The 56,981-nt window shown below is 68.5% G+C and carries 51 protein-coding genes (2 of these 51 only partly in view); 18 read left to right on the top strand and 33 right to left on the bottom strand.

Translation table 11 applies throughout. The features are described 5' to 3' along the window. Positions 1-41, bottom strand: partial view of a PVC-type heme-binding CxxCH protein gene (locus G6O68_RS22185; protein WP_165250835.1) — the start only. It extends 3,019 nt beyond the left edge of the window; the window shows 41 of its 3,060 coding nt (coding positions 1-41); the start codon lies at positions 39-41; its stop codon lies off the left edge, out of view. A 238-nt stretch (positions 42-279) separates the two neighbouring features. On the opposite strand from G6O68_RS22185, the gene lysS reads away from it, so the two are divergent. From lysS to G6O68_RS22155, 6 genes are all read left to right on the top strand, one after another. Further along, complete coding sequence (lysS, locus tag G6O68_RS22180; RefSeq protein WP_165250834.1) at positions 280-1,815, top strand: lysine--tRNA ligase; 1,536 nt, start codon at positions 280-282, stop codon at positions 1,813-1,815. Positions 1,816-1,901: 86 nt separating this feature from the next. Continuing rightward, positions 1,902-3,323, top strand: coding sequence for an ABC transporter permease (locus tag G6O68_RS22175; protein WP_165250833.1), 1,422 nt, complete (start codon positions 1,902-1,904; stop codon positions 3,321-3,323). A 76-nt stretch (positions 3,324-3,399) separates the two neighbouring features. Continuing rightward, the gene (locus G6O68_RS22170) at positions 3,400-4,110 is read left to right on the top strand and encodes an ABC transporter ATP-binding protein (RefSeq protein WP_165250832.1); all 711 of its coding nucleotides are present in this window, start codon (positions 3,400-3,402) and stop codon (positions 4,108-4,110) included. 64 nt (positions 4,111-4,174) lie between these two features. Continuing rightward, positions 4,175-5,041, top strand: coding sequence for a branched-chain-amino-acid transaminase (ilvE, locus tag G6O68_RS22165; RefSeq protein ID WP_165250831.1), 867 nt, complete (start codon positions 4,175-4,177; stop codon positions 5,039-5,041). Positions 5,042-5,068: 27 nt separating this feature from the next. Further along, entirely contained in the window at positions 5,069-5,530 is a 462-nt protein-coding gene (locus tag G6O68_RS22160) for a universal stress protein (protein WP_165250830.1), read from the top strand. A 1-nt stretch (position 5,531) separates the two neighbouring features. After that, positions 5,532-6,086: an NUDIX hydrolase gene (locus G6O68_RS22155; protein WP_165250829.1), complete on the top strand. Its 555-nt coding sequence runs from the start codon at positions 5,532-5,534 to the stop codon at positions 6,084-6,086. A gap of 1 nt (position 6,087) precedes the next feature. Here G6O68_RS22155 and G6O68_RS22150 read toward each other — a convergent pair whose 3' ends face one another. The 4 genes from G6O68_RS22150 to G6O68_RS22135 form a co-directional block, all read right to left on the bottom strand. Next, the gene (locus tag G6O68_RS22150) at positions 6,088-7,503 is read right to left on the bottom strand and encodes an arylsulfatase (protein ID WP_165250828.1); all 1,416 of its coding nucleotides are present in this window, start codon (positions 7,501-7,503) and stop codon (positions 6,088-6,090) included. A gap of 197 nt (positions 7,504-7,700) precedes the next feature. Next, positions 7,701-8,672, bottom strand: a complete 972-nt coding sequence (locus tag G6O68_RS22145; protein WP_165250827.1) for a hypothetical protein — start codon at positions 8,670-8,672, stop codon at positions 7,701-7,703. A 4-nt stretch (positions 8,673-8,676) separates the two neighbouring features. Further along, positions 8,677-9,321 (bottom strand): RNA polymerase sigma factor, encoded by a 645-nt coding sequence (locus tag G6O68_RS22140; RefSeq protein ID WP_165250826.1) that lies wholly within the window; start codon positions 9,319-9,321, stop codon positions 8,677-8,679. Positions 9,322-9,487: 166 nt separating this feature from the next. Beyond that, positions 9,488-11,248, bottom strand: coding sequence for a S26 family signal peptidase (locus G6O68_RS22135; protein ID WP_206108180.1), 1,761 nt, complete (start codon positions 11,246-11,248; stop codon positions 9,488-9,490). A gap of 360 nt (positions 11,249-11,608) precedes the next feature. Here G6O68_RS22135 and G6O68_RS22130 point away from each other — a divergent pair, with 360 nt between their 5' ends. Continuing rightward, on the top strand, positions 11,609-12,007 hold the full coding sequence (locus G6O68_RS22130) for a VanZ family protein (RefSeq protein WP_165250825.1): 399 nt from the start codon (positions 11,609-11,611) through the stop codon (positions 12,005-12,007). 55 nt (positions 12,008-12,062) lie between these two features. Here G6O68_RS22130 and G6O68_RS22125 read toward each other — a convergent pair whose 3' ends face one another. The 16 genes from G6O68_RS22125 to proB form a co-directional block, all read right to left on the bottom strand. Then, positions 12,063-13,682, bottom strand: a complete 1,620-nt coding sequence (locus tag G6O68_RS22125; protein ID WP_165250824.1) for an NADH-quinone oxidoreductase subunit N — start codon at positions 13,680-13,682, stop codon at positions 12,063-12,065. Positions 13,683-13,730: 48 nt separating this feature from the next. Next, positions 13,731-15,395 (bottom strand): complex I subunit 4 family protein, encoded by a 1,665-nt coding sequence (locus G6O68_RS22120; protein ID WP_165250823.1) that lies wholly within the window; start codon positions 15,393-15,395, stop codon positions 13,731-13,733. A 62-nt stretch (positions 15,396-15,457) separates the two neighbouring features. After that, positions 15,458-17,488 carry an NADH-quinone oxidoreductase subunit L gene (gene nuoL, locus G6O68_RS22115; RefSeq protein ID WP_165250822.1) on the bottom strand — a complete coding sequence of 677 codons (2,031 nt, stop codon included), beginning with the start codon at positions 17,486-17,488 and terminating at the stop codon, positions 15,458-15,460. A 75-nt stretch (positions 17,489-17,563) separates the two neighbouring features. Further along, on the bottom strand, positions 17,564-18,031 hold the full coding sequence (gene nuoK / locus G6O68_RS22110; RefSeq protein WP_165250821.1) for an NADH-quinone oxidoreductase subunit NuoK: 468 nt from the start codon (positions 18,029-18,031) through the stop codon (positions 17,564-17,566). Positions 18,032-18,113: 82 nt separating this feature from the next. Then, positions 18,114-18,992, bottom strand: a complete 879-nt coding sequence (locus tag G6O68_RS22105) for an NADH-quinone oxidoreductase subunit J family protein (protein WP_165250820.1) — start codon at positions 18,990-18,992, stop codon at positions 18,114-18,116. Between the two features lie 82 nt (positions 18,993-19,074). Further along, the gene (locus G6O68_RS22100; RefSeq protein WP_165250819.1) at positions 19,075-19,659 is read right to left on the bottom strand and encodes a NuoI/complex I 23 kDa subunit family protein; all 585 of its coding nucleotides are present in this window, start codon (positions 19,657-19,659) and stop codon (positions 19,075-19,077) included. A gap of 66 nt (positions 19,660-19,725) precedes the next feature. Continuing rightward, positions 19,726-20,778 carry an NADH-quinone oxidoreductase subunit NuoH gene (nuoH, locus tag G6O68_RS22095; RefSeq protein WP_165250818.1) on the bottom strand — a complete coding sequence of 351 codons (1,053 nt, stop codon included), beginning with the start codon at positions 20,776-20,778 and terminating at the stop codon, positions 19,726-19,728. A gap of 62 nt (positions 20,779-20,840) precedes the next feature. After that, positions 20,841-22,592, bottom strand: coding sequence for a molybdopterin-dependent oxidoreductase (locus G6O68_RS22090; protein ID WP_165250817.1), 1,752 nt, complete (start codon positions 22,590-22,592; stop codon positions 20,841-20,843). A gap of 57 nt (positions 22,593-22,649) precedes the next feature. Then, entirely contained in the window at positions 22,650-24,053 is a 1,404-nt protein-coding gene (nuoF, locus tag G6O68_RS22085; RefSeq protein WP_165250816.1) for an NADH-quinone oxidoreductase subunit NuoF, read from the bottom strand. A 67-nt stretch (positions 24,054-24,120) separates the two neighbouring features. After that, positions 24,121-24,660, bottom strand: coding sequence for an NADH-quinone oxidoreductase subunit NuoE family protein (locus tag G6O68_RS22080; RefSeq protein WP_165250815.1), 540 nt, complete (start codon positions 24,658-24,660; stop codon positions 24,121-24,123). A gap of 77 nt (positions 24,661-24,737) precedes the next feature. Further along, a complete protein-coding gene (gene nuoD, locus G6O68_RS22075; protein WP_165250814.1) occupies positions 24,738-25,958 on the bottom strand; it encodes an NADH dehydrogenase (quinone) subunit D in 1,221 nt (406 codons plus the stop codon). 73 nt (positions 25,959-26,031) lie between these two features. Then, positions 26,032-26,562 carry an NADH-quinone oxidoreductase subunit C gene (locus G6O68_RS22070; protein WP_165250813.1) on the bottom strand — a complete coding sequence of 177 codons (531 nt, stop codon included), beginning with the start codon at positions 26,560-26,562 and terminating at the stop codon, positions 26,032-26,034. After that, a complete protein-coding gene (locus G6O68_RS22065) occupies positions 26,559-27,260 on the bottom strand; it encodes an NADH-quinone oxidoreductase subunit B (protein ID WP_165250812.1) in 702 nt (233 codons plus the stop codon). Before G6O68_RS22065 ends, G6O68_RS22070 begins: the two co-directional genes overlap by 4 nt. Further along, positions 27,251-27,673 carry an NADH-quinone oxidoreductase subunit A gene (locus tag G6O68_RS22060; RefSeq protein ID WP_165250811.1) on the bottom strand — a complete coding sequence of 141 codons (423 nt, stop codon included), beginning with the start codon at positions 27,671-27,673 and terminating at the stop codon, positions 27,251-27,253. Before G6O68_RS22060 ends, G6O68_RS22065 begins: the two co-directional genes overlap by 10 nt. Positions 27,674-27,998: 325 nt before the next feature. Next, a complete protein-coding gene (locus tag G6O68_RS22055; protein WP_165250810.1) occupies positions 27,999-28,775 on the bottom strand; it encodes a hypothetical protein in 777 nt (258 codons plus the stop codon). A 257-nt stretch (positions 28,776-29,032) separates the two neighbouring features. Then, positions 29,033-30,208, bottom strand: coding sequence for a glutamate 5-kinase (gene proB, locus G6O68_RS22050; RefSeq protein ID WP_165250858.1), 1,176 nt, complete (start codon positions 30,206-30,208; stop codon positions 29,033-29,035). Positions 30,209-30,541: 333 nt separating this feature from the next. Between proB and G6O68_RS22045 the strand changes: the two genes are divergently transcribed. After that, positions 30,542-32,137: an amidophosphoribosyltransferase gene (locus G6O68_RS22045; RefSeq protein ID WP_165250809.1), complete on the top strand. Its 1,596-nt coding sequence runs from the start codon at positions 30,542-30,544 to the stop codon at positions 32,135-32,137. Between the two features lie 129 nt (positions 32,138-32,266). Here G6O68_RS22045 and G6O68_RS33625 read toward each other — a convergent pair whose 3' ends face one another. The 3 genes from G6O68_RS33625 to G6O68_RS22030 are packed head-to-tail and all read right to left on the bottom strand — an operon-like array spanning position 32,267 to position 33,986. Next, on the bottom strand, positions 32,267-32,779 hold the full coding sequence (locus G6O68_RS33625; protein ID WP_165250808.1) for an SUKH-3 domain-containing protein: 513 nt from the start codon (positions 32,777-32,779) through the stop codon (positions 32,267-32,269). Positions 32,780-32,794: 15 nt separating this feature from the next. After that, on the bottom strand, positions 32,795-33,439 hold the full coding sequence (gene trmB / locus G6O68_RS22035; RefSeq protein WP_165250807.1) for a tRNA (guanosine(46)-N7)-methyltransferase TrmB: 645 nt from the start codon (positions 33,437-33,439) through the stop codon (positions 32,795-32,797). A gap of 49 nt (positions 33,440-33,488) precedes the next feature. Beyond that, complete coding sequence (locus G6O68_RS22030) at positions 33,489-33,986, bottom strand: 3-hydroxyacyl-ACP dehydratase FabZ family protein (protein WP_165250806.1); 498 nt, start codon at positions 33,984-33,986, stop codon at positions 33,489-33,491. A gap of 277 nt (positions 33,987-34,263) precedes the next feature. Between G6O68_RS22030 and G6O68_RS22025 the strand changes: the two genes are divergently transcribed. From G6O68_RS22025 to G6O68_RS22010, 4 genes are all read left to right on the top strand, one after another. Continuing rightward, the gene (locus G6O68_RS22025; RefSeq protein ID WP_240911441.1) at positions 34,264-35,085 is read left to right on the top strand and encodes a sugar phosphate isomerase/epimerase family protein; all 822 of its coding nucleotides are present in this window, start codon (positions 34,264-34,266) and stop codon (positions 35,083-35,085) included. Between the two features lie 174 nt (positions 35,086-35,259). Next, on the top strand, positions 35,260-37,128 hold the full coding sequence (locus G6O68_RS22020) for a thiamine pyrophosphate-binding protein (protein ID WP_165250805.1): 1,869 nt from the start codon (positions 35,260-35,262) through the stop codon (positions 37,126-37,128). A gap of 142 nt (positions 37,129-37,270) precedes the next feature. After that, positions 37,271-38,143, top strand: coding sequence for an ABC transporter permease (locus G6O68_RS22015; RefSeq protein ID WP_165250856.1), 873 nt, complete (start codon positions 37,271-37,273; stop codon positions 38,141-38,143). Positions 38,144-38,210: 67 nt separating this feature from the next. Beyond that, positions 38,211-38,972, top strand: coding sequence for an ABC transporter ATP-binding protein (locus G6O68_RS22010; protein WP_240911439.1), 762 nt, complete (start codon positions 38,211-38,213; stop codon positions 38,970-38,972). On the opposite strand, the gene G6O68_RS22005 is transcribed toward G6O68_RS22010, so the two are convergent. The 4 genes from G6O68_RS22005 to G6O68_RS21990 form a co-directional block, all read right to left on the bottom strand. After that, positions 38,962-40,086: an ABC transporter permease gene (locus tag G6O68_RS22005; protein ID WP_165250803.1), complete on the bottom strand. Its 1,125-nt coding sequence runs from the start codon at positions 40,084-40,086 to the stop codon at positions 38,962-38,964. The genes G6O68_RS22010 and G6O68_RS22005 overlap by 11 nt on opposite strands. Before the next feature lie 66 nt (positions 40,087-40,152). Continuing rightward, on the bottom strand, positions 40,153-40,647 hold the full coding sequence (locus G6O68_RS22000; RefSeq protein WP_165250802.1) for a hypothetical protein: 495 nt from the start codon (positions 40,645-40,647) through the stop codon (positions 40,153-40,155). Positions 40,648-40,722: 75 nt separating this feature from the next. Beyond that, positions 40,723-43,494: a ribosome-associated ATPase/putative transporter RbbA gene (gene rbbA, locus G6O68_RS21995; protein ID WP_165250801.1), complete on the bottom strand. Its 2,772-nt coding sequence runs from the start codon at positions 43,492-43,494 to the stop codon at positions 40,723-40,725. 21 nt (positions 43,495-43,515) lie between these two features. Next, complete coding sequence (locus tag G6O68_RS21990) at positions 43,516-44,643, bottom strand: HlyD family secretion protein (RefSeq protein WP_165250800.1); 1,128 nt, start codon at positions 44,641-44,643, stop codon at positions 43,516-43,518. 634 nt (positions 44,644-45,277) lie between these two features. Between G6O68_RS21990 and G6O68_RS21985 the strand changes: the two genes are divergently transcribed. The 4 genes from G6O68_RS21985 (at position 45,278) to G6O68_RS21970 (ending at position 50,692) form a co-directional block, all read left to right on the top strand. Further along, on the top strand, positions 45,278-47,227 hold the full coding sequence (locus G6O68_RS21985) for an esterase/lipase family protein (protein ID WP_165250799.1): 1,950 nt from the start codon (positions 45,278-45,280) through the stop codon (positions 47,225-47,227). Positions 47,228-47,377: 150 nt separating this feature from the next. After that, positions 47,378-47,947, top strand: coding sequence for a DUF1579 domain-containing protein (locus G6O68_RS21980; protein WP_165250798.1), 570 nt, complete (start codon positions 47,378-47,380; stop codon positions 47,945-47,947). Between the two features lie 311 nt (positions 47,948-48,258). Further along, positions 48,259-49,803, top strand: coding sequence for a ribonuclease Y (gene rny, locus G6O68_RS21975; RefSeq protein ID WP_165250797.1), 1,545 nt, complete (start codon positions 48,259-48,261; stop codon positions 49,801-49,803). A gap of 28 nt (positions 49,804-49,831) precedes the next feature. After that, positions 49,832-50,692, top strand: a complete 861-nt coding sequence (locus tag G6O68_RS21970; protein ID WP_165250796.1) for a TIGR00282 family metallophosphoesterase — start codon at positions 49,832-49,834, stop codon at positions 50,690-50,692. A gap of 1 nt (position 50,693) precedes the next feature. Here the strand turns inward: G6O68_RS21970 and G6O68_RS21965 are convergent, their stop codons facing one another. From G6O68_RS21965 to G6O68_RS21950, 4 genes are all read right to left on the bottom strand, one after another. Continuing rightward, positions 50,694-51,698: a phosphotransferase enzyme family protein gene (locus tag G6O68_RS21965; protein WP_165250795.1), complete on the bottom strand. Its 1,005-nt coding sequence runs from the start codon at positions 51,696-51,698 to the stop codon at positions 50,694-50,696. Then, positions 51,695-52,489: a lysophospholipid acyltransferase family protein gene (locus tag G6O68_RS21960; protein ID WP_165250794.1), complete on the bottom strand. Its 795-nt coding sequence runs from the start codon at positions 52,487-52,489 to the stop codon at positions 51,695-51,697. The genes G6O68_RS21965 and G6O68_RS21960 overlap by 4 nt, the downstream gene beginning before the upstream one ends. A gap of 133 nt (positions 52,490-52,622) precedes the next feature. Further along, positions 52,623-53,780 (bottom strand): hypothetical protein, encoded by a 1,158-nt coding sequence (locus G6O68_RS32965; RefSeq protein ID WP_240911438.1) that lies wholly within the window; start codon positions 53,778-53,780, stop codon positions 52,623-52,625. 733 nt (positions 53,781-54,513) lie between these two features. Further along, the gene (locus G6O68_RS21950) at positions 54,514-54,792 is read right to left on the bottom strand and encodes an acyl carrier protein (RefSeq protein WP_165250793.1); all 279 of its coding nucleotides are present in this window, start codon (positions 54,790-54,792) and stop codon (positions 54,514-54,516) included. A gap of 383 nt (positions 54,793-55,175) precedes the next feature. Here G6O68_RS21950 and G6O68_RS21945 point away from each other — a divergent pair, with 383 nt between their 5' ends. Next, positions 55,176-55,469, top strand: a complete 294-nt coding sequence (locus tag G6O68_RS21945) for a hypothetical protein (protein ID WP_165250792.1) — start codon at positions 55,176-55,178, stop codon at positions 55,467-55,469. Positions 55,470-55,574: 105 nt separating this feature from the next. Here the strand turns inward: G6O68_RS21945 and G6O68_RS21940 are convergent, their stop codons facing one another. Further along, on the bottom strand, positions 55,575-56,438 hold the full coding sequence (locus tag G6O68_RS21940; protein ID WP_165250791.1) for a fumarylacetoacetate hydrolase family protein: 864 nt from the start codon (positions 56,436-56,438) through the stop codon (positions 55,575-55,577). A 126-nt stretch (positions 56,439-56,564) separates the two neighbouring features. Between G6O68_RS21940 and G6O68_RS21935 the strand changes: the two genes are divergently transcribed. After that, on the top strand, positions 56,565-56,981 hold the start of the coding sequence (locus tag G6O68_RS21935; RefSeq protein WP_165250790.1) for a beta-ketoacyl-[acyl-carrier-protein] synthase family protein. The gene runs 843 nt beyond the window's last position; the window shows 417 of its 1,260 coding nt (coding positions 1-417); the start codon lies at positions 56,565-56,567; its stop codon lies off the right edge, out of view.

Genomic DNA, 56,981 nt, shown 5'->3' with positions numbered 1-56,981 from the left:
GCCAGGCCCAGGATCGAGAGGACGACTCGGGGACGCTGCATGAAGGACGCTCCGTCGCGGGGGAGGATCGGAAGGAGGAGTTCGGGCGGAGTTTCCGCCTAGCTTGACGGCGGCTGTGCGGAAATCAAGTCTATCGGGCGTTCGCCCCGGCCGCGAACCGGTTTTCGCGGGAGTCCGTCGGCGATCGCCGTCCTGTTGCCGTTGACCGGCTCGTCCCAATCACTACAATTTGCCTCAAGTTTCCCGAAGTCGAAAAAAGTGAAGGATTAAGGCGGCGAGATGTCCGAAGAGTCGCGAGACGGCCTGGAAGCGGTGCGGGCCGAGAAGCTGAAGAAGATCGCCGACCTGGGGTTCGATCCCTGGGGCCACCGGTTCGACGACCATCGGGCCATTGCCTCGGTGCGCGCCGTCGACGTCCCGAAGCCGGCCGAAGGCGAGGTCGCCGCCGAACCCGGACCGACCGTCCGGATCGCCGGCCGGATCATGCTCCGGCGTGGCCAGGGCAAGGTCGTCTTCCTCGAAGTGCGCGACTGGACCGAGCGGATCCAGATCTTCATCGGCAAGAAGCAGGTCGGCGACCTCGCCTGGAGCCTGGTCGACCTGCTCGACCTCGGCGACCTGATCGGCGTCGACGGGACGCTCGGCTACACCAAGACCGGCGAGCTGACCGTCTTCGCCACCGCGCTGACCTTCCTGGGCAAGAGCCTGACGCCCCCTCCCGAGAAGTGGCACGGCCTCACCGACCAGGAGACGCGGTATCGCCGCCGCTACGTCGACCTCTTCGCCAATCCCGAATCGCTCCAGACCTTCCTCGGCCGTTCGACGATCGTCCGGACGTTCCGCAAGGTGATGGAGGAGCGCGGGTTCGTGGAGGTCGAGACCCCCACGATGCAGTCGATCGCCGGCGGGGCCGCGGCCCGCCCGTTCGTCACCCACCACAACACGCTCGACATCGACCTGTTCCTGCGGATCGCCCCGGAGCTGTATCTCAAGCGGCTGCTGGTCGGCGGGATGGAGCGGGTCTTCGAGATCGGCCGGGTGTACCGCAACGAGGGGATCAGCCCCAAGCACAACCCCGAGTTCACGATGCTGGAGGCCTACCAGGCCTACGGCGACTACCACTCGATGATGGACCTGACCGAGGGGCTCATCTGCGCCTCGATCCAGGCGATCGGCGGCGGCTACCAGCGTCCCTGGGGCGAGAAGACGATCGACTTCACCCCCCCCTGGCCGCGGCGTGCCTACCTCGACCTGCTCCGCGAGTACGCGGGCGTCGAGCCCGACGATTACGAGGCCGTCAAGGCCCGCGCCGAGGCGGCCGGGATCGCGACCAAGGGTCGCGACCACGACGTCGTGGTCAGCGACCTGTTCGAGGCCACCGTTGAGGACGCGCTCTCCGGCCCCGTCTTCGTCATCGACTACCCGGCGGCGATCTGCCCGCTCACCAAGCGGAAGGCGTCGAACCCGAAGCTCGCCGAGCGGTTCGAGCTGTTCGTCGACGGCATCGAGCTGGCCAACGCCTACACCGAGCTGAACGACCCGTATCTGCAGGAGGAACTCTTCCGGAGCCAGCTCGCGGGCCAGGCCGAGGAAGACTCGATGGCCAAGATGGACGAGGACTTCGTCATGGCCCTCAAGAACGCGATGCCCCCGGCCGGCGGCCTGGGCATCGGCATCGACCGTCTCTGCATGCTGCTACTGAACAAGTCGAGCATCCGCGACGTCGTCCTGTTCCCGCTGATGCGTCCCCAGGCGGCCCGCGCCGTCGGCGTGGGCGAGGCGGCGACGGCCGAGGACGACGAGTCCGAGATCTGATCCGACCGTCCGAACGTCGAAACGGGCGGGCGAGGGTCGCCGGTCCGCACCGCACCGAAGGCTGGTTCCAGGGAAGGAGTGGCCTCGTGTACAAGTACCTGCTCTGCTGGCGGTATCTCCGCACCCGCTACATCGCTCTGGCGAGCGTCATCAGCGTCATGCTGGGCGTCGCCACGATGATCGTCGTCAACTCGGTCATGGCCGGGTTCGCCGACAAGATGCGCGACCGGCTCCACGGGGTCCTCGCCGACTTGATCGTCGAGTCGAGCTCCTTCGAGGGCTTCATCAACTACGAGGAGGTGATGGCCCGGATCAAGGACGTCGGCGGCGACGACATCCTGGCAATGGCGCCGACGATGGAAACGCCGGGCATCATCCGCTTCAAGGTCGGCCCCGAGTACCGGACGCAGCCCGTCCAGATCATCGGCGTGCATCCCGAGGATCGGGCCAAGACCGGCGACTTCGCCGAGCACCTGTTCGATGAGCAAGGGAATCCGATCCCCCCCTCGTTCGCCGTCTCGGACGAGCTGAAGGCACGGTCGCCCGCCGGCCAGCGACTTCGCGAACTCCGGCAGGAGGAGCCCGACGCCTTCCTGGACGCGACCCGCGAGTATCTGGAGAAGCAGCAGGACGACCAGGTCCCCACGCACGGCGCGATCGTCGGCTACGCCATCGCGACCTATCACCTGGGCAACGACAAGCCGGACCTATTCCTGGCGGGGATGGGGTCGAAAATCTCGCTGGCCTTCCCGAAGCACGGCCGCACCCCCGAGGCGGGCCTCGACGCCTTCACCGTGGTCGGCTACTTCAAGAGCGGGATGAGCGAGTACGACTCCACCCACGTCTACGTCCCCCTGGAACAGCTCCAGCGGGCGCGGAACCTGATCGATCCCGAGAGCGGCAAGGGGGCCGTAAATCAGATCCAGATCAAGGTGCGCGAGGGCGCCGACCTGGATGTGCTCGCCGACAAACTTCAGCTCGGCATGGAGAAACTGGCCGAGAAGCGTTTCCGGGTCTGGACGTGGGAGCAGAAGCAGGGGCCGCTGCTGGCCGCCGTGGCGATCGAGCAGAGCATCCTCAACATCTTGCTCTTCTTCATCATCGCCGTCGCGGGCTTCGGGATCCTGGCGATCTTCTCGATGATCGTGGTCGAGAAGACACGCGACATCGGCATCATGAAGGCCCTCGGGGCGTCGACCGCCGGCGTCCGCAACATTTTCCTCGGCTACGGACTGCTCCTGGGGGCGGTGGGGAGCGGGGTGGGGATGATCGGCGGGCTCCTGTTCGTCCGGTACATCAACGAGATCGAGAAAGTCTTGAGCGTCATCCTCAAGCACAAGGTGTTCGACGACTCGATCTACTACTTCGACCGCATCCCGACCCTGGTCGAGCCCCGGACGGTCGTCGCGATCGTCGCGGGCGCCCTCTTCATCGCCGTCATGGCCAGCGTCTGGCCCGCCCGACGCGCCGCCAAGATGCATCCGGTCAGGGCCCTCCGCTACGAATGATCGCCCCAGCGGGGTCCCTCGCGGGCCGCGTCGCCTCCCATTTCTCGGAACCGGAACCTCACGGAAGACCAGGACGATGACGACTCATATCGCGGCCCTCGGCCTCTGCAAGAGTTACCGGAAGGGGAAGATCGAGGTCCCCGTCCTCCACGGCGTCGACATGGAAGCCTCGCGCGGCGAGCTGGTGGCGGTCATCGGCGCGAGCGGATCCGGCAAGAGCACGATGCTCCACCTCCTCGGGCTGCTCGATCAGCCCGACGGCGGCCGGGTGGAGCTGGACGGCCGTCGTATCGACGACCGCCCCGACCGCGAGCGCGACCTGATGCGCAACCGGACCTTCGGCTTCATCTTCCAGTTCTATCACCTCCTCCCGGAGCTGACCGCGCTGGAGAACGTGATGATGCCGCACCTGATCCGGTCCGGCCTCTTCGCCTACATCAAGGAACGGAAGGCCATCCGCCGCGACGCCGAGGAGATGCTGGAGCGGGTGGGCCTGGGCCATCGCCTGACCCATCAGCCGTCCGAGCTCTCCGGCGGTGAGATGCAGCGAGCGGCCATCGCCCGGGCCCTGGTCGGCCGACCCGAGGTCCTGCTGGCCGACGAGCCGACGGGCAACCTCGACGCCGCCACCGGGCAGGGGGTGCTCGAACTGCTCCGCGACTTGAACCGCGAACGCGGGCTGACTATGATACTGGTCACGCATGATCAACAGATCGCCAACCAGGCCGACCGGGTCGTGAGGCTTGCTGAAGGGCGAATCGAGGAATGGGTTCCCGCGCTGGTCTGAGTCCAACCGATACCGGGTGCGTGGATGTCGCGGCCCTTATTCGGCGCGGGGCCGGGAGGGCCGTATGAGCCCCAAGGTCTACATCGGCGGCAAGCTTTACGAGAAGTCGGACGCGAAGATCAGCGTCTTCGATCACGGCCTCCTCTATGGCGACGGGGTCTTCGAGGGGATCCGCTCGTACTCCGGGCGGGTCTTCAAGCTGGAGGAGCACGTCGACCGACTTTACGCGTCGGCCGTGGCGATCAACCTGCGGATCCCGATCAGCCGGCCGGAGATGGCCGCCGCGATCGTCGACACCCTGGCCGCCAACAAGCTGACCAACGCCTACATCCGCGTCATCGTCACCCGAGGGGCGGGGAGCCTGGGCCTGGACCCTCGCAAGACGAGCGACCCCCAGATCATCATCATCACCGACGCCATCAGCCTCTATCCCGAGGAGCTGTACGAGCACGGCCTGAAGATCGTCACCGCGGCGACGATCCGCAGCCATCCGAACACGGTGAACCCCCGGGTGAAGTCGCTGAACTACCTGAACAACATCCTCGCCAAGATGGAAGGCGCGCTGGCCGGCTGCCTCGAAGCCCTGATGCTGAATCACAAGGGCGAGGTGGCCGAGTGCACCGGCGACAACATCTTCGTCGTCCATAAGGGCGAGCTCCACACGCCCTCGGTCGACTCGGGCATCCTGGAGGGCATCACCCGCAACGCGGTCATCGACCTGGCGAAGGAGGCCGGCTACAAGGTCTTCGAGCGGACGATGGACCGCTACGACGTCTACACGGCCGACGAGTGCTTCCTGACCGGGTCGGCCGCCGAGCTGATCCCGGTCGTCGAGTGCGACGGCCGCACCCTCGGCTCCGGCAAGCCCGGGCCGATCACGAAAGACCTTCGGCAGCGCTTCGGGCGGCTGGTGCACGAAGGCCGAGCCTGATCCAAACCGTCGGCCAGGGGCAGTCTCATGATCTCCTTCGCACGCATCCTCGCGCCGACCGACTTCAGCACCCACTCCGAGGACGCGCTCCGGTACGCCTGCGGGCTGGCGGAGCGTTTCCAGGCGGAGCTGCACGTCGTCCACGTCCTGTCGGAGATGATCCCGGCCAGTCCGGACCCCCTCCTGATGCCGGTCATGCCCCCTCAGTTCTATGAGGAGGACGAGCGGCGGGCCAGGGAGTCGCTATTGACCGCGATCAAGCCCGAATGGGGGACGCCCGCGGGCTTCGCCACCGCCGTCTGCTGGGGCGCGCCAACCGAAGCGATCGTCGACTACGCCGCGGCAAACCACGTCGACCTGATCGTCATCGCCACCCACGGCCGCACCGGGCTGAGCCACGTCCTGCTCGGCTCGGTGGCCGAGCGGATCGTGCGCGAGGCACCCTGCCCCGTCCTCACGGTCCGGACCGCCCCGGCGAGGACCGCCTGACGTGACCGACGTCGATCCCTCGTCCGATCCCCTCCCCCCGCGCCGGGTCATCTATCGGGGGACGAAGCTCGACCTGGCGGTCCAGCCGGTGCGGCTGGCCGACGGCGGCCTCGCCGAGCGCGAGGTCGTCCTCCATCGGGGCGCCGTGGCGCTCGTGCCGATGGTCGACGTCGATCACGTCTGCCTCGTGTACAACTACCGCCACGCCATCGGCGAGACGCTCCTGGAGGTCCCCGCCGGCACGATCGACGAGGGCGAGGCTCCCGACCAGACCGCCCCCCGCGAGCTGGCCGAGGAGACCGGCTTCCGCGCCGGCAAGGTCACGTTCCTCCGCTGGTGGCACGTCACCCCCGGCGTGATGACCGAGCGGATGTTCCTGTACCTCTGCGAGGATCTCACCCCCGGCCCGACCGACCACCAGCCCGACGAGCGGCTGGAGACGAAGATCGTCGCCTGGGAGGACGCCGTGGCGATGGTCCACGACGGCCGGATTCGGGACGCCAAGTCGATGCTCGCCATCCTGTTCTGCGACCATCTCCGCCGGGCTCGCCCCTAGGTCAGGAAGTCGGCCCGCCGCCGAACTGCTTCCAGTACCACTCCTTGTACGGGTTCAACTTCGGGCCGACGGCGTCCTCGTTCTCCAGGCAGGGCTGGATCGAGGCCCACCACGCCTCGTATTCCGCCCGGAGCCGGTCCCGAACTTCGGGATGGTCGGCGATGACGTTCGTCGCCTGGGCCGGGTCGGCCTGGAGGTCGTAAAGCTCGACGTTGTTCACCAGGGCGAAACGATCGTCCCGGATCGACACGCCCTTGTCCTTGAACGACTCCACCTGACCCCGGGGCCAGCGGCCGACGTGGGTCACGAGCGTCCGTCGCGGCCAATCGGCCGGCCGGTCCTGGAAGAACGGGACGAGGCTCCGGCCCTCGACCTGACGGCGGACTTCCTCGGTCGGCTCGATCCCGAGCGCCTCCAGGAGCGTCGGGAAGACGTCGACATGGGCGGTGAGGGCCGAAACGTCCCGCCCGCCCTGGATCTTCGCCGGCCATCGCCAGAGCGAAGGGACGCGCGTCCCCCCCTCGTAAGGGCCAACCTTCTGACCCCGCATGCCGGCGTTGAAGATGGGGACGCCCAGCGTGCCGCCGTTGTCGGTCAGGAAGACGACGAGCGTGTTCTCCACGATCCCCCACTCCTTGAGCGCCGCGATCAGGCGGCCGAAGTTGTCGTCGATGTTCTCGATCATGCCGTAGAACTTGGCGACGTCCGCGGACACCTCGCCGGCGTGCCGCTTCGCGTAGTCCTCCGGGCATTGCAGCGGGACGTGGGCCGCGTTTGGAGTGATGTAGGCGAAGAACGGAACGTCGGCCTTGCGACGTTCGTCCATCCAGGCCAGGGCGCGGGCGAAGAAGACGTCGGTGCAGTAGCCCTGGGTCTTTTCGAAGACGCCGTTGTGACGGATCGCGGGGTCGAAGTAGGTGTTGCCGGGGGCGTCGCCGCAGCTCCCCTCATACGTCTGGCCGATCCCGCCGCCGCCGTGGACGAACGTCTCGTCGAAGCCGCGACGCTCGGGCTGGTAGGCCGCCTCATCGCCGAGGTGCCACTTGCCGAAGATCCCCGTCGCATAACCGTTCGCCTGGAGCACCTGCGCCAGCGTCGTCGCCTTGAGGCTCAGTCGCTCTCGCTCGCTGATCGTGTGGGTCACCCCGGACTTGAACTCGTGACGGCCGGTCAGCAGCGCGGCGCGGGTGGGGGCGCAGGTCGGGCTGACGTGGAAGCCGGTGAACCGCAGGCTCTCGCGTGCCAGGGCGTCGACGTGCGGCGTGCGGACGATCGGGCTGCCGAGGAAGGAGAAGTCCCCGTAGCCGATATCATCCGGCATGACCACGACGACGTTGGGCCGATCCGCCCCCGACGTCGCGGACGCCGTCGCTCCCATGATCGCGAATCCCATGACGAGCCACGAGCGAACTCGCATCGATCGACCTCCCCGACGGCGGCGCCGGCCCCGAGCATGCTGAGCACGAAGGGATGAAAGGTCGACGATAAACCGAGTGCCGGCGTTGCTCAAGGGCCCGACGATCGCCGTCGGCGTACCTTCGAACGCGAACGACGCGGCCGGGTGGGCCGCGTCGCAGCATCATGAGCTGTTCGATCAAGCCCGAGGCTTGGGGCTCAGCGGCCGGACGAGATGCCGAACGGGTGGTCGCGGGGGAGGATCACGGAGTCGCGCTCATGAACGCCGGGCTCGATCCTGCGGTCGTTGTTGAGGTAGACGTCGCTGTCTTCCGGGCCCACGTGGCGACTCCGGTGCCATCGGACCGCTCCATCGCTGTAGAGGACGTTCTGGCCGGCGCCGAAGTGGTTGGGGCTGTTGCGATCGACGTCGCCGAGGAGCCGGTCGGCGGGGGGCTGGTCGGCCACGACGGGGATGAGCGAGGCGGGGCGGGCGGAGATCGGCCCGAGCTGCCCCGAGGCGTGGCGATAGCCCGGATTGTAGCCGTAGTCCCAGCAGACCATCTTCTGGAACTGGGCCGGGTCGCGCTTGCTCAGCTCGTCCGCCTGCTCGAACGACGCCATCCGCCGGGCGTGCTGCATGTCGCATCGGCCGTTGTACGGGCAGTCGAGCAGCGAGACGTCCTGGAGGAATCCGCCGTCCTGCAACAGCGCCGCGAAGAGGCCGCTCTTCGCGTCGCCGCGGTCGTTGGGGGGCGCCGGATAGGACTGGTGGGTGGAGACGTACTGGCCCAGGCTCTTGCCGATCTGGCTGAGGTTGAAGACGCAGCCGGCCTGGTTCATCCGCTCGCGAGACCGCTGCACGGCCGGCATCAGGGTGACGACGCCGGCGATGAAGATGCTGGCGGCGACCGCGAAGTCCGCCCAACGAAAAGGGACGCGAGCGGGGGCGTAGTCGAGGATCGAGGGGGCCGGGTTGCGACCCTGGGCGACGAGGGCGAGGGTCTTCTCGGCGAGGCCGGGCGGGGGGGCGTGGGAGATTCCGTCGTCGAGGAGGGCGTGGAACGCACGCCGGGCTCGCTCGACCATGGCCGCGACTTCCGGGTCGGCCCGACAGGCCTCTTCCACGGCTCGTCGCCGCGGGTCGTCGAGCTGGCCGAGTGCGAAATCTAGCAGTTCGTCGGGTTTCATGGCATCAGTCTTCTTTCCCGTCCCGCTTGGCGGCCTTCGCCATCTGCTGGAGCTTGGCGAGGGCCGCATGAAGTCGCGATTTCACGGTTCCTACGGGAATTTTGAGGATATCGGCGATTTCCCGATACTTCAAATCTTGATGGTAGGCGAGGATCAGAGTCTGACGAAGGGCGTCGGGGAGGCGTTCCACGCTCTCGCGGACCCAGTCCCGCCGCTCCTGATCCTGCAGGTCGGCCAGCGGCCCGGAGTCGTCGTTGACGAGCATGTCCAGCAGCGACCCGGCGTCGGCCTCGCCTTGCGCGGGGCTCAGTCGCTGATCCAGGCTCACCGTCGGATGCCGTCCCGCCTTTCGGAGCGCGTCGACGGCCTGATGCGTGGCGATCGCATAAAGCCAGGGTCGAAACGGGCGACCGTCCTCGTACAGCCCACGCTTCAGGTGGATCTGGAGGAACGTATTCTGGAACACGTCCTCCGCCATCGAGGTATCGCCCATGTAACGCGCCAGGTAGCGGTAAAGCTCCCGTTCGTAGCGGTGGACCAGCTCGTTGTAGACGGCTTCGTCACCGTGCTCGCGATACCGGCGCATCAGCTCCTCGTCCGCCTTCTGGGCGAGGCTTTCCGCCGAATCCGACCCGATGACCTTGACCATAGTTACGCACCGTCGCGCCCGAAGGTTCAATATCCGTCCCGAGAACGTCTCGCGCCGCGCCTCGACCCGTTTCGGGGAGGCAAGGCGAGGGAGTTCGAGGATCGCCGACCGCCGACTCGGGACCGTCTGCCCCCGGTCGCGTCGGCGACCCGTCCCGAGGGATGCGTTAGTATATCCAGCGGACGTCCTCGAAGTTAGGTCTCGCCGGCAGCACGAGATCGAGACCGAGTCGGAAGCCCGGCCAGACGGGCCGGAAATGCGGCCAGTACACGCAGAACGCCCGACCGATCACCAGGGCCCTGGGCACCTCCCAGCTCTCCCGCCCCGACTCGTCCCAGCCCCGATCCGGCGCGGTGGGGGTGGTCTGGTCGATCCGGGTCCAGGCGCGTCCGTCGCGGCTCCACGAGCTGTTGTCCCCCAGCATCATGTATCGGCCTTCTTCAATCGGATAGTCGCGCGGCGTCCGCCACCGGAGCCGGGAGTAGCGCGCCGGATCGCCCAGCAGTTCGAAGAGGTCGCGAGGCGGACGGCCGCGGTAGTCGAGCAATTCGTCCGAGTCCGGGTCGCCGGGATCCTGCGTGTAGTACACGTCCCGCTTGAGGACGAGGTCGGTCGCCTCCACCGACGCCCCGTCGACGGCGATCCTCGCCGGTTCGAGATCCTCGACGGTCGGCGTCGGCTCCGCGTCGACGCCTCCCGAGTCATACCCCAGGCCGTCCCCGAACGGCCTGTCGCCGTCGACCCAGAGGGTCAGCCGATCGTCGATGTTGGCGAAGGTCAGCCGGTAAGAGCCCCGGGCCTTGACGGCCGTCGTCCGAGGCTCGCCGAGCGGTTCGTCGTCGCGCAAAAGGCGGGCCTGGCCGGTCGACAGGTCGATTTCGCAGCGGTAGGACGCGCCCCCCTCGATCAGCTCGATCCGGACTCGCCCGGCGCGCTCGATCACGTCGAGCCGGAGCGACAGCGCGAGATCGCCGACCCAGTGGGGCTGGAACCAGGGACGCGTGACGAATCGCACCTGGGGGAGGTTCTGGGGGGCCAGGTCGGTGTTGAACGAGCAGAAATCGGTGACGAGCGTCGGCCGGGGCGGATCCTGGGGCTCGCGGCCCGCCGCCAGGGCTTCCCACTGCTCCGGCGAGGGGACGAGGTGCCGGTAACGAAGCTCCCTCCAGCCTTCGCCGGCGGCGGCTCGATAAACGCCGGGCCTCGGCTCCGTCCAGCCGTCCGAGGGCGACCAGCGACGCCATCGTGGATCGTCGGCCAGCCGTCGCGGCCGATGCGCGTCATCGTAGACCGGGACGTCGACCTGCCGCGACTGTTCGGCGGGGCGGCGGAGGATCGCGAAGTTCTCGCCGTCCTCCAGGTCGCTCCGCCAGACGTCGCCGCGACGAATCCGCAGCACGTCGCCGGGCAAGCCGACGAGCCGCTTGATGTAGCGGACGCCGGGATCCTCCGGCAGCTTGAAGACCGTCACATCCCAGCGTCGCGGCTCCTGACGCCCGAGCGTGGGGAGGAGCGGGATCGCGGCGTCGGTCTTCAGGGTGTAGATCCGGTCGCCGGCGAAGCTGGGCAGGTCGTCGATCCGCGTGGTGAATCGGCAATTCTCGCAGACGCCCCACGTCACCCGGAGCCCGGTCCTGCCCCCGGAGCCGCCGGCGTCGACCTCGCAGTCGGCGTTGACGCGATAGATCCAGCCGCACTCGGGGCAGACGACTTCCTTGTGACGACCGAGAAGGGTCGGGGCCATCGAGCCGGTCGGGATCACGAAGCCTTCCGCCTCGAGGCTCCAGACGAGGAACCCCACGACGACGACGACGAACGATTCGATCGACTCGCGCCGATTCCTCCTGCGTTCGCTCCGCGCGAGATCATCCGACCGCTGGGGAGCGGTCGACGTCGACCCGGACGTCTCGGTGCTTGATCGCTTCATGAGAAGTCCTTCGTCGGATTCTCGTCCGGATTTCGGGCGATCTTGTGAGGATACCAGGGCCCGTCGCGGTCCGGTATGCGAGATGGTGCCGCGAATCGGTCGTCGAGGGGGACCCGAACGGGGATTTCGCCTGGCTTGGCGAGGCTCTCGAAGTCGCTCGACGGCTAGCCGGAGATTCCCTGAGGAGGACCGATCACGTCAAATCCAGGCGACGTCGCGGCGGGCCTCGACGAAGTTGAAGTCGAGAAATCGGCGCGATCGCTTACAATGTGGCCACGTCGGAGATGGGGCCGTGGCGACTCTCCGAGGCGACGCCGAAGCCGTTCGGCGCGACGACCGACTCGGTGGAGGGGATGGACCATGCGACCTTGGCTCTATGCGGCGATCGGCTGGACCCTGTTGATCCTGGGACTGTGCTGGATGCCGAAATCGGTGGTGACGCAGGCGGGCGGAGAGCGAAGCGTCCGGGTTCCCCATGCGGATAAGATCGCCCACACGGGTCTGTTCCTCGGGCTCGCCTTCCTTTGGCTGAAGGCGTCGCCGGCCCCGAGGCGGTTTGCGCCGGTGGTTCTGGGCGGATTGGCCCTCGCGGTGATCACCGAGCTCGGTCAGATGTCGAGCTTCGTGAATCGCGACGGCGGCCTCGACGACGGCCTGTTCGACATGATCGGCGTCGGCCTGGGCGGGGCGCTCTTTTATTGGGTCGCGGGAGGACGCCGGGACGAAGCCGACTACCTCGCGCTGACCGAGGGGGCCTGATACGGCCCCCAGGGTCGGCGTCGATTTGAGTTGGGGCGAGGCCGTGCGGACTTCGTCACTCCGCCGTCGGAGTCGGGGCTGTCGAGACGGCCTCCACCCTTGTTTGCAGTGCGACGGCCGGGGACGCTGCTTCCCCATCCGCAGCGGGACGCACATTGGCGGCGATGGCGGCTTCCCGGCAGGCGCGGGAGATCGGCGTCGAGTAGAGCCCCGTCACGATCGAGAGCGTGGCGCAGGTGCCCGTCGCCGCAGCGACCGGCCAGCCGCCGACGACCTGGACCGGCTCGGAAGGCTGCTTGAAGTACATCAGCACGATGATCCGCAGGTAGTAGAACGCCCCCACCGCGGCGTTGAGCACGCCCAGGACCGCCAGGAGCTGGAGCGAGCGGGCGTCGTCGCCGGTGGTCGCGGCGAAGGCCGACGCGAAGATCTGGAGCTTCCCGAAGAAGCCGACGAGCGGCGGGATGCCGCTGAGGCTCAGGAGGCAGAGCGTCATCCCCAGGGCCACGACCGGCTGGCTCCACCCCAGGCCCGAGAGTTCGTCGATCGTCGCTACCGGGTGCCCGTCCGCCTTGCGGAGGGCCAGGACGATCCCGAACGCGCCCAGGGTCATGAAGGCATAGGCCGCCAGGTAGAAAAGGACGGCCTCGGTTCCGTAATAAAACCCGGACGCATTCGAGCCCCCGGCGAAGGCCGCCGTGATCCCGACCATCAGATATCCGGCATGGGCGATCGAGGAGTAGGCGAACAGCCGCTTGAGGTCGGACTGGAGCAAGGCCACCGCGTTGCCGAGCGTCATGGTGGCGAGCGCGATGATCCAGCACAGCAACACGGTCTTGTGGACCAGCTCGTCCTGCGGCCCCTTGAACGCCAGCACCGACGTCAACGCCCGGATCATGGCGACGAAGCCGACCACCTTCGGGATCCAGGAGAGCAACGCCGCGATCACGACGGGCGAGGCCTGGTAGACGTCGGGCGCGTAGAAGTGCAGCGGGACCGCCGCCACGCGGAAGCAGAGCCCCGCCATGATGAACACGACGGCCAGGAGCCCGAGGGAGAGGTGCGGGACGTACGGCAACTCGGTCAGGACCGAAAGGGCCCGCAGGTTCGTCGTCCCGGTGAGGCCGTAGAGGAAGGTCAGGCCGTACAGCAGCAAGGCCGAGGCGAAGATGCTCAGGAAGAAATACTTGGTCGCCGCTTCCTGGGTGGTCGCCGTCCTTCGGGACAGGTAGAGCAGGAGATAGGTGGGGATGCTGACCAGCTCCAGGCCCACGAACAGCAGGATCAGGTCGTTCGAGGAGGCCACCAGCATCGCGCCTGCCTGGATCATCAGGAAGGAGCCGAAGAATTCGGCGGCCCGATCCTCGGGGGGCTCGCGGTGGGCCAGGCCGAGCAGCACCAGCCCGGTCAGGATCACGAAGAGTCGGACGTAAAAGGACAGCGCGTCGTTCACCGCCGAACCGGCATAGGCGTCCGGGTGGACGTCCCGCGAGGCCAGGAGCGCCAGCAGGCTCGCGACCAGGGCCACGGCGGACGCGCCGCACCAGCCGCTTCGCGAGACGCGGACGAACGGCGCGGCCGTCATCATGACGAGGGCCGCCGCCAGCAGGAGGATCTCGGGCGAGAGGACCAGGAGCGTCTGCTGGACGGTCTGATAGGCGAGCTGAAGGGTCATCTCCGGCTTTCCGTGTAAGCGTGTGCGTCGGGTGTCGGGATCAGCGTATCAGCGCGATTCGAGCGTCCGCATCGAGACGGAGGCCTCGATGGGCTCGGGGGCGATCGGGGCCTTCGCCGCGATCGCCCTCGCGTTCGCGTCTCGCTCCAAATTCATGATCTGGACGATGTCCGCGGCCGCCGGCCGGATCCGCGAGAAGAAGGGCTCGGGGAAAAGCCCGATGTAGAGGATCAAGGCCGCCAGCGGGGCCAGAGCGGCGATCTCGTACCACCCCAGGGGGCGGGGCTCCTCGTGCCCGTGGCCCTCGTGGTCGTCGTGCGAGCCCGGCTCCACCAGCGGGCCGAAGACTACACGGCGGATCATCAAGAGGAGGTAGAAGGCGCCGAGGATCATGCCGATCGTCGCCAGCGAGGCCGCGACCCAGCTCTCGGCGAACATGCCGACCAGGATCGGGAACTCGCCGACGAACCCGTTCAGGCCCGGCAACGCCGCCGCGCCCATCGACGAGAAGACGAAGAAGAACGCCAGCAGCGGGAAGCGGTTCCAGATGCCGCCGATTGCGTTCATCTCGCGGGTGTGGTAGCGGTCGTAGAGCACGCCCACGCAGGCGAAGAGCGCCCCCGTCGTCAGGCCGTGGTTGACCATCTGGATGATCGAGCCGTTCATCCCGGTGTCGTTCATCGCCAGCATGCCCAGGACGATGAACCCCATGTGGCTGACCGAGCTGTACGCGACCAGCCGCTTCATGTCGGTCTGCGCGAGAGCGGCGAGGGCCCCGTAGATGATCCCGACGACGGCCATCGTCGCCAGGAGCGGGAACAGGGCGGCCGCCCCCAGCGGGGTCATCGCCATGTTGAACCGGATCAGGCCGTAGCTGCCGACCTTCAGCAAAACGCCGGCCAGCACGATCGAGCCGGCCGTGGGTGCCTCGACGTGGGCCAGCGGGAGCCAGGTGTGGAACGGGAAGAGCGGCACCTTGACCGCGAATCCCGCCAGCAGCAGCAGGAAGATGAACACCTGCGGGCTGGTCCACGAGTCCACCTGGTACCAGGCCGGCCACGGCAAGGTCGCCAGCCCCCGCGTCAGCTCGGGGATGGAGAAGGTCAGGCGGTGGTCCGGCGAATACTGCATGTGGACCACGACGAGGGCGATGACGCCCAGCAGCGTCAGGAGGCTGCCGGCCAGCGTGTACAGGAAGAAGTAGATGGACGCCCGCTGCCGCTCCGGGCCGCCCCAGAGACCGATCAGGAAGAACAGCGGGATCAGGGTGAACTCGAAGAAGATGTAGAAGAGCACCACGTCCAGCGCCCCGAACAGCCCCAGCAGGCCCGTCTCGAGCGCCAGCAGGAAGGCGTAGTACATCGGAGCCCGGTCCGAGATCGACTCCCAGGACGACAGCACCGCCGTGATCATCAACACCCCGGTGAGGACGAACAGCCAGATCGACAGGCCGTCCAGCCCCAGCGCGAACCGGACGTCCGGCCGCGAGAGCCAGCTCAGGCCGTACGGCCCGGCGTCCGGCCCGTAGGCGAACTGGGGCGTCGTCACGGCAGGCTCGAAACCCGCCAGCAGGACCAGGCACGCGCCGAACGTCGCCAGGCTCGCGCCCAGCGCGATCCTTCGCGACGACGCCTTGTCCAGCCCGGGCGTCAGCACGAGCACGAGCGCCCCGATCAGGGGGAGGAAAACGGTGACCGCCAACAGTGTCGCCATCGGAACCATCCTCGGAAGCCTTCGCCGCTCGGCCGGGGCCCTCGCGGGTCGGTCGTGAGTCCTCAGGAAAAGAGCAGCACCAGGAGCAGCACCGCGACGCTGAGCGCCGACGCCGCCGCATAGAACTGGATCAGGCCGTTTTGATACTTCGACAGCACGTCGCGGGCGGCCAGCCGGGGCACCATCGCCACCCCCTGCACCAGCCGATCGACGAGCTGGACGTCCAGGACGCGGCAGACCGCCGCGAGCCCCTGCACGAGCTTCATGATCGTCGCGTGGTAGAACTCGTCGATGTAGAACTTGCCGAGCGAGGCCCGATACAGGGGCCTGATCGAGCCCGCGACCCGCGAAGGCACGGTGCTGGGCGCGGCGTACATGGTGTACGCCAGGGCGATCCCGGCGAGCGCGGCGATGGTGCTGATGAGCGCCGTGCCCCAGCTGAACGCATGCTCGCCGTGGGGGAGGCCTTCGAAGCCCAGGGTCCCCTCCAGGTGGTGCTCGAACCATCCCGTCGGGCCGAACGCCAGGCCGACCAGCACGGCGCATCCGGCCAGGATCATGAGCGGGATCGTCATGATCGGGGCCGACTCCTCGCCGACGTGGTGGCCGCCGTGGCCGTGGGCGTCGTCGTGGCCGTGCCCATGCGAATCGTGAGCGTGGCCGTGGTCGTCGACCGGCGGGGCTTCCGGATCGTCGGCGCTGGGCAGCTTCTCCGGACCGAAGAAGGTCATGAAAAAGGCGCGGAACGTATAGAAGGCGGTGAGGAAGGCGGTCAGGATCGCCAGCCAGTAGATCACCTGATAGACCCAGCCGAAGGTCAGGTGCAGGTCGTGAGCCGCGTGGGGAGCGGACTCCAGCGCGAGCAGGATCTCGTCCTTGCTCCAGAACCCGGCCATCGGGAAGACGCCGGCCAGAGCCAGGCCGCCGATCGCGAAGGTCCCGCAGGTGTACGGCAGGCGACGCCGGAGGCCGCCGAACCGCCTCATGTCGATCACGTCGCCCATGGCGTGCATGACGCTGCCGGACGCGAGGAAGAGCAAGGCCTTGAAGAAGGCGTGGGTGAACAGGTGGAACATGGCCGCGACCATCGCCAGCCGGGCGACCGAACCGACGCCCGAGCCCAGGGCCATGAACATGTAGCCCAGCTGGCTGACCGTCGAGTACGCCATCACTCGCTTCAGGTCGTTCTGGGTCAGGGCGATCAGGGCGGCGAGCAGGGCCGTCGCGCAGCCGGTGATCGCGACCACGAGTTGAACCTCGGGGGCCAGGGCGACCAGCGGGGTGGACCGGGCGATCAGGTAGACGCCGGCCGTCACCATCGTCGCCGCGTGGATCAGGGCCGAGACGGGCGTCGGGCCTTCCATCGCGTCCGGCAGCCACACGTACAGCGGCACCTGGGCGCTCTTGGCGGTGGCCGCCCAGAAGAGCAAGAGCGGGATGCCGATGCGGGCGGCGTCGGAGAAGTTGTGGAGCGTCCCCTCGGCCAGCACGTTCTGGTAGCTCAGGTCATGGTTGGGGACGATCGTCCACATCCAGAAGATCGCCAGCGCAAAGCCGACGTCGCCCACGCGGTTGATCATGAACGCCTTCATCGCGGCGGCGGCGGCCGAGGGCTTCGTGTACCAGAACCCGATCAGCAGGTAGCTGCAGACGCCGACGCCCTCCCAGAAGGCGTAGGTCAGCAGGAAGTTGTTCGAGAGGACCAGGCCGGTCATGGCGAAGACGAACAGGCCGATCAGTGCGAAGAATCGGGGATAGCCCGGGTCGCCGTGCATGTAGCCCGATGCGAAGACGATGACCAGGGTGGAGACGAACGTCACCATCGAGAGCATCAGGGTCGTCAGGCCGTCGACCCGGAACTCCAGCGGCACGACCAGCGAGCCGGCCGTGATCCACTTGGAGACCAGGACCGTCGTCTCCGCCCCCGACGAGGCCCAGGCCCCCAGCGAGACCAGGAAAGCCAGGGCGACGCCCGCTGCGACCGGGATCGCCGCGTCGAACCGGAACCGACGCGCGGCGAGCGCCGCGATCAGCCCGCCCAGCAGCGGGAGGAAGGGTATCAGCCAGACGTTCTGCACGAAGAAACCCGACACGTCGCCGCTCCTCTTTGGTATCGCCTCGCGAGTCTCGCAATCGTCGATGGACGCCCGCGGCGCCCGGCCTCAGCCTCAGCGACGGCGCTCGGTCCAGGGTTGGATCGGATGGGCCGGCTCGACGCCGGCCGGGGTCAGGTGGGGATACGACTCGACCCCCTCGATCGGCTCCATCGGCGCGGCCTCGCCGGCCTCGTCGGCCAGGTCGGTCGTCTCGACCCCGGGCTCGCGGACGTCCTGCCAGAGGGTGACGTCGAGCGACGAACGCCTGTTGAACAGCACGACCACCAACGCCATCGCGATGGACGCCTCGCACGCCGCCACCGTCAGGATGACGATCGTGAAGACCTGGCCGCTCCAATTGCCGTGGTAGCGGCCGAACGCCACCAGCGAAAGCGCCACGCCCTGCAGCATCATCTCGGCCGAAAGGAACATGACGATGAGGTTGCGGCGGGCGATGAAGCCCAGCATCCCCAACGCGAAGAGCGCCGCGCCCACCAGGAGGTAGTTCCTCAGCAGGTCGATCGTGAACGGGTCGGTCATGGCTTCTTCCAGCGGGTTCCAGGGTGAGGGGCGGCGCGGGGCGTCGATGAACGGGGGATGTCCGGTCCGGCGGCGGTCGATCTCAAACCTCGACGGCGGCGGCCGGGGTCGGCGGCACGCCGGCCCGCTTGGGGTTGGCGATCAGCACCGCGGCGACGAGGGCCGCGAACAGGATCGACCCCGCCAGCTCGACCGTCAAGAGGTGGTCCGCGTAAAGGGCCTCGCCCAGGCCGGCCACGTTCGGCTTCGGCTTCGAAGGGTCGGCTTCGACGTACAGCGAGGAGGTCGGCCGAAGGCTGTGCTCCAGGGCCTTCCGCCCTTCGTTCGTTTCCGCGAGCTGATAGAACCCGGCGATCTCCCGGCCACGGAGCAGGCGGGCCTCCGGGCCGGCGAGTTCGCCGGCGGGCGGCGGGCCGTCGGGCTTGCCCCGCACGCTCGCCAGGCAGTAGGTGAGCGACCAGAGGAGCAGGAAGCTGGTGAAGACGGCCCGTCCCGGCGAACGCGCGGCGCGGTCGTAGACCGCCCGGCCTTCCATCTGGGCCAGCATGATGACGAACAGGAACGTCACGATGATGGCCCCGGCGTAGACGATGACCGATCCGGCGGCGAGGAACTGGGCGTCGGCCAGCAGGAACAGGCCGGCGACCGAGACCACGACGGCCGCGAACCAGAGCGCGCTGTACACCGGGTTCCGGCTGGTGACGGTCATCACCCCGCAGCCGATGGCGCCCCCCGCGAAGACGTAGAAGAACGAGCCGGCGATGAAATCGCCCAGCGGCGAGAGGGCGGGCGGCGACAGGAGGGCCAGGAAGCCGACCAGCCCGAGGCTCGCGAAGACCGCCCCCAGGATGTAGATCGTCCGGGTCTTGGCCGCGCCGAGGCGGTGCGGGAGCAGGAGGTAGGTCCCGGTCGCCCCGAAGAGGATGCCGATCGTCGCGAGGATCAAGGAGCCGGTCGTCATGGGACTTCGTCGCCTGGTCTTGGGGGTCGGGTGGGGCTTTCGCCGCGCCTTCGAGATGCGTCGTCCGGTCCGGTCGGTCGGGTCAGCTCACCGGGGATTCCAGGGCCTGCGTCGCCGACGAGGCTTCCGGCGGGGGGGTCGTGAACCTCATCGGCTCGGCGTCGCGGGTGACGTCGAAGACGGAGAGGAGCTTCGTCTTGTCGAAGATCATCTCCTCCCGCGACAGGCCGGTGAGGTCGTACAGGCCCGTCAGCTCGATGGCCTCGACCGGGCAGGCTTCCTCGCACATCCCGCAGTAGATGCACCGCAGCTCGTCGATGACGAAGCTCTCGGGGTATTTCTCGCGGTCGGGCCAGGAGGCCGGGGCGGTCGCCCCCACGATGTCGATGCAGTGCGCCGGGCAGGCCGTGGCGCAGAGCATGCAGGCGACGCACTTGGGCCGCCCTTCCTCGTCCTTGTTGAGCCGGTGGACGCCGCGGTAGACCGGGCTCGGGACGTGCTGGACCTCGGGATATTCGACGGTGATCGCCGTGTCCTGGAAGGCGACGCCGAAGATGTGCTTGCCGGTCACCACCAGGCCGGCGGCCACCTGCGGGAGGAAGAACCGGTCCGCCAGGGTCATCTTCGGCGGTTCGATCTTCTTGAGTTGGGGGTCGTCGACTCGCACGTTGCTAGGCTCCTTGCGGACCCGCCGGGGCGGGGCCTTCGAATTCAGCGGGACGGGCCCGGCCGGTCAGTTCCAGTAGGTCCGGACGAGCTGAACGATCCCGGCGGTCGCCACCAGGTTGATGAGCGCCAGGGGGATCATCGACTTCCAGGCCAGGTCCATCAGCTGGTCGTAACGGAACCGCGGCAGCGTCCAGCGGATCCACATGATGAAGAGGATCGCCAGGAACACCTTCCCGGTGATGATCCCCACCTTGAGCAGCGTGTCGATCAGGCCCGACGACTCCGGGGTAAGCCCGAGGAACGGCAGGTGCCAACCGCCCCAGAACAGGATCACGGTGATGAAGCTCACGGTGATGATGTGCAGGTATTCGCCGAGGAAGAACATGCCGAACTTCATGGCCGAGTATTCGGTGTGGAACCCGCCGACCAGCTCCTGCTCCGACTCCGGGAGGTCGAACGGCAGGCGGTTGGTCTCGGCGAACGCGCTCGTGAAGAAGAGGATGAACCCCAGGGGCTGCACCAGCACGCCCCAGGCGTTCTGGCTCTGCCAGGCGATCACCTGGTTCATGTCGAGCGACCCGGCCAGGAGCAACATGCCCAGGATCGACATGCCGAGCGGGAGCTCATAGCTGATCAGCTGGGCGCTGGACCGCAGGCCGCCGATGAACGCGTATTTGTTGTTCGACGCCCAGCCCGCCAGGATCACGCCGTACACCGCCAGGCTGCCGACCGCGAGGACGTAGAGCAGGCCCATGTCGACGTTGGGGGCGATCTGGAAGTCGATGAGCTGGTTCGGGCCGACCGGGCCGAAGGGGACCACGGCGAAGCCGATCATGGCCGTCACGATCGCGATCCAGGGCGCCAGGATGTACAGCGGCTTGGTCACGTACTTGGGGACCACGTCCTCCTTGAGCAGCATCTTGGCGCCGTCGGCCAGGGGCTGCAGCAGGGCGGCCGGCAGCCCGAACTGGGCGCCGCAGCGGTTGGGGCCGATCCGGTCCTGGGCGTACGCGGCGATCTTCCGCTCGACCAGGATCAGGTACGCGACCGTCCCCTGAGTAATCCCGACGATCATCAGGATCTTGATGACGATCCCGATCAAAACCCAAAGCGTCATAAGTTCACCCTTGCCGCAACATCCCGGAGCCGTCCGTCTCGATCACCCGACCTCACTTCGAATCAGCGGGCCTTGGCCGCGCCCATCGCCGCGTACCAGGCGTCGACGAACGGCGGCGGCCCGTTCTCGCGAGGACTCGACGCTGAGGCCTCGAGCGTCGCGCCGTATAAGGGGAGCGTGCCTCCCTTCGCCGCGGCGAACGCCGGGGCGGCCTCGGCCAGCTCGGCCAGCACGTCGCTCGACCGCGCCGGCCCCCCGGGGCGGTCCAGCAGGACCGCGAACAGGTCGAGGTCCGGGAGCGAGCCGTCGCGCGGCGGCAGCGAGGCCCCCGCGTACTGGATCCGGCCATCCGCGTTGACGTAGGATCCGGCCTTCTCGGCATAGGTCCCCCCCGCCAGCACGACGTCGGCCTTGTGGGCCAGCGCCCCGACGCGGGAGTCCTGGACGACCAGGAACGCGACCTTCTCGCGGACCTTCGCGGCGGTCGGCTCGTCGATCCAGTCGGTCGGCGAGCCCGACGCGACGTAGAGGGCCCCAACCTCTCCCGCCTCGACCTTCCGGAGCAGCTCGTCATACTCGACGACCGCGCCCTGGACGTGCTCGATCACCGCACGGACGCCGCGGGCGTTGGGGGCCTTCTCGGCGTGGATCGTGAACGGCCGGGGGGCCAGGAAGCTGGTGTCGCCCGAGCGGCCCGCGCTCTTGTCGGGGGAGAAGGTGCGATCCTCGCCCCGGGCCGGGACCGGGCCCACGGCCAGCACGGCGTCGGAGGTCATCCCCTTCAAGTAGGTCGCCATCAGGTAGGCTTCCTCGACCGTCAGGAACGGCGAGAGGACGCCGGCCACCGTCCTGCCCCCGATCACGGCCTGCTTGAGGCCCCGATCGACGAGCCGGACCGCCTCGTCGATCGCCACGGCCACGTGGTCGTCCCCCTTGAGGACGTACATCGCCTCCAGGAGGTCATCGGGCGCGGAGTCGTCTTTATACCCGTAGCGGCCCTCGTCGCAGATCCAGTAGTCGTTGACGTGGGGGTTGTTCCGGGGCTTGACCCGCCAGATCTTCCCCTTGTTCTCCTCGACGCTGATGTTGCAGCCGGTCGAGCAGTGGGTGCAGACCGAGTCGTGCTTGGCCAGGAACCAGACGCGCTGCTTGTGCAGGAAGTCCTTGTCGAGCAGCGCGCCGACCGGGCAGAGGTCGACCACGTTGCCCGCGAGCGGGTTGTCGTCCAGGCTCACGCCCGGGAATGTGGCGATCTCCGCGTGGTTGCCCCGGCGCATCACCTGCAGTTCGGCCGTCTGGGTGATCTCGCGGGTGAACCGGACGCAGCGGGTGCACATGATGCACCGGTCCTGGTTCAGCTGGATCAGGTCGGAGACGTCCTTGCGGGGGTTGACGATCCGCTCCTCGACGAAGCGGTGATTCGACTGGCCGTGCTCGTAGCTGTAGTCCTGCAGGCCGCACTCGCCGGCCTGGTCGCAGACCGGACAGTCCAGCGGGTGGTTCAGGAGCAGCAGCTCCATGATCATCCGCTGGTGCTCCTGCACCTTGGCGCTGTCGGTGACGAGGACCGTCCCGTCCTTGGCCGGCGTCTGGCAGCCGGGGACGAGCTTGGGCATCATCTTGACCTCGCCGGTCTTCGGATCCTTGGACCCGACCTCGACCTCGCACATCCGGCAGTTGGCCACGACCGACAGCGAAGGGTGCCAGCAGTAGTACGGGATCTCGACGCCGACCCGCTTCGCCATCTGGATGGCGTTGAGCTTCTCCCCCTCGGGGATCGGGTATTCGGTGCCGTTGATGAGGATCGTGGCCATCGTTCGTTCCGGTCCAAGGGGCTCGTGGGGGGAAGGCTCGCCGCTGTCCGTCGGTCCTCAGGCGTCCGGCCGCCCCGGGGAGTGGAGGGCGGCGGCCGGCGGGGGCGCGGCGATCGCGTTCCCGACCTGGAAGAGGTCGACCCGGCGACCGGCGGCGACGTCGAGCTGAAGGGGGGTCGGCCCGGCGCCCGGGGTCTGGTGGGTCCGGATGTACTCTTCCAGCTCGGGTCGGAACTTGGCCAGGGCGTTCTTGATCGGCCAGGCGGCGCCGTCCGCGAGGCCGCAGATCGTCGTGCCCGGGATGATCCCCAGATTCTCCGCGAGGTGGAGCATCACGTCCAGGTCCTCGATCCGCCCGCCGCCGTTCTTGATCCGGTGGATCGTCTTGCTCATCCAGCCGGTCCCCTCGCGGCAGGGGGTGCACTGGCCGCAGCTCTCGTGGGCGAAGAAACGCGAGGTGTTGACCAGGTAGTCGATGATCGGCGTGTGGTCGTCGATCACGGTCACGGCCGCCGTCCCCAGGCCGAGGCAGCCCGGCTTGCGGAGGCTCTCGAAGTCGAGCGGCGTGTCCAGCTCGTCGGCCGAGAGCAGGCCCATGCTGATGCCGCCGGGGACCGCCGCCTTGGCCTTGCGGCCCTTCCAGACGCCGCCGGCGTGGTCGTCGATCAGCTCGCGGCAGGTGACGCCCAGGGGCAGCTCGACGCACACCTGCTTCTCGACGTGCCCCGAGACGGTGTACAACTTCGGCCCGTAGCTCTTGGGGGTGCCGATCGACTTGAACCAGGCCGCCCCCCGCTCCACGATGTGCGGCACGCAGCAGAGGGTCTCGATGTTGTTGACGACCGTCGGCTTGCGGAACGCGCCCTCGATGGCCGGGAACGGCGGCTTGATGCGGGGCCAGCCCCGCTTGCCCTCCAGGCTCTCGATCAGCCCCGTCTCCTCGCCGCAGATGTAGGCCCCCGCGCCCCGGTGCACCCAGACGTCCAGGTTGAACCCGGTGCCGTAGATGTTCTTGCCCAGGTGACCCGCGGCGCGGGCCTCGGCGATCGCCTCTTCAATGATCCGGGTCGCCTCGATGTACTCGAACCGGAGGTAGACGTAGGACGTCGACGCCCGGGTCGCGAAGCAGGAGATCAGGATCCCCTCGAGGAACATGTGGGGATCGCGTTCAAGCAGATAGCGGTTGTTGAACGTCGCCGGCTCGCTCTCGTCGCCGTTGACGCACATCAGCGTCTCTTTGCGGTCCTTCGGCAGGAAGGTCCACTTGAGCCCGCAGGGAAACCCCGCGCCGCCGCGGCCGCGAAGCTCCGAGTCCTTGACGAGGTTGACGACGGCGTCGGGGTCCATCGTCGTAAGCGCCTTGCGCGCGGCCTGGTATCCCCCGCGCGACTCGTAGACCTTGAGCGAGCGGGCGTCGGGGACGTTCCAGTTGCGGGTCAGGACGGGTTCAAACGTGGCCACGGGTTTGGATTCTCCAGGGTCGTCGGCGAGCGGGCGATTCGAGGGCGGTCGGGGGTCCCCGGCCGATTCACGCGCGGGTCGGGCCGTCCTTGCGACCCCTCTTCAACTCGTCGAGCATGGCCTCGACCCCCGCCTCGTCGAGCGGGCCGTAGACGCGGCCGTCGTCCGCGAGGGCCGCCGGGGCGTGGTCGCAGATCCCCAGGCACTCCGCGAACTCGACGGTCAGCTTGCCGTCGGGCGTCGTCTCGCCGGGGTGGATCCCCAGCTTGCGGCAGGCGTGCCCCAGCAACTCGTCACCGCCCCGGAGCATGCACGAGAGCGATCGGCAGACCCAGACCCGGACGTCGCCGATCGGCGCCTGGGGGAAGAAGCCGTAGAAGCTCATCGTGTCGTGGACTTCCGCCGGCGCGATCTCCAGCAGCTCGGCGATCTCCGACATGGCCTGGAGCGGCACGCAGCGCAGGTGCTCGTGCACCAGGTGCAGGGCCGGCAGCGTCACGGCCCGCTTGCTGGGATAGCGCGGGAACAGGGCGCGGATCTGCTCGCGGAGGGGCTCCGTGAGGAGGGCAATCCGCTGCGGCGGGCGGGCGGGGGCTTCGGCTGACATCGGTCGGTGTTCCTTGCAGGCGGCGGTCGTCGCCGGGTTCGATCTGGCTCCATTCCCACGCGGGCCGGCCCGCTGGTTCAGCGGTCGAGCTCGGCGGCGATGATACTCAGGCTCCCCAGCACGGCCACGACGTCGGCGAGCATGTGGCCCTTGATGATGTGCGGGAAGACCGAGAAGTGGATGAACGAAGGGGGCCGGGTGCGGACCCTCCAGGCGAACTCCGTCCCGTCGGCCACGAGGTAGTAGCCCAGCTCGCCGTTGGGGCCCTCGATCGCCGCGTACACCTCGTCGACCGGCGTCTCGAAGCCCCGGTTGGGCATGATCAGCTCGAAGTGCTGGATCAGGCCCTCCATGCTGTTGTAGGTCGTCGCCTTGTCGGGCAGGTTGAGCTTCTCGGCGATGGGCAGGTTGACCGGCCCCGAGGGGAGCTTGGCCATCGCCTGCTCGAGGATCCGGACGCTCTGCTTCATCTCCTCCATGCGGACCATAAAGCGGGCCCAGCAGTCGCCTTCCTCGCAGTAGGGGACCTCGAAGTCCAGCTCCGGGTAGGCCAGGTACGGCGAATCCTTACGCAGGTCGACGTGCACCCCGCTGGCGCGGGCCACCGGGCCCGAGCAGGAATGGGCGATCGCATCGGCCTTGCTCAGCTTGCCGACCCCACGCATGCGGTCCAGGAAGATCCGATTGCGGAAGAGCAGCTTGCTCATGTCCGCGTAAACCTTCGGGAAGGAGTGGAGGACCTTGCGGATCTTGTCCAGCACGCGGTCGTTGAAGTCGTAGAGCACGCCCCCGACCCGGGTGTAGCCGGGGTGGAAGCGGTAGCCCGACATCTCCTCGTACACGTCGTAGATCTGCTCGCGGAGGTTGAACGCGAACAGGAAGGCGGTGAACGCCCCCAGGTCGAGGGCGGCCGCCCCCGTGCACAGCAGGTGGTCGGAGATCCTCGCCAGCTCGCCGATGATCACCCGGATGTACTGGCAGCGCGGCGTCAGTTCGACGCCGAGGAGCGTCTCGACCGCGTGGTGCCAGGCCACCTCGTTCATCGGCGGGCTGATGTAGTTCTTGCGGTCGACGATCGTGACGTACTGGTTGTAGTTCAGGTGCTCGCCGAGCTTCTCGAAGCCCGAGTGGAGGTACCCGATGTGCGGCGTCGCCTTGACGATCCGCTCGCCGTCCAGTTCCAGGATCAGCCGCAGTGTGGTGTGCGTCGCGGGATGCTGGGGGCCGAAGTTCAGGGTCCAGGTCGCCTGCCTGGCCTCGGATTCCAATTCGGGCTCGTCGAGCAAGTGGACCGGCATGACGTCTCTCTCGGGCCTCGCTGGGGAAGGTCGTCGACTCGATGCGGCCGCGACGCGGGCCGCGGGCTTCCGGTCAGGACTCGGCGCGGGTCAGCTTGGGGAAGTTGTGCCGCTCGCCGCGGCCCCGCAGGGGATAGTCCTTGCGGAGCGGGAAGGCGGTGAACTCGTCGGGCATCAGGATCCGGCGGAGGTCGGGATGGCCCTCGAATCGGATGCCGTACATGTCGAAAACCTCGCGCTCCATCCAGTCGGCGCCCGGCCAGAGGGGGTACGCGGAGGGGAGCGAGGGATCGGGATCGTCGACCCCCGCCTTGACGATCACCGAGCCGCCGGTGTCGAAGTTGCGGAGAACGTAGTGGACCTCGAACCGGTTCCGGGTGCGTCCGGGATATCCGAGATAGTCGGCGGCGCCCAGCTCCGCCAGGTATGTGCAGCCGCACTGTTGCTTGAGTGCGGTCAGCAGTTCGACCAGCCGCGACTTGGGGACGAACAGCCGGAGATTGCCGCGGAATCGCGAGATGCTGAAGACGCCGTCGCCGAAATGGGCGGCGAGCGTCGCCAGGATCTGCGCCTGCGCTGCGTGGGGGGCCGTAGCGGCGCTCATCGCGTTTCCTCCAGGCCGAGCCGGCCGGGCCCGCCCGGGATCCTGTAGCCGAAGCGGGCCTCGTCGCCGCGCTCGTCGGCGATCCCGGCGCCGGGCGCGGTGTCGCGCTGGGCGATCATGTACCGCTCGCGGGCCCGGAGTTCGGGGAGCCCTTCGTTGCCGAAGGTCGTCCCGCCCTTCTGGACCTTCTCCTGGATGTCCATGATGGCCCGGAGGATCTGCTCCGGCCGGGGGGGGCAGCCGGGGATGTAGACGTCGACCGGGATGAACCGGTCCACGCCCTGCACCACCGCGTAGGTGTCGAAGATCCCGCCGGTGCTGGCGCAGGCGCCCATGCTGATGCACCACTTGGGCTCGGGCATCTGCAGCCAGATCCGCTGGAGGACGGGCATCATCTTCATCGCCACCCGGCCGGCGACGATCATCAGGTCGCACTGGCGGGGGCTGAACCGCATGACCTCGGCCCCGAACCGGGCGATGTCGAACCGGCTGGCGCCGACGGCCATCAGCTCGATCCCGCAGCAGGCGGTCGCGAACGGCATCGGCCAGAGGCTGTACTTCCGGCACCAGCTCACCACCGAGTCCATCGTCGTCAGGAAGACGTTCTCGGGGACCTCGGGCTGGCCGGAGGGCGTGATGATCAGGTCGGAGCCGGCCCGCTGGCCGAACGCCGGAGACGTCGGCGGATTCATCGCCATTCGAAGACCCCCTTCTTCCACGCGTAGGCGAAGGCCGCCGTGAGGATCGCCACGAAGACCATGATCTCCCAGAAGACCATCGCCCGGAAGATCGGCGGCACTCCCGCGGTCAGCACGACGCCGGCGGAGTTCGCGACGGCCAGGGCCGGCTCCGCGCTCCACTGGGCGACGGCCCACGGGTACAGGTAAAGCAGTTCGACGTCGAAGAGCAGGAAGGCGATCGCGACGAGGTAGAAGCGGACGTCGAACCGCTGGCGGGCGTCCCCGATCGGATCCATGCCCGATTCGTAGGGCATCTGCTTGACCCGCGTCTCCTTGCGGGGCCCCAGCAAGGCGCTGAGAGCCAGCATGCTCAGGCCCGTGCCGACGGCGATCGCCAGGAACAGGAAGATCGGCGTGAAGTCGGTGCTCATCGTCTCTGGAAGGACCCCCCGCACGATGGATCGGCGGCCGACCTTGTGAAGGGTTTCACAAAGTCCCCGCCGAAAAAAGACGCGGAAGCCGTGGAAATCGGCCGTCCCCGATCGGGACGTCGCCGAAGCCGCACCCTCGATTCAAGCGTCGGACGGACTGGATGGAGGAGTCCGACGGGAGGCGAAGGGGTGCGTCCCGCGTGGGCCGCGTCTTGATGTCTCGGTCCCAATTGTAAGGCCCGTTTCGCCACCGTCAACGCTCTAGCGATTTCCGGCGGCGGTCCGGGAGGCGGTGCGGGCCTTCCCGGGCTGGGATTGCGGGCCGTCAGGGGGTCAGGCTGGGCGGCGGCGGGATCGACGCGTCGTTGGACCGCAGCGCGCGGTCGAGGACCTCGGAAGGGGCGGGTGCGGTCGAGGGCGGGGGCGGCGTGCCGGCGCCGGCCGCGGGGGCCAGGCGTCGGCGACTGGGCCCGACCCGCGAGGCCCGATCGCCGGGGAGGGCCGGCGGGGGGGCGGCGGCCGCTTCCCGACCGTCCCCGTGATCCAGCGACGGGGGCGGGGGCGTGCCGGTCTCGGCCCTGCGGCCCCGACGCGCGCCCCGGGCGTTGGGATCCTCGGCCAGGTCGCGTGCGGAGCGGTTCTGGGCCTGGGTGTATTCCTTGAACAGCGCGGCCCGCTTGCGAGGGTCCGTCTCCCGGAGATACCGGAAATATACGTCGCTGATCTCGGTCCGTCTCGCCTCGAATCGCGCGTCGGCCTTGGAATTGGGCCGGTACACGCGGTTGTACTCGCGGTCGTAGGCCCGATTCGCCTGATCGTAGCGGTTGCCCCGATCCGCGGCGCCTTCCAGGAAGTTCTGGAACTGGTTGGCGTTCCGGACGCCGGCGCGATTCAGGGTGGGGTTGCCGACGGGATCGAGGGCGCCAGGGGCCACGCCGAAGACGTAGGGGTCGTACTGGGAATTGTAGGGGCGAAACGGGTCGGGCCCGAAGCCCTGAGCCAGGGCGGACGCCGGCGGGGCGGCCGGCGCGAGCAGGGCGAGGAGGACGAGTCGCGTCCCGAGACGCCGGCCGACGAGTTCTTGCAGTCGTGTCCAGATCATGACGGGCCTCACCACCGATCGGTTCGCCGGGGACGGGCTGGATCGCAGCGACGCTGCCATCATCATACGCCTCGCCGATCCCTCGGAGAAGACGCCGACCGCGCCGGCTCCATGCGTCAGCCGCCGGAGCCGGACGTTCCAGACCCGTCGAGAAGATCGGCCGGCCGCGCCGGCGGGGTGAAGCGGCCCGCCCCGATTCGGCGACCACGTCGGCGGGTCCCGCCGGTCGCCGCGATCGGCGCGGTCGTTCGGGGCTCTCAGAGGATCAGGAGCAGGTTGTCTCGGTGGACGAGTTCGTCGTAGATGGAGGGGCCGAGCAGGGCGCGAGCCTCCAGCGAATGTCTCCCCTGCACCGCGCGGGCGTCGTCCGCCCCGTAGTTGGTGAGGCCGCGGGCGAACTCGCAGCCGTCGGGGTCGCAGAGGGCGACGACATCCCCCTTCTCGAAGTCGCCAACCACCTCGATCACGCCGATCGCCAGCAAGCTCCGCATTCCTGTCTCCAGCGCCTTGCGGGCGCCGGCGTCGACCACGAATCGGCCTCGCGGTCGCGCCGCCAGGCCGATCCAGCGCTTGCGGGCCGGGTGGTGGTTGCCGTGGGCGAGGAACATGGTGCCCACCTCCTCGCCGGCCAGGATCCGGGTCAGGGGCTCGGGCCGGGTCCCCGAGGCGATGACGACCGAGCCGCCGGCCTGGGTGACGAGCCTGGCCGAGGCGAGCTTGCTCTGCATCCCACCTGTCCCCAGCGCGCTGCGGCCGCCGCAGGCGAGGCTCAGGACCTGGTCGTCGATCTGGGGGACGCGCGAGACCACCTCGGCCGGGCCCGGCTTGGCGGGATCGGTCAGGTAGAGACCGTCGACCACGCTGAGGATCACCAGCAGAGGGGCCTGGATCAGGTTGGCGACCATCGCGGCGAGACGGTCGTTGTCGCCGAACTTGATCTCGTCGACGCTGATCGTGTCGTTCTCGTTGATGATCGGGACCGCGTTCCATTCGAAGAGCGCGTTGAGCGTGTTCCTCATGTTGAGGTAGCGCGCCCGGCCGTCGAAGTCCTCATGGGTGAGCAGGAGCTGGGCCGCGTTGCGGCCGCGCTTGCGCATGCCCTCGTCGTAGCAGCGCATGAGGTAGGACTGGCCGATGGCGGCGGCGGCCTGGAGCTGGCGGAGGTTGTCCGGCCTACCCTTGAGCCCGAGCCGACCGATGCCCGCTCCGACCGCGCCCGAGCTGACCAGGGCGACCTTGCGGCCGGTGTCCATCACCTTGCAGATCTGCTCGGCCAGGTGGTCGATGCGGTCCAGGTCCAGCCGACCGTCGCGCCCGGCGAGGACGCTGGTCCCCACCTTGACGACCCAGGTGTGGGCCGAGAGCACCACCTCGTCGCGCACGAGGTCGCGCGCGGGAGGCGGCTTGGGGGCGGAGGGGGCGTCGTCGACCATGCGCGTGGTCCAGGGCCGGGACGTCCGCCCGGCTTCGGTCTCGATTTTCAAGGGAAGGTTCTCTTCACGCACCTTCGACGTGCGTCCTCGCAACGGGACCGCGGCCTCGATCGACAGGCTGGGAGGAGTCGTCCGTTTCCCCTCGTCGTAACGCCTGAATTCCCAACGACCCGATTCGTGAAGGTTGTAGGAAGCCGCCGATCCCATTATAATCACGAGACGGCGACGGCCTAGACGAAACTCAATCCGTCGGCTCCTCGGGAACCGTCCCCCTCCACCACTCGAACTCGACGGTCCTCCCTTTGAGGGACCGGGAACAGGAAACCCACCTCTATGGGTGAGCTTCACCATGAGTGCGGCGTTGCGGCGGTGTTCCATGCTCCGGGAGCGGCCGTGTCGCCGCTGGCCCCCATACCGGGGGACGTCAACAGCGTCGCCCGGCTGGTGCCGCGGATGCTCCTGGACATGCAAAACCGGGGCCAGCTCGCCGCCGGCATGGCCAGCTTCCGGCCGGACCGCAACGCGCTGATCCGGGTCCACAAGGAGCTGGGGACCGTGGCCGAGGCCTTCCGCCTCAACCACAAGTCCGAGTTCGAGACGATCATGAAAGGCGTCGACGGCCACTCGGCCATCGGCCACGTCCGCTACGCCACCTGCGGCGGCGACGACCGCTACAACGCCCAGCCGTTCGAGCGTGACCACGGTCGTCGCACCAAGTGGTTCGCCTTCGCCTTCAACGGCCAGCTGGCGAACTACAAGCAGCTCAAAGAAGAGTTGCTCTCGAAGGGGGACTACCACCTCAAGCGGGACACCGACACCGAGATCATCATGCACGCCCTGGCCTACGAGCTGCAGAACGAGGACGTCGACCCCGACTGGGTCGGCATCTTCCGACGGCTCTCGGAGTGGTTCGACGGGGCGTACAACATCGTCTTGATCACGGCCCACGGAGAGCTGGTCGTCGCCCGCGACCCGCTCGGCTTCCGCCCCCTCTGCATCGCCGAGAACGGCCCGCTGTTCGCCGTCGCCAGCGAAAGCTCGCCGCTCTCCAACCTGGGCTTCCAGAAGATCCACTCGCTGGAGCCGGGGACGATCGCCGTTGCCAACGCCGAAGGCGTGCGGATCGAGCGCTACGCCCCCTCCCCCCGCCAGGCCCACTGCTTCTTCGAGTGGATCTACTTCGCCAACGTCGCCAGCACGCTCGACGACCGCTCCGTGTACCTCAGCCGCGCCGGGCTGGGCAAGGAGATGGCCCGGCTGGAGACGGTCCCGCTCGACGAGGGGACCATCGTCGTGCCCGTCCCCGACACCGCCAAGGCCGCGGCCGACGCGATGGCCTTCGCCCTGGGCGTCCCCTCGGTCGAGGGCCTGATGCGGAACCGCTATGTGGGCCGGACGTTCATCGAGGGGACGGCCGACCGCGCCGCCAAGGCCCGGCTCAAGTACACCCCCCTGCCCGAGGTGCTCGCCGGCAAGCGGGTCCTCCTGGTGGAAGACAGCATCGTCCGCTCGACCACGATGCGGGCCCTGGTGCACGAGATCCGCGACCGCGGCCGCGCCCGCGAGATCCACCTGCGGGTCGCCTGCCCGCCGATCATCGCGCCCTGCTATTACGGCATCGACATGTCGACGCGCGACGAGCTGTTCGCCACCAAGTACGCCGAGTTCGACGGCGAACGCTACGTCGTCTCCGAGGAAGCCCAGGCCGAGATGGCCCGCGAGTTGGGGGCCGACAGCCTCCGCTACCTCCCGGTCGACTCGATCGCCCGCTCGGTCAGCCTGGCGCCCGACCGCCTCTGCCGCGCCTGCATCACCGGCGACTACCCGACCGAGACCGGCCGCGACCTCTACCAGATCGAGTGCAACCCCGCCGAGGCCGGCGCCTCCGCCCGCAAGCGCGCCTACGAGGCTGCCGGCGCGACCTCCTGATCACCCGATCGGCGAGTCGCCGAGATTGATTTTTCGCCGCCCACGAAGCGGGCCCGGGGCAAACCCTCGGGCCCGCTTCCGCGCGCGTCGCGGGTGCAGGCGATGCCGAACGAGTTCCTGAAATCGACTTCAGGGCCCGACGGTCCAGGCCTGCGAAGTGATGCCCGCGGCTCGCAGATCCGCCTCCCCCTGCGCCACATCGACCTCCCCCCGCGTCAGGTAGGGAAGGGCTCGTTCGAACGACGAGGCCTGAATCCGGACCGCGGCTTCGACCACCCAATTCCCATGCTCGTCGGGCCCTACGCCCCCCTCAAGCGTATAGATCCATCCCGTTTCGTCCAATAAAAGATACAATCGGTCCTGAACTTCCTGATACCCCACGCGATAAAGCCGCTTATTAAGGAGACGAGACGCATCCCGTATCCGGGACACCTCGTCTTGGTCCCGGCAAGGATCCAGGATGACGACCTCGAACGGCACGGTCGAGAACCGGAGGCCACCGTACTGCGCGAGGATCCGGCGAGCCTCGGGAAAGACCTCGAGCCCCGTTGGTAGCCGAAGCTCTCCCCAGACCTCCCGCCGAGGGCGCCACCCGGCGCGGAGGAGCCGAAGTCGGAGGAGCCACCCGGCGAACCTGCCCATGCCTCGGCCCCTCGATCAGCGGGGGGCCGACGCCAGCCGGTAGCTCGACCGATAGACGGGCCGCCCCTCGATGCGATACTTGCGCTCGAAGTTTGTCAGGTAATCGGAGTCGCTCTCGGGCTCGCCCAGGGGGGGCGGGTCGATCTGGACGAACCGAGGGTCGTTCCCGACCAGTTCGCGGATGACGCCGAAGTACTCCTCAACGTCGGTGGCGACGTGCAGCTCGCCCTCGGGAGCGAGGGCCCTGGCGATCGAGTCGACGAGCGTCTCGTTGAAGACCCGTCGCTTCTTGTGCCGCTTCTTCCACCAGGGGTCGGGGAAGTAGACGTGCACCTCGCGCAGGCTGGCGGGGACGACCCGGCGCGCCATCAGGTGGCCCGCGTCGCCGGGCCACATCCGGACGTTGGTCAACCCGGCCTTGACCACACGCTCGGCCGCGAGGCGAGCGTACTTCTTGGCGATCTCGATCCCGAAGAAGCCGTGGGCGGGCCGCTTCGACGCGGCGTTCGCCAGGAAGAGTCCCTTGCCCGAGCCGATCTCCAGCACCACCGGGCGGTCGTCGCCGAACAGCTCGGCCCAGCGAAGGGGCTCGTCGGGCGGGAAACGCTCGGGTTCGAGGAACGTGGAGGAGACGTCGAGGTCGGCGCGAGGGCGTGTCATGGGTGGGGATCTTCGATCGGCGACGGGGGGAGGGGTGGCGGCGGGGCCGTCAGCTGGCGGGATCCTGCTGCGACATGTTCACGCCGATCATCCGGCCGTGGAACACCATGTTGCCGGCGACGAAACCCTGGACGTCGAAGATGGTCTGGCGACGGTGCAGCCGCGTCGCCTTGCCGATCAGCAGCAGGCGGTCGCCCGGCCTCACCTGGCCCCGAAAGCGCACGTCCTCCATGCCGCCGAAGCCGACGAAGCCTTCCTTGATGAGGTGCGTGCTCACGCAGTAGCAGCTCGCGAGCTGGGCCGCGGCCTCGCACATCAGGACGCCGGGGAGGAGCGGGTAGCCGGGCATGTGGCCGCGGACCCAGAACTCGTCGGCGAGGACGTCCTTGTAGCCGACGATCAGCTTGTTTTCCTCGTCGATGAGAACGATGGCGGAAAGCTGCTCCATCTCGAACCGCTGGGGGTTGACCTGGCGGAGCTGATCCCTGTCGAGGAGGACTTTCGCGGTGTCGATCGATTCAGGGTCGAGCAGGGGCGCGGGAGGCATTGCGCGGCTTTCCTTTCTCTGGCTCTAAACGGCGTCGAACCCGGACGACGCGGCGGCGGCGGGCGTCGGGGGGCGACGTCGCCGGGCTCGTCGGCCGCTCTCGGGTCCGTCGAAGGCCCCTCCAGCCCCTTTCGGCGTGGTCGGCAAAGAGCGAAGCGGTGGTCCGGGGTCGTTTCGCTGCTATCATGACTCGCGGGGGACGCTTCGACAAGAGGGATCACCGCGCCCCGGAAGCGACCCACGCCGGGGGTCGAAGCGTCCGCGAAGGATGGTGAAAGTGGCCGAGCGCGTGCTGGGGACGATGGTCGTTTACGGCTACCCGAAGGCCCCCTTCGACGCCGAGCTGGACCTCGCCGCGTGGATCGGCGCCAAGGTCCTGGAGATCCTCCCGCTCTGGAAAGCCCTGCCCGACCCGGCGCTTCTCGGACGATGGACCGGTGACCGCGGCCTCGCCGTCCACAGCGCCCACGGCTGCTGGGGAGGCCAGTCGATCCGGGCCGACCGAGTGGACCTCGGCTCCCTCTCGCCGGCCGTCCATGAGGCGTCCGTGGACGACCTCAAGCTCTGCGTCGACTGGCTGGCGGCAGCCGGGGGCCGGGTCCTGGTGGTCCATCCCGGCGGCCTTTCCGACGAGGCCGACCGCGAGGCCCGGCGCGACGCCCTAGCGCGGGGGCTGTCGTCCCTGGCCGACCACGCCCGGGGGACGCCCGTCGTCGTCGCCGTCGAGAACATGCCCCCGGGCGTCCACCCCGGCAGCCGGATGGCTGATCTCGCGGCGCTGGTCCGCGAACTGGGGCGCCCGGAACTGGGCCTGACGCTGGACGTCGCCCACGCGCACCTCTCCGCCGACGCCGCCACCGAAACCCTGGCCGCCGGAGCGCTGCTGACGACCACCCACGTCCACGACAACGACGGACGACTGGACTCGCACCTGCCGCCGGGGCGCGGGACGATCGACTGGTCGTCCTGGATCGAGGCCCTGGACGCGATCGAATACGGAGGGCCGATCGTACTGGAATGCATCCGTCGGATCCGCGAGGACCGGTCGTCGTACCTGCCCGAAGTCCTCGCTCCTTACATCCGCCCCAAGCGCCGGTAAACTGGACGGGTCCTGCCGGTCGTGCGCCAGAAGCCTCGAATACGGCGCGTCGGCGGACGAGGCGACACGCCGATCGCGCCGATACATCCCTTTGTAGGAATGCGCGTGGCGTGGGTCCCGGGGACTCGGGGGGCGCCACGTCGAGGATGGGAATCTTCCGAAGGGAGTCGGAGCATGACGCCGAAGCTCAATCGTCGCCAGGCGATGGGGACCGCGGCCGTGGCGGCGGGCGCGGTCGTCGCCACCCAGACGCCCGAGGCAACCGCGGCCGGCCGCGTGGAGTTGGGACGGACCGCGCACCGCGAGGGCGTCCGGGGCCGCATGACCGGCGCCCAGGCCGCCGCGGCGACGATCCGTTGCGAGGGCACGCCCTGCGTCTTCGGCATCCCCGGCGCGCAGAACAACGAGCTTTGGGACGCATTCAAGCAGTACGAGGTCCCGTACATGCTGGTGGCGCACGAGGCCTCCGCCAGCGTCATGGCCGACGCCTCGGCTCGCGCCACCGGCCGCCCCGGCGCGTTCTCGGTGGTCCCCGGGCCCGGCCTGACCAACTGCCTGACGGGCCTGGGCGAGGCCCTCTACGACGGCATCCCCCTGGTCGCGATCATCACCGACATCGACCGCTCGGCGAACGCCCCCATCGGCCAGGTGCACGGGCTCGCGAACGAGGCCCTGCTCCGGCCGCTGGTGAAGGCGATGTTCGTCGTCCGCCACCAGGCCGAGATCCCCGGCACCCTCTTCCACGCCTTCCGCCTGGCGCAGGCGGGCGAGCCCGGCCCGGTGGGGGTGGTGATCCCGTACCCGTTCTTCATGGAGGTCTGGGACTACGACCAGGCCCCCCCTCCCCCGATGCCCTCGCCGTTCGATGAGGCGGCGTACCGCAAGATCGTCTGCCACCTGCAGGACAAGTCGAAGCGCATCGGCATCTACGCCGGGCTCGGCTGCGTGGACGCGGGGCCGTCGCTGACGGCCGTGGCCGAGATGCTCCAGGCCCCGGTGGCGACGTCCGTCAGCGGAAAAGGAGCGATCGCCGACGCTCACCCGTTGGCAGTCGGCTGGGGTTACGGCAAGCAAGGCACCCGCGCGGCCGAGAGGGTCTTCAAGGACGTCGACCTCGTGCTGGCCGTGGGGGTCCGCTACAGCGAGGTCTCGACGGCCAACTACGCGATCCCCAAGACCGACGTCGTCCATGTCGACATCAACCCCCAGAACCTGGGGAAGAACGTGCCGACGAGCCACTGCCTGGCGTCGGACTCCCGCGTCTTCCTCGACCGCCTGCTCGGCGACGCCGCGGCCGTCCGCCGGCCCGCGGACCCGGCCCTCTGGGGGAAGATCGACAAGCTCCGCCAGGTCGACCGCTGCATCGCCCGGACGCAGCAAATCACCCAGTGCGTCGACCCGATGTTCTTCCTGAGCCAGCTCCGCTGCACGCTCGGCCCCGAGGAGCTGATCTTCGTCGACGTCACCGCGTCGACCCACTGGGCGTCCGAGACGGTCGAGGTCCAGGGGACGCGCCGGTACTTCACGCCGGCCGACAACCAGAGCATGGGATGGGCGATCCCGGCTGCGATCGGGGCGCAGCGGGTCCGCCCCGACCGGCAGGTGGTCTGCGTCACCGGCGACGGCTGCTTTCTGATGTCGGCCATGGAGATGTCCACGGCCGCCCGGCTGGGGCTTCCCGTCAAGTTCTTCGTCTTCGACGACGGCGCGTACCACTACATGCAGATGCTCCAAGAGCCGGTCTTCCGCCGCACCACGGCGACCGAGATCGCCCGAATCGACTACGCGGCGTTCGCCTCGGCCATGGGCGTGGGATACAACCAGATCGCCAGCAACGCCGACGTGGGCCCCGGCATCCAGCGGACGTTAGGCCTGGCCGGGCCGATCCTGACCCACGTGATCGTCAGCTACGACGGCCGCGACATCCGCTGGCTGAACGCCCTGCGCACCAAGTACATCGGCGACATGTCGAACCGCGAGAAGGTCCGGCTCGCCTCGCGGGTCGGGGTCCGCGCGATCACCCCGCGCCGGGACGACGACTGAGCGCGCGTCGCGGCGGGGCCGGCCGCACCTCGGCGGTTGCCCTTCCGCGATTCCGGCCTTCCTCGTAAGATCCCGCCCGTCGGGCCAGGGGACGATCGGGCCTCGTCGCGGCCCGTCGCAGGGAGACGGTTCTCTCGTGAACATGGACGTCTGCAACGAAACGACGACCGAGGCCGTGGAGTCCTTCCCCGCGCCCCCGTCCGTACGCCTGTCCGAGGTGTGGCGACGCCGCCTGGCGAACGACCGGGCCGAGCTCGTCCGTTTCTGGCCGGTCGTCCAGAACATGGTCGTGACGGAGCTTCGCGTCCGCTACCAGCGGTCGTTCATGGGCTTCCTCTGGACGCTCATCAACCCGCTGCTGATGATGCTGGTGCTCTCGGTCGTCTTCTCCAGCCTGATGCGGATCGAGGGGGGCGGGGGCAGCTACACGCTGTATCTGCTCGCCGGGATGGTCCCCTGGACGTTCATGGCCGGGGCGGTCACGGAATCGTCCGTCTGCATCATCATGAACGAATCCCTGATCCGGAAGATCTACGTCCCCAAGCTGATCTTCCCCCTGGTCCGGGTGCTGATCAACCTGATCACCGGGATGCTCTCGCTCGCCGCCCTGTTCCTGCTGCTCGTGCCGCTGGGCGCTCGGCCGTCGGCGGCGATGCTCTTCCTGCCGGTGGCGGTCGGGCTCATCTTCGCCTTCACCCTGGGGCTGGGGCTCCTGGTGGCGACCGCGAACACCTTCTTTCGCGACTGTGGGCACCTCGTCGGCGTGTTCATCCAGGCCTGGTACTTCGCCACCCCGATCATCTACCCGGTGACGCAGTTCGAGGAGTCGCAGCGCTGGCGGTTCTGGCTCAACCCGGCCTTCTATTTCATCGAGATTTTCCACGACATCCTGTGCAAAGGGGCCTGGCCGCCGCTCAGCCTGGTGCTGACCGCCGCCGCCCTGGCGACCGCCAGTCTGGGGATCGGCTATGTCACGTTCAAGTCCAACGAAGACAAGATGGTTTTCCGACTCTGAGGGCCGGAGCCGGGGTCTTCGGAAGGACCGCAATAAGGCCGCCGAACCCCTCATCGAGCTGCGCGACGTGTCGCTCAAGTTCGTCAACTACTCCGACAAGTCGTACACCCTCAAGCGCGCGTTCCTGGAGCTGTTGCTCCGCCGCGACCGCCAGGTCCCCAATTCCGAGTTCTGGGCCCTGCGCGACATCAACCTGCGGATCCGGCGCGGCGAGCGCATCGGCATCGTCGGCTCCAACGGCGCGGGCAAGAGCACACTGCTGCGGCTCCTCGCCCGGATCTACCCGCCGACGCACGGCGTGCTCGACGTCCGCGGCATGGTCGCGCCCTTGATCGAGATGGGCGCGGGGTTCAACTCCGAGCTGACCGGCTTCGACAACATCCTCCTCAACGGGGCGATGCTCGGCTTCACCCGCAAGCAGATGCTGGCGAAGGTCGAGGGCATCCACGAGTTCACCGGGCTCCGCGAGTTCGCCCATCTGCCGCTCAAGTACTACTCCAGCGGCATGTATTCCCGCCTGGCCTTCGGCGTGGCGACCGAGATCGACCCGGAGATCCTCCTGGTCGACGAGTCGCTCGGCGTCGGCGACGCCGCGTTCCGCGCCAAGGCGAAGGAGCGAATCCGCCGCGTGATGGACCGCTCCCACGCCGTGATCCTGGTCTCCCACGAGCTGAACACCCTGCGCGAGCTTTGCGACCGCGGGCTCTGGATGCAAAAGGGCCGGCTCGTCGCCGACGGCCCCATCGACGAGGTCCTCGACGCCTACATCCAGTCGGTGAACGCCCCGGCGCCCGCCGCCGAGCCCGACCCGGCCGAGGTCAGCGGCTGATCGCGATCGACTGCCGGAAGCGTTGCAGGCTGAACGCCAGGAATCCCGCCCCAACCAGGGCGACGACCAGGAAGTTCGGCCAGACGGCCTCGATCCCCGCCCCCCGATAGATGATCGCCTGCGAGAACGCGACGAAGTGCCGCGACGGCAGCAGGAACGTCAGCCTCTGGAGAAACTCCGGCTGGCTCTCCACGGGAGTCTGGCCCCCCGAGAGCAACTGCAGGACGATCAGGATCAGGATGATCAGAAGCGCGAACTGGGCCATCGTCCGCGCGACGGTCCCCAGGAACACGCCGAGCGCCGTGGCGAAGAACAGGTAAAGCACGACGCCCGCCAGGAAGAGCCCGATCGACCCCGCGATCGGCACCTGCAAGACCCCCTGGATCATGAACACCAGCGACGCCGTCACCGCGGCCAGGATCACCAGCGCGTTCGACCAGATCTTGGCGGCGGCGATCTCGAAGGCCGTCAGCGGCATGACGAGCAGGTGCTCGATCGTGCCGTGCTCGCGCTCGCGGATCAGCGCCGCTCCCGTCAGCACCGTGGTCAGCAGCGTCACCTGGTTGATCATCGCCACGATGCTGTTGAACCACGAGGTGTCGCCGTTGGGGTTGAACGCCTTCCGCGTCACCAGCCGCGCGGGGTAGCGGAAGTTCGGGTCGGATCGGCTCAGGAACTCCGCGACCTGATCGGTGATGATGTTCTGGATGTACGACGCGCCGATGCTCGCCTGCAGCATCGCGGTGGCGTCGATGACCACCAGGGCTTCGGCCGACCGTCCCGCCCGGAGGTTCAGCTCATACCGGGGCGGGATCTGGACCACGAACATCAGCCGGCCGGAGTCCATCGCCTCGTCCACCTCGTCAGCCCGGATCTCGACCGGCGCCTGGAAGCGGGGCGGGTAGAACGCCTGGAAGAGCTTGCGCGAGAGCGCCGAGCCGTCCTCGTCCACGAACCCGATGGAGGCGTTGAACACCTCGGACGAAGTCCCCCGCGCCTGCGTGTAGATCGCCAGCGTGAAGGCGTAGACGACGAACAGCACCAGCACCTTGTCGCTGCGAAGGCTCCGCAGCTCCTTGACGCCGAGCCAGAAGATGTTGGCGAGCGATTCCACGATGGGCCTGACCTGACTCGGTTTGATTGCGATCGCGACCCGGCCGGTCCGGGGCGTGATCCTCGACTACGCATCCAGCCATTCGTCCCACATCGGGTGCGAGAGATCGGCGGCCCGAGCCCCCCGCCGGGCCGCGAGGGCGGCCCGGATCCGCGACAGCCACCCGCCGACGCCGCCCCGGCCCTCTCCCGCCGACGGTTTCCCGAGACCCGCGTCCTTCTTCGCCGCGTGGGGCTGGGTGGCGGGCAAGGGAGCCGGCCACGGCTCGTACAGCCTCTTGCGACCCGGTTTCTCGCCCAGCCGAGCGAGACGCCGCGTTCGCCGCTCCGCCTCCACCCACCGGCGAAACTCCCGGAATGCGATTGCCAGCCGATCGTCCGGCCCCAATCCGCCGTCGCCTCCCTGAAGCCGTGACAGGAGCGAGCGGGCGAAGACCTCGGGCTCCTCGCCCTCGCTGGCCGGCGACGGCCGCAGCTCCGCGAGGAACTCCGACTGAACCGTCGCCTTCAGCCACGACCGCATGGGGCCCCGGCTCATCGGCTGTCGGTCGCTGCTCGGCATCGGTGGGCTCGCTGTTGAACGACTTGGCCTATAGAATTCGTTCACACATGAATGCGACCATTCAGCTAATCCAGCTTATACCTCCTGAGGCCTCAGCGCAGCCACGGCGATCAGGAGCAAGATCGGGACGAACGCCGCCAGGATCGTCGCGTCCTGGAGCAGCAGCCGGGGCTCCAGCCCCTTCGTGTAGGCCCCGACGCTGGCGTGCATGTAATAGGTTGTCGGCCAGAGCGAGCCGACCACTCGCGCCGCGCCGGCGAGGGTGGAGACGGGCTGGAGCATCCCCGAGAACTGCGTCGTGGGGACCATCGTGACGATCGTCGTGACGAAGACCGCCGCGACCTGAGACCCGGTGATCCCCGAGATCGCCAGCCCCAGCGAGGTCGTCGCCGCGACGTAAAGGATCGAGCAGACCACCAGCGCGGTGGCGCTCCCCTTGATCGGCACGCCGAAGACGAAGCTCGCCACGCCCGAGAGGAGCACGAAGTTCAGCATCCCGATGGCGACGTACGGGAGCTGCTTGCCGATCAGGAAGTCGAGCCGCGAGGTCGGCGAGACGTAGAAATTGACGATCGAGCCCAGCTCCTTCTCGCGGGCCACGCTCACGGCCATCAGGATCGCCGGAATCAGCACCAGGAGCATCGGCGGCACGCTCGGGGCGATGGCGTAGATGCTCTCGAACGTGGGATTGTAGCGGAACCGGGGCTGCACGCTCGACGAGGCCGCGAAGGTCTCGCCGGCGTGCTCGGTCCGGAAGACGTCCTCCATGTGGGACAGGTGCGTGCCGTCGGCGTACTGGCGGATCGTCTCGGCGCGGAAGGGGTTCGAGCCGTCGATGGTCGCGCGGGCCTCGGGCGAGTGGCCCTGCTCCAGGTTGCGGCCGAAGTTGGGCATGATCTCCAGGACCATCGACACGTCGTCGGCGCGGAGCCGCTCGTCGCCCGAGTCCGGCGACTGAACCGGGGAAAGCCGGCGGAAGGATCGCGAGTTGGCGAAGGCCTCGTCCAGCCCCCGGCTCGCCGGCGAGCGGTCGTCGTCCAGGACGGCGTAGCGGACGTGCTCCACGTCGGTCGTGATGCCGTACCCGAAGATCAGCATCAGGAGGATCGACCCGACGAACGCGAAGGCCAGCCGGACCGGGTCGCGGAGGATCTCCAGAGTCTCCCGGCGGCTGTAGGCCAGCACCCGCGTCGCGTTGATCCACTCCGAGCCGGAGCCGCGGCCCGCGGCCGCGCGGGAAGCCTCGGCGCCGAAGGCCGCGGCCAGCGCGTCGCGGGCCTTCTCATCGCCCCCCTCCCCGCCGCCTTCGCCGATGGCGTCCTCGATGTAGGCGATGAACGCCGTCTCCAGGTCCGGCGAGCCCCGGGCCTCGATCAGCCGCGCCGGCGCGTCGCAGGCGAGCACCTTCCCCGCGTGCATGAGCGAGATCCGGTCGCACCGGAGCGCCTCGTTCATGAAGTGGGTCGTGATGAAGATGGTGATCGCCTCGCCCCGCGACAGCTCGATCAGCATCTCCCAGAACTCGTCGCGCGCCACCGGGTCGACGCCCGAGGTCGGCTCGTCGAGGATCAGGATCTCGGGCTCGTGGATCACCGCCACGGCCAGCGACAGTCGCTGGCGGAGGCCCAGCGGGAGCGCCTCCGATGAATCGTCGAGGTAGGACCGCAGCCCGAAGCGGTCGACCAGGCCGTCGATGCGGCCGGCCATCTCGCCCGGCGGCAGGTGGAAGAGCCTCGCGTGCAGCCAGAGGTTCTGCGAGACGGTCAGCTCGCCGTAGAGCGAGAACGCCTGCGACATGTAGCCGACCCGCTTGCGGACCGCGACGCTCCCCGCCTCCACGGTCTCCCCGAACAACAGGGCCTCGCCCGAGGTCGCCGGCAGGAGCCCGGTGAGCATCTTCATCGTGGTCGACTTGCCGCAGCCGTTCGAGCCCAGGAAGCCGAAGATCTCCCCCTTCGGGATCGTGAAGTTGACGTCGGACACCGCCGTGAAGTCGCCGAACTTCTTGGTGAGGTCCTTCGCCACGATCGCCGGCCCGCCCCCCGCGTCGACCCTCGGCGGGATCGTCAATCGCGCGCGATTCCCGCGCTGGGCTTCGGGCAGGAGGGCCACGAACGCCGCTTCGAGGTCGGCCGAGCCGGTTCGCTCCAGCACATCGGGCACGGTCCCCGTGGACAGGACGCGGCCGGCGTTCATGGCGATCAGCCAGTCGAACCCCTGCGCCTCGTCCATGTACGCGGTCGAGACGAGGACGCTCATCCCCGGCCGGGTCTGGCGGATGGAGTCGATCAGGCTCCAGAACTGCCGTCGCGAGAGCGGGTCGACGCCCGTCGTCGGCTCGTCGAGGATGAGCAGGTCGGGGTCGTGGATCAAGGAGGCGCAGAGGCTCACCTTCTGCTTCATGCCGCCCGAGAGCTTGCCCGCCGGCCGGTCCGGGAACGGCCCCAGCCCGGTCGCCTCCAGCAGCGACGGGATCCGCGACTTCCGCTCCGCCGCCGAGAGGCCGAACAGCCTGGCGAAGAAGTCGATGTTCTCGTAGACGCTCAGCTCCGGGTAGAGGTTCTTCCCGAGCCCCTGCGGCATGTAGGCGATCCGCGTGCAGACCGCGCGGCGATGCGACGGGTCGGCCATGTCGCCGCCAAGGACGTGGACCCGACCCTCCTGAATCTTCTTCGACCCGGCCACGAGCCCCATGAGCGTCGACTTGCCAACGCCGTCGGGGCCGATCAGGCCGATCATGCAGCCGGACGGGAAATCGACTGTCACGCCGTCGAGGGCCTTCGACGAGCGGCCGTAAGCGTGGACGACGGAGTCGACCGTCGCGACGTGAGTCACCCCGATGGCCATGAGCGGTCCCCTGCTCCGAGGCTAGATCGAAGGTTTCGCCGCGGGGGCCGCTTCGGCTTCCGGCTTCGGGACTGGGGCCGCTTCGGCGGGCGCCGCGGCGGGGGGCGGCGGCTCGGCGGCCTTCTCGGCCTCGGCCTTCTTCGCCGCCTCGTCGGCGACGATCTCCGGGAAGCGGCGTTCGAGCCGTTCGGGCCACGGGGTGGCGGGGTCGATCTTGACGTAGCCCACGCCCCGCACGCCCGTCTTGACCCGCTCGATGTAGGGGAGGATCACCTCGTGCGGCACGCGGAGCTTCACCCGGAACATGAGCTTGTCGCGCTCGGTTCGAGTCTCGACCTGCTTCGGGGTGAACTGGGCCTCGGGGGATACGAACGTGACGTTGGCCCGCGCGGCGTATTCGGGACGGGCGTCGATCACGATCCGGGCCTCGGCGCCGATGTCGACCCGCGCCGCCTCGTCGGAGGGGAGGAAGATCTCCATGAAGATGTCGTCGAGGTTCACGAGCGTCAGGACCTTGCCGCCCGCCCCGAGGACCTCGCGCTCCTGCGCCAGCCGGTACAGCACCCGACCGTTCACGGGGGACACCAGCGTCGAGTCGACGATCTTAACCTGGGTGTTTTGCACGTCCGCCGTCGCCGCCTCGATCGTCCGCCGGTTCACGAGGAGCTTCGCCTTCACCGAGTCGACCGCGGCCTGGCTGATGTCGCGTTTGGTCTGCGACTTCTCCATCTCCTCGCGCGAGATCACGCGACGGCCGAACAGCTCGCGGTTGCGGGCGAACTCCTGCGTCTCGTACCGGAGGTTGCTCTCCTTTTCCAGGATCTCCGCCTTGATCTGATTCTCGGTCTCCTGGGCCTCGGCGATCTTCGCCTTGCCCCGGGCCAGCTCGGCCTCCAGCTCGGCGGTGTCCATCTGCGCGAGGACCTTGCCCTGCCGCACGAGGTCGCCCTCCTCGGCGAAGATCCGGAGCACCCGGCCCGGATACTTGGCGGAGACGTCCACCTGGACCGATTCGATCCGGCCGTTGCCCGAGACGATGCCCGTCGGCAGCTGCTTCTTGAGCCGCTCCTGATATCCGACCCAGGCCGCCGCCCCCATCAGGAGCACGACCGTGGTCACGACCAGCCTGCGTACCAGCTTCGTATTCATGGGTCCCCTCGGGGCGTGTCCGACGTCGAGGCGGCTTCGCCTCGGAGAACGGATCCGGCGACCTCTCATTCTCAACCCGCCGCTGGGGAGACACAACGAGGTCGAGAGTTTCCGAACTCCGATTCGGGCGCACGGCCGCGGCCGCACCCCGCCGTTTCATAGTAGAATCCAGATGGGAGGCCTGCGCGCCGACCAAGCGGCTCCTTGACAATTCGCCCCGAAAGCTCGAAGCGAGCCGGCCTCGGTCGGACCACGCTGTCATCCCATCCGAGCCCGAGGGAAATCGGCGAGGGGGGAGTTACGGGGATCCCCGGAGTTCCAGATCGCACGCCGCGAGGCGTACGATCCGCGCCAAACGAAGCCAATTTCCAGAGGACTCCTAAACCCCACCAAGGTATCGACTTAAACCAATTTTCCAGGTGCGAACGGTCGCGCGAACGAACCCAATCGAAGCCGATCCGCGGGCCGATCAGTTCACCCGCCCGGGGCCTTCGGCGAGGGCACCTGCCATTGACCGCGGGGGGCTCGGCGGGCATGATCCGCCCTCCGGGATCGGCTCGTCCGGCCCCGGCTAGCGGTCGTCGGCCGCCGCGCGAATCGTGCCGCCGTCCCGGGGTCGAGGGAGTGACCCGCCATGTCGATCGCCCATCTCGTCCTGACCGCGTCCACCCTGCTCGGCTGGTCGGACATCACGATCCAGGCCTCCAAAGGGGATCGAGGCCTCAGCTCGTTCCAGCTCAGCCTCTCCGGGATCGACCGGCCCAGCCCCCGGACGATGGAGACCCTCCGTCGCTACGACCTGGAGAAGCGCTATCGGCGGGACGTCGAGCACACGCTCGAGAGCCTGGAGAAGATCGCGCGCTCCCAGCCCAGCTCCGAGATCGTCTACGCCCTGGCCGAGCTGTCCTGGGTCGACGGCTGCAAGAACGATCGATGGCGCAAGGCCGTGGCCGTCGGCCGCTATCAGGACGCCGTCGCCTACGCGTACGACTACCTCTTCGACCCCGAGCTGGCCGCCGGCCGCGCCCCCGCCGACCCCCGCTACCGCCTGGCCTGCGAGATCTACAACGCCGGCCTGGAGCGGATCATCCGCGCGGCCCAGTCCCAGGACCCGATCGACCCCCAGGGCAAGATCAAGCTCAAGGCCGGCGACCGCGAGCAGGAGTTGCAGGTCTCCCTCCGCGACTCGCCCTGGAAGGCCGGCGACATCCACAAGCTCCTGCCGACCAGCGACTTCGAAGTCGGTGGCCTGGCGGTCAGCCGCAACCAGTACGGCATCGGCGTCCCCCTGATCGCGGTCCGCGAGAGCGACCCGAAGCAGACCGAACGCCCGCCGACCGAACGGTTCTATCCCGCCGAGATGGCCTTTCCGCTGACCGCCTTCCTCGTCCCCAATTCCCGCCTGCGCGAGCCCGGCGAAGCGGTGAATCAGGTCCGCCAGTGCACGCTCCAGCTAGTCGACCCGATCCAGTATCAGGTCGTCGGCGAGCCGGGCAATCAGATCGCCCTGGAGATCGACCTGACGACCCCCCTCGCTTACATGTGGTCGCGCACCGACCTGGAGAAGTTCCGCTGGTCCGGGCTGATGCGGCCGGAACAGCTCCTGGAGCGGGCCAACCTCCTGATGATCCGCCCCTACGAGCCGGGGAAGATCCCGGTGGTCATGGTCCACGGACTGATCAGCAGCCCGCTCGCCTGGATCCCCATGCTCGACGAACTGCAGCGCGACCCGGACATCCGCGACCGCTACCAGTTCTTCCTGTACATGTACCCGACCGGGGTCCCCTTGCCGATCGCCGCCGCCAACCTGCGCGACGCCCTGAGCCTGGCCAAGTCCACCTATGACCCGGACGGACGCGACCCGGCCTTCGACCGCATGGTCCTGCTCGGCCATTCGATGGGGGGCCTGCTCAGCCACTGCATGGTCGTCTCCAGCGGCGAGCAGCTCTGGCAGCTCAACTCCGACCAGACCTTCGAGGACATCCTGGGCCCGCCCGACGTCCTCGCCCAGCTCAAGAGGCTCCTGTTCTTCGAGCCCCTCCCCTTTATCAAGCGGGTCGTCTTCCTGGCGACGCCGCACCGGGGGTCGGACCTGTCGCGGAGCATGATCGGCCGGGTCAGCACCAACCTGATCTCGGACCCGGACTACATCTACAAGCTCCTCAGCCAGCTCGTGAAGGACAACCCGGACGCCTTCAACCGCCGCTTCAAGCGGTTCCCGTCGAGCATCGAGACCCTGGCGACCGACTCGCCGATCCTGATGGCGATCCTCGACATGAAGCCCGCCGCCGACGTCGTCTTCCACTCGATCATCGGCTCGGTCCGGGCCGACAACCGCCGCCAGACCACGGACGGCGTGGTCCCCTACCGCAGCTCCCACCTCGACGGCGTGGCGTCCGAGAAGATCGTACGTTCCGACCACGGCGTGCAGAAAGACCCCCTCGCCGTCCGCGAAGTCCGCAGGATCCTCCAAGAGCACCTCGGCCTCAAGCCCACACCATCGACCGTCGAGTCGTCAGCCGCCCCGAGCCGGCCGGCCGCCGTCGAGGAGGACGGCGCCGAGCTGCCCGACCTGCCCCGGTGACGGCCGGACTGCCCCGACCCGACGTCGAGGCCGAGTCCGCGAGTTCGAAACCTCGGCCGAGACCGGATTTCGCTGGACAAACCGCCACGAAGACCCCATAGTCCCACTCGCGATTCCTGTTCTTTCGAACACCTATCACGAGGAGGCGACATGAAGACGACGTTCCGCTTCATCCCGGGGACGCTCCTGACGCTGGTCGTCGCAATCGGGGTCGACGCTCGGGCCCAGGAGGCGGCCAAGCCGACCGCGCAGCACGAGAAGATGGCGAAGGAGGTCGGCACCTGGGACGCCGAGGTGAAGGTGTGGATGCAGGGCCCCGACGCCCCGCCCGACATCTCGAAGGGGGTCGAGGAGATCACCCTCATGCCCGGCGGGCTCTGGCTGACCAGCAAGTTCGACGGTCGGATGGCCGGAACCCCGTTCACCGGCCGGGGCATCAGCGGTTACGACCCCGCCAAGAAGAAGTTCGTCGACGTCTGGGTGGACTCGACGGACCCTCACATGATGATCCTGGAAGGAGACTACGACGAGGCCTCCAAGACCCTGACGAGCCTCGGCAAGTCGACCGACCCTCGCACGGGAAAGCCGTACGACGTCAAGACCGTGACCGTCCTCAAGAGCGACGACGTGCGTGAGTTCACCTTCTACCTGAAGTCGGACGACACCGGGAACGACTATCTCAAGATCCTCCAGATGACATATCAGCGCCGGAGCAAGTGACCTCGGCCCCGCTGGGGGGGGGGCCGGCGGGCGATTGACCCGCCCGGCTCTTTTGTTAGAGTAGCGTGCGAGTTCCGCGCGCCGATCGGGCCTCGCGCAGCTCGGGGGGCCGAGCCGCACCCCCCACTTCGCGCCTCCGCGACGAGGGCGATCGGGCGCGTCGCCGTCTCGCCCCGACCCGGCTCCCCCCGGCGGATCGACGACGAACCGCAAGCGAACGCCGGGCCCGCCGGGGGCCCGGCCCCCGGCTCGACCGGACCGAAGTCGCAGCAGAGTCAGACCTGGAAAGGCCGGCCGGCGTGTACGGACAGATGACTGGAGGCCTGATCGGGCTGATCCTGGGACTCCTCGGCGCCTGGGCGGCCTACCACATCTCCGCCCGCCACCGGGCGACCACCGCGCGCGGCCTCGTCGACCAGATCCTCAGCAACGCCCACCGCGAGGCCGAGACCCTCCGGAGGCAGGCCGCCGTCGACGCCCAGGAAGAGGCCCTCCGGAACCGCCAGGCGCTGGAAGCCGAGATGGACGAGACGAGGAAGGCCCTGCGGGAGCAGGAACGCCGCCTGGAGAAGCGCGGCGACCTGCTCGACCAGCGGCTCGAGCTGCTCAATTCCAAGGAGCGGCAACTCGAGGATGCTCAGAACCGGCAGTCGGAGCGCGAGGCAGCAATCCAGGCCAGGCAGGTCGAGGTCGATCGCCTGGAGGTTCGACGCACCGAGGAACTCCAGCGGATCGGCGGGCTGGCCCGCGATGAGGCTCGACGCCTGCTCCTGGCCCGCGTCGAGGAGGAGCTGCGGGGCGAGGTCGGCGACCGCATCCTCCGCCACGAGGCCCAGGTCCGGGAGACGGCCCGGGAACGCGCGATCGAGATCCTGGCCGTGGCGATCCAGCGGTTCGCGGCCTCCCACACCGCGGAGATCACCGTCAGCACCGTGGACATCCCCAACGACGAGATGAAGGGCCGCATCATCGGCCGCGAGGGCCGGAACATCCGGGCCTTCGAGAAGGCGACGGGCGTGGACGTGATCGTCGACGACACCCCCGGCGTCGTCATCGTAACCGGCTTCGACAGCATCCGCCGCGAGGTCGCCAAGCTGGCGCTGGAGCGGCTGATCCAGGACGGCCGCATCCATCCCTCCCGCATCGAGGAGATCGTCAAGGACACCCACGACGAGATGGATCAGCATATCCGCAAGCTCGGCCGCGACGCCGCCCGAGAGGCCGACGTCGTGGGCCTGAACGACAAGATCCTCGACTACCTGGGCAAGCTGAAGTTCCGCACCAGCTACTCGCAGAACGTGCTGCGGCACTCGATCGAGGTGGCCTTCCTCACCGGCATGATGGCCGAGGAGATCGGCCTGGACGGCGCGCTCGGCCGCCGATGCGGCCTCCTGCACGACCTCGGAAAGGCGGCGGATCACGAGATGGAGGGGGGCCACCCCGCGGTGGGCGCGGAACTGCTCCGGCGCTACGGCGAGGGCAAGGAGGTCGCCCACGCGGCCCTCGGCCATCACGACGACCTCCGGGTCGACGCCCCCTACACGGTCCTCGTCGCCGCGGCCGACGCCGTGAGCGCCAGCCGTCCCGGGGCCCGTCGCGAGACGCTGGAGAAGTACGTCCGCCGCCTGGAGGAGCTGGAATCGCTCGCCCTGGGCTTCCCCGGCGTGGAGCAGGCTTACGCCATCCAGGCCGGTCGCGAGGTCCGCGTCATGGTCGACAGCCGGCAGCTCGACGACGCCTCGTCCGCGACCCTCTGCCGCGAGATCGCCAAGTCGATCCAAGCCCAGCTGACGTACCCCGGCGAGGTCAAGGTGACCGTCCTCCGCGAGACCCGAACCGTCGAGTACGCCCGATGACCCCCCCGCGTCGAGAGCGAGCCAGGCGTTGACCCCCCTCAAGATCCTCTTCATCGGCGACGTCGTCGGCTCCCCCGGTCGGAAGCTCGTCTCGCAGCTCCTGCCTCGGCTGATCCCCCGATGGGGGCTGGGGCTCGTCGTCTGCAACGCGGAGAACTCGGCCGGTGGCTCGGGCCTGACCTTGCGCTGCTTCGAAGAGCTGACCGACGCCGGCGCCGACGTGCTGACGATGGGCGACCACGTCTACCGCAAGGACGACATCCATCAGGTCTTCGACCGTTCGGACCGCGTCCTCAAGCCGGCCAACTTCCCCGCCGACGCCCCGGGGCCCGACCTCGCCCTCGTCGAGGCCCGCGACGGCACCCAGGCGGCCGTCTTCTCGGTCATCGGCCGGACCTTCATGAAGCCCGTCGACTGCCCCTTCCGCGCCGCCGATCGGATCCTCGATCGGATCGGCCCCTCAGTCCGGGTGGTCCTGGTCGACGTCCACGCCGAGGCCACGAGCGACAAGAACCTCCTCGGTCGCTACCTGGACGGCCGGGTCTCCGCGGTCCTCGGCACGCACACCCACGTCGCAACGGCCGATGAACGCATCCAGCCGGGCGGCACGGCCTACCAGAGCGACGTGGGGATGACCGGCCCGCACGACGGCATCCTCGGCCGACGCTACGACAGGGTGCTGAACGCGACGCTCTCTTTCGTCCCCACCCACTTCGACGTCGCCGTCGGCGACCCGCGCCTCAACGGCGCGCTGGTCAGCGTCGACCCTGAGAGCGGCCGGGCCCTCTCGATCCATAGGGTGAGCATCGACCAGGACGAGGCTCGACGCATCCTGACCGGCGCGCCGGACCAGCTGCCCGACCCCTCCTCGCCCGGCGCGAGGCCTTGAATCAGGGCTCCGATCGGCGCCCCACCTCCAGACGTCCCAGCCGCGCGAGGCCCCGTCCGATCCCGTCAAGGTAGACGCGGTCGTCGAATCGTCGACCTTCGAGGAACCGCCAGCGGACCCAGCGTTCGCCGATGAGCAGGTCCGCCAGCGTCTCGAACGCCTGGGCCGCCTCGACTTCCGCCGATTCCAGCGGGCGGATCCGACCGTACGCCTCCAGCCCCTCGGATCGCAGCGAGAGGTCATCCGGGCCGAACCACTCGCCCGCGAGCCTCGCCAGGTCGGCGGAGACCGACTCGACGTCCATTGCCCCGAAGTCCACCAGGCCGCTCAGCCGACCTTGATCGAAAAGGAAATGGCCCGGCCGCGCGTCCCGGAGGCACGGCTGCAACCAGACTGCCCGTTCGACGACCGGCGAGGCCGCCGCCAGGACGTCTGGCGCAGCCCGCCGCGCCGACCTGAGCCAGGTCGTCGCCGAGCCCGCCAGGGGGTCGTCGGCCTTCAGGTCCAGAGAGCGCTCGATCTCGTCGAATCCCGAACGCCGGAGTGCGGCCACCTCATCGCAGCGGGCACTGAGCCCGGGACTCGGGCCGCGTCGGGCGTCGGAGCCCGCGAGCCGCACATGGACCTTGGCGAGGGCTTCGAAGACGGCTCGGACCCGGTCGACGTGGGCCCGCTCGATCGACGCGGAAGTCCCGCGCAACCACGGGGCGACCTCCCAGGAACGATCGTGAAGCCGCACGATCGTGTCGCCAGCACGAGTCGCGATCGGCTGCGGGACGAATGGCAGGTCCGCGAGGCGGCGGAGCCAGGCGTGGATCCGGCTCACGCGTTCGACCCCGATCGCCGAAGGCCAGGCGCGGACCAGGCGATCGCCGCTCCGCGACGTGTAACGCCACAGCCGCGACCCGCTCAGGCCGCCGGCTCCACCCAGAGACACCGGAGGGGCCAGAGGTCGCTCGGCGGCCGGATAGCGGTCGACGACGGTGCGAAGCTCCTCCGAGGTCACTCGGCCGGTCCCACGCCGGCCGGGTGCTCGACTCCGGATGGCAGCTCGCCGGCCTCCCGCAAGCTGATCTCCTGCAATCGACGAAGGGCCCGATCGAACCGATCGCACACCTCGGCGAGGACCTCCTTGTCGCCGGCCTGGGAAGGCGAGAAGTCGGAAAGGTCCAGGGGATCACCGAAGCGCACGCGCGAACGAGTCGGCGTCCAGAGCGAGGGGCCGATGTCCACCGTCGGCGGCGTGCCCGAGAGGAACGCCGGGATCACGGGGGCACCCGATCGGATCGCGATGAACGCCGCGCCGGGCCGCATCGGTCCCAGCCCTCGGCCGGATTCGGGCGTGATGCGTCCCTCGGGGAAGATCGGCAGCACCTTCCCCTCCTCCAGGGCTCGCAGCGCCGCGCGGGTCGCCTGGAGGTCGCGGCCGTCGCGATTGACCGGGATGCAGCCGGTCAGCACGCAGAACGCGTGGACGATGGGAAGCTCGTACATCTCCTTGGCGATCATGAATCCCAGCACCCGGCGGCTGCGAGCCTGGAGCAGCAGGTGGTCGATGCAGCAGGTGTGATTGGCGATGAGGATCGCCGGCCCGCGCTCGGGGAGCGGAGCCCAGCCGTTCGACCGCAGCCCGTGAACTCCCCTGGTGTAGGCGCGGGTCAGCCACCAGAGGGGCATCAAACTCGGCACGATCTCGCCGGGTCGGGAGACGCGAGCGGAGGGGCGCCGCCCCGGAGTCAGCAAGGAGGGGAGCAGCAGGAGGACGGCGGTCAGGCCGATCAGGAGCCAGGGACTCATGACGATACAGCCGGCAGTGGGGACTCGGCGAGGGACGTTCCGATTTCTCGACGTCCCTCATCGGACCATCCGGGCCGGGGCCGGTCAAGTGCCGGTCGAGGTCGTGATCGAGCGTCGGTGCGGAGGATGAGGGTCAGGCGGCCTGGCGACGGTTGCGTCGCCGGACGCCGAAGGCCCCGGCCGCTCCGGCCAGGGTCCAGACGGCCCACGTCGCGGGCTCGGGGACGGCCGCGGCCAGCACCTGCGCCCCGTCGATGCCCATCCCGGTCATGGTGTCGCAGAAGTTGCAGTGGCACTGGGCCGCGAGCAGCCCGGTCTTCAGCATCTCCGCCCCTACGGTGCCCGAGCTGGCGCCGTTGCTCAGCGACTTCAGCAGCTCGACGGCCGCCGGGCTGAACGTGGTGTTCGGATCGGTCAGCATCTTCCAGTCGGCGGCCGCGGCGTCGAGGTACTTCCCGGTCTGATCGGGGTGGTCGGCCACGCCGAAGGCGTGCATCAGCTCATGAGCCACGTTGTGAGCGACGGCCCAGGAGAGCTGATCCGGATTGCTGGCGTAGTTGAGCTTGTCGATGAAGCTGAATCCGTCGTTGCCCACGCTGGTGATGCCGATCGCGTTGGGGTTCGGCCCGTAGGAAGCTCCGGAGACGACGCTCATCATCCGCGGGGCCGACTCGGCGGGATCGTCGGTCAACTTGACCTCGAGGCCGCTGATGGAGAACGTCCGCTCGACCTTGGCCAGAACGTCCTGGGCGAAGCTCGCCTGCTGATCCGCCGTCGGAGTTCCTCCGAACGCCGAGACGGCGGCGGGGCTCTCATACCAGGGCCTGGCGTCGCCGACGGTCAGCCCGGAGGACTGAGCGTAAGGCTGCGAGCCCAGATTGATGAAGGCGTCCGCAGTCGGGGTCGAAGGGCCGAAGGACGGCTGGCGGGTGTACGTGAGCGCGGTGGGGAGGGAAGCGACCGTCGGCGAGATCGATGAAGCCGAGATCACCGGAGAAGCCAGGGCCGGAGTCGGCTTCGGCACGGGCACCGCGACGGGCTGAACCGGGGCGGCGACTGGTGCGGGTGCCGGCGCGGTGGTCGGCTGATAATACCAGTTCGACGGGAGGTTGGTGATCGTGTTCGCCGCCCGAGGCGGGGCGTAGATGTTGCCCGCGGTGTTGAGTTGGTTCGCGTACCAGGCGGTTAAACTGGCTTGCGAGTCGAACCAGGACAAAGGCGCGGCCGCAGCCGAGCAGGACAGGGCCATCCATGCGGCGATCCCACCTGCAAGCGTCCTGATTCCACCCATGCGAACCTCCCTGTTCTTCGCTCGGGCCGTCATCCTTGAACGGCCCGACGGTCGTTTACGCCCGAGTCCACCATTCGCCGCGATCGTCGTCGTCGATCTCTGGTGCGTCCTCAGCCATCCCGGCGGGAGCGTCGGAGTCGACGGCGGCGTCGACGGTCGGGACACCCTCGGGATTCCTCTATAGATAAGAGCAAAGACCGCGCCATTGGATGGCACGCCCTCTCGCTGGACTCGAGATCGACCGGTCCAATAACAGGAAATCCCTGATTTTGAGACTCTTACGTCGATCCGGATTTCCCGTCCGCATCCGCGCCATCCACCTGAGCCTTACGATCCCGACCGGGACGCCCGGAAATTCTTACAACGGGACGTGTAATTGAAACAATCGACAGATCGCGACCAGTCGGATCGACCGTCACTCACTGGGCCGCGGCGCGACCGGCCTCGATGCCCCCGCCCAGACGAGTGCGGCCACAGGAGAAGATGCCGGCCAGCGCCGGGTCCACCCGAAATCGGGTCGATCCTCGAATCATGACAATTCGAGACCTGGCCCCACCACCGGGCTTCGGCGGCGGGTGCGCGCGAAGAGTTGTTGAAAGCTTGGTGAGAACGGGTTGGGAATCCCGAGGACTCACGAGTCGCGCGTGTTTCGCGAACAAAGGCGGGATCGGGAGGCGAGGGTCGGACCGGAGGCGGCGCGTCGGCCGAGCGACGCCGCTCCGCCGGCGGGGAGTCAGGCCGCCGACCGGGACTGCTGGACCAGGCTGCGCGCGACGTCGTCGACCGATTTCATCTCGGCGACGACGTCGAGGTCAAGGCTCACGCCGTAGCGGTCCTCGATCAGCATGACGACCCGGACCATGTCGAGCGAGTCGAGGGCCAGATCTTCGAGCAGCAAGGTCCCGGGCGTGATCACCTTGGTCCTGGCCTTCTCGGAGACGGTTCGGATGAGTTCCGACACGGCCGACATGGCGCCGTCGAAATCGTTCGCGGCTGTCTTAGATTGGATCACGGAAGACCTCCTGCCCACCCGGGCCACCGTCCAGACGCCTGCCAAAGCGCGAGCGACGCATCGCTGATATCGGAGGTGGGGAGGCCGGATCTTGAAGGCTTTCAATGATCGCAAGCCTGGGATCACGAGCGGGGCGCCACGCCCTTCCCGCCGAGATCCGGACGATCGACCGAACCGTCCCAACCTGAGTCGTCCGTTGCAAAAGAGACTCGTCCGAAAGGCCGGTAGGTCGTTGAAGGGGCTTCCGGGCCCCACTAGAATGAACCCGGATTTCAGTGGGACGAGGCCGCCACGTTTGCGTGACGGCCGGGCGTCACGACGCCCGGACTCTTTAAGATGCTCTGCGTCCTCGACCGCGCACCCCATGTAGGAGCGAGATCACGATGAAGATGGGATTGAAGGCTCTGCTGTCGGCCTCGACTTTCGGCCTCTGCCTGGCCGTCACCGGTTGCAACACGGAAGAGATGCCGCCGGAATCGGCCCCGCCGGCCATCACCCCCCCGGCCGCCACCGCCCCGGCCCCGGCCCCCTCCGCCGAGACTCCGCCGGCCGCCGTGCCCCCGGCCGTTGAGGCCCCGGCCGCCACCCCGCCGGCCGAGGAGCCCAAGGTCGAAGCGCCCAAGACCGAAGAGCCCAAGGTCGAGGCTCCCGCCGCCGAACCGGCGAAGACCCCCTGAGGTCCCACCCGGACCTCGTGCGCGAAAGCAAAATCGTTCGGGGGTCGTTCCGGCCCCCGAATCCACCCGCCCAGGCCGCCCCAGGCCTCGACCGGGGCCGTCATGCTACGCCCCGTCGCCCCGCACGGCGGCATTCTCGAGGACTCCCAGCCCCTCGATCGCGATGCGGACCCTGTCGCCCGACTCCAGGGCGAAGTCGTCCGGAGGGATGATCCCGGTGCCGGTCAGCAGGATCAGGCCGTCCGGGAACGAGTGGTCGCGGCCGAGCCAGGCAATCAAGTCCTCGAATCGACGCGCCATGCGGGCCGTCGAGGTCGTCCCTTCAAACGCCAACGCCCCCTGACGGTGGATTTCCAGCCGGATCTCCAGGCTGCTCGGGTCGGCGATCGAGGACGCCAGCACGACGCCCGGCCCCAGCGCGCAGCAGGCGTCGTAGACCTTGGCCTGCGGCAAGTAGAGCGGGTTCTCGCCTTCGATGTCGCGGGCGCTCACGTCGTCGCCGATCGTATAGCCGACCAGTTCCAGTTTCGGCGAGAGCACCAGCGCCAGCTCGGGCTCGGGCACGGTCCATCGGGCGTCTCGACGGATCCGGATCGCCCCGCCGGGGCCGACGACCCGATGCGGGGTCGCCTTGAAAAACAACTCCGGCCGCTCCGCCCGATACACCAGGTCGTAAAACGTCGCGGCCTGCTGGGATTCCTCCTCGCGGGCCGTCTTGCTCCTCTCATAGGTCACGCCAGCTCCCCAGACCTCCTGCCGGTCGATCGGCGCGAGCAGGCGGATCGAGGCGAGCGGCAGGCTCTTCTCGGCGCGGGCGGCGAGGTCTCGCACGGTCCCGGCCGGATCTCCACTGTGGAGGATCTCCGAAAGGCGAGAAGACCCGCCGCCGAGCGGGACCACCTCGTCCCCTTGCAACAGCCCCACGCGGGGGGACGGATCGGCATCGGTCGCGAACTTGACGAGGTTCATGGGAGAGTCCCTCGGGCCGGGTGTGACGGCGATCGACTTGCGGACGACGCGGCCATCATACGATCATCGAGGCGGAGAAATCAGCAGGCCGGCGACGACCGGCGCGATCGAGGGAGCGAGGCGACGATGGCGGAACGGGTCTTCGTGGTGGGGCATGGCGCGGTCACGTGCCTGGGCAAGGACATGGATTCGACCTGGCGGGCCCTGCTCGCCGGGGAATCCGGGATTCGACGGCACGCGTCGCTCGACCGCGAGCAGTACCTCCAGGACGTCGCCGGGCTGGTCGAAGACCTGGGCTCGGCCCCGCGATCCGAGGACCGGGAGTTCGCGAGGCTGTCGGCCCGCTTCCTGACACTGGCGATGACGGCCGCCCGCGAGGCCTGGGCCGACGCCGGGCTCGACGCCGCGGCCGATCGGATCGATCGCGATCGGGTGGCGGTGGCGGTCGGCTCGGCGTTCGGCGGGATGGACTTCCTCGAAGCCCAGCAGGCCCGGATGCGGAAGCGGAAAGACCTGTCGGTCAGCCCATTCCTGGTCCCCGGA

The sequence above is a fragment of the Paludisphaera soli genome (assembly GCF_011064595.1).
Lineage (GTDB): Bacteria > Planctomycetota > Planctomycetia > Isosphaerales > Isosphaeraceae > Paludisphaera > Paludisphaera soli.
The sequence above is the reverse complement of the archived record's forward strand: the minus strand, read 5'-3'. Positions and strand labels throughout refer to the sequence as shown.

What these genes read in the sequence shown, in the direction of transcription:
- lysS (WP_165250834.1), top strand. Translation starts at nt 280, where the DNA reads ATGTCCGAAGAGTCGCGAGACGGCCTGGAAGCGGTGCGGGCCGAGAAG.
- G6O68_RS22170 (WP_165250832.1), top strand. Translation starts at nt 3,400, where the DNA reads ATGACGACTCATATCGCGGCCCTCGGCCTCTGCAAGAGTTACCGGAAG.
- ilvE (WP_165250831.1), top strand. Translation starts at nt 4,175, where the DNA reads ATGAGCCCCAAGGTCTACATCGGCGGCAAGCTTTACGAGAAGTCGGAC.
- G6O68_RS22160 (WP_165250830.1), top strand. Translation starts at nt 5,069, where the DNA reads ATGATCTCCTTCGCACGCATCCTCGCGCCGACCGACTTCAGCACCCAC.
- G6O68_RS22150 (WP_165250828.1), bottom strand. Translation starts at nt 7,503, where the DNA reads ATGCGAGTTCGCTCGTGGCTCGTCATGGGATTCGCGATCATGGGAGCG.
- G6O68_RS22145 (WP_165250827.1), bottom strand. Translation starts at nt 8,672, where the DNA reads ATGAAACCCGACGAACTGCTAGATTTCGCACTCGGCCAGCTCGACGAC.
- G6O68_RS22140 (WP_165250826.1), bottom strand. Translation starts at nt 9,321, where the DNA reads ATGGTCAAGGTCATCGGGTCGGATTCGGCGGAAAGCCTCGCCCAGAAG.
- G6O68_RS22135 (WP_206108180.1), bottom strand. Translation starts at nt 11,248, where the DNA reads ATGAAGCGATCAAGCACCGAGACGTCCGGGTCGACGTCGACCGCTCCC.
- G6O68_RS22130 (WP_165250825.1), top strand. Translation starts at nt 11,609, where the DNA reads ATGCGACCTTGGCTCTATGCGGCGATCGGCTGGACCCTGTTGATCCTG.
- G6O68_RS22125 (WP_165250824.1), bottom strand. Translation starts at nt 13,682, where the DNA reads ATGACCCTTCAGCTCGCCTATCAGACCGTCCAGCAGACGCTCCTGGTC.
- G6O68_RS22120 (WP_165250823.1), bottom strand. Translation starts at nt 15,395, where the DNA reads ATGGCGACACTGTTGGCGGTCACCGTTTTCCTCCCCCTGATCGGGGCG.
- nuoK (WP_165250821.1), bottom strand. Translation starts at nt 18,031, where the DNA reads ATGACCGACCCGTTCACGATCGACCTGCTGAGGAACTACCTCCTGGTG.
- G6O68_RS22105 (WP_165250820.1), bottom strand. Translation starts at nt 18,992, where the DNA reads ATGACGACCGGCTCCTTGATCCTCGCGACGATCGGCATCCTCTTCGGG.
- nuoH (WP_165250818.1), bottom strand. Translation starts at nt 20,778, where the DNA reads ATGACGCTTTGGGTTTTGATCGGGATCGTCATCAAGATCCTGATGATC.
- G6O68_RS22090 (WP_165250817.1), bottom strand. Translation starts at nt 22,592, where the DNA reads ATGGCCACGATCCTCATCAACGGCACCGAATACCCGATCCCCGAGGGG.
- G6O68_RS22080 (WP_165250815.1), bottom strand. Translation starts at nt 24,660, where the DNA reads ATGTCAGCCGAAGCCCCCGCCCGCCCGCCGCAGCGGATTGCCCTCCTC.
- nuoD (WP_165250814.1), bottom strand. Translation starts at nt 25,958, where the DNA reads ATGCCGGTCCACTTGCTCGACGAGCCCGAATTGGAATCCGAGGCCAGG.
- G6O68_RS22070 (WP_165250813.1), bottom strand. Translation starts at nt 26,562, where the DNA reads ATGAGCGCCGCTACGGCCCCCCACGCAGCGCAGGCGCAGATCCTGGCG.
- G6O68_RS22065 (WP_165250812.1), bottom strand. Translation starts at nt 27,260, where the DNA reads ATGGCGATGAATCCGCCGACGTCTCCGGCGTTCGGCCAGCGGGCCGGC.
- G6O68_RS22060 (WP_165250811.1), bottom strand. Translation starts at nt 27,673, where the DNA reads ATGAGCACCGACTTCACGCCGATCTTCCTGTTCCTGGCGATCGCCGTC.
- G6O68_RS22055 (WP_165250810.1), bottom strand. Translation starts at nt 28,775, where the DNA reads ATGATCTGGACACGACTGCAAGAACTCGTCGGCCGGCGTCTCGGGACG.
- proB (WP_165250858.1), bottom strand. Translation starts at nt 30,208, where the DNA reads ATGGTCGACGACGCCCCCTCCGCCCCCAAGCCGCCTCCCGCGCGCGAC.
- G6O68_RS22045 (WP_165250809.1), top strand. Translation starts at nt 30,542, where the DNA reads ATGGGTGAGCTTCACCATGAGTGCGGCGTTGCGGCGGTGTTCCATGCT.
- G6O68_RS33625 (WP_165250808.1), bottom strand. Translation starts at nt 32,779, where the DNA reads ATGGGCAGGTTCGCCGGGTGGCTCCTCCGACTTCGGCTCCTCCGCGCC.
- trmB (WP_165250807.1), bottom strand. Translation starts at nt 33,439, where the DNA reads ATGACACGCCCTCGCGCCGACCTCGACGTCTCCTCCACGTTCCTCGAA.
- G6O68_RS22030 (WP_165250806.1), bottom strand. Translation starts at nt 33,986, where the DNA reads ATGCCTCCCGCGCCCCTGCTCGACCCTGAATCGATCGACACCGCGAAA.
- G6O68_RS22020 (WP_165250805.1), top strand. Translation starts at nt 35,260, where the DNA reads ATGACGCCGAAGCTCAATCGTCGCCAGGCGATGGGGACCGCGGCCGTG.
- G6O68_RS22015 (WP_165250856.1), top strand. Translation starts at nt 37,271, where the DNA reads ATGGACGTCTGCAACGAAACGACGACCGAGGCCGTGGAGTCCTTCCCC.
- G6O68_RS22000 (WP_165250802.1), bottom strand. Translation starts at nt 40,647, where the DNA reads ATGCCGAGCAGCGACCGACAGCCGATGAGCCGGGGCCCCATGCGGTCG.
- rbbA (WP_165250801.1), bottom strand. Translation starts at nt 43,494, where the DNA reads ATGGCCATCGGGGTGACTCACGTCGCGACGGTCGACTCCGTCGTCCAC.
- G6O68_RS21990 (WP_165250800.1), bottom strand. Translation starts at nt 44,643, where the DNA reads ATGAATACGAAGCTGGTACGCAGGCTGGTCGTGACCACGGTCGTGCTC.
- G6O68_RS21985 (WP_165250799.1), top strand. Translation starts at nt 45,278, where the DNA reads ATGTCGATCGCCCATCTCGTCCTGACCGCGTCCACCCTGCTCGGCTGG.
- G6O68_RS21980 (WP_165250798.1), top strand. Translation starts at nt 47,378, where the DNA reads ATGAAGACGACGTTCCGCTTCATCCCGGGGACGCTCCTGACGCTGGTC.
- rny (WP_165250797.1), top strand. Translation starts at nt 48,259, where the DNA reads ATGACTGGAGGCCTGATCGGGCTGATCCTGGGACTCCTCGGCGCCTGG.
- G6O68_RS21960 (WP_165250794.1), bottom strand. Translation starts at nt 52,489, where the DNA reads ATGAGTCCCTGGCTCCTGATCGGCCTGACCGCCGTCCTCCTGCTGCTC.
- G6O68_RS32965 (WP_240911438.1), bottom strand. Translation starts at nt 53,780, where the DNA reads ATGGGTGGAATCAGGACGCTTGCAGGTGGGATCGCCGCATGGATGGCC.
- G6O68_RS21945 (WP_165250792.1), top strand. Translation starts at nt 55,176, where the DNA reads ATGAAGATGGGATTGAAGGCTCTGCTGTCGGCCTCGACTTTCGGCCTC.
- G6O68_RS21940 (WP_165250791.1), bottom strand. Translation starts at nt 56,438, where the DNA reads ATGAACCTCGTCAAGTTCGCGACCGATGCCGATCCGTCCCCCCGCGTG.